We start from the raw sequence: 42,557 nt of genomic DNA, 5'->3' as shown, positions 1-42,557 counted from the left end.
CACTTGTAGAACGAAGCTGAGCTAATACCATGCTCACGGCATAGCTCAGGGACTGGAACTCCAGCCTCATTTTGTTTGAGAATTGCCATAATCTGGCTCTCAGTGAATTTTGATTTGCGCATAGAAAGCTCCTTGAGTTTATATTAATGAAATTTTCTACAAATAGCCTCTGTGGTTTTGAGGGGGGATTACAAGTAGACGTATGCAGCATGAGCTTGCTGCGCGAGGTTTTAAGTTAAGCCTCTATCGAGTTATAAAGTTAATGCGCTTGTTAAATTTAGAAGCGAAACGGCCTAAAGTTCACCGTTACTCTTTAGGGAAAGTATCCGTAGTTGCTAAGAACCATGTGAATAGACAATTTAATCCTCAACAAAAAAATCAATGCTGGGCTGGAGATATTACCTATATAAGGACTGAGCAAGGGTGCTTTATTTGGCGATAGTAATGGATCTTTATTCAAGGAAAATCATTAGTTGGGCGTTTTCAGATAGAGCAAACTCAAAGCTAGTGCGACGAGCCTTACAGCTAGCTATTGAAAAAAGAAGGCCAAAAGAGAGTTTAGTTTTTCATTCAGATCAAGGATGTCAGTACAGTAGCGAAGCATTCCTGTCTTGCCTTCAATATCACTCAATAACAGCCAGCATGAGCCGTAAAGGTAATTGTTTAGATAATGCAGTGGTTGAGCGTTTTTTTAGAAGCTTGAAATCTGAACGAATTAACTATCGAAGATATTTGAATCGACATCAAGCTGTGGCAGATATCATTGATTATATAGAGCCATTTTATAACCAAGTTAGGCGTCATGCGCATCTAGGAAACATCTCTCCAGACCAATATGAAGCAAGAACCTTAAAAGCTGCTTAATAATGTGTTCCATTTTAGTGAACCATTACATCCGTCCGGAACAGATAAATTTGAAACTCTGGCGGGTGCTGAACTTCAGGGTTTTCTGCAACCTCTAAATCTCTCAAGACATATCTTATCAAGGCGCGCCGAGTAGTAATGCGTCTGCCAATGGCGCCTTTGAACAGCTCATCTCGAATCAGTTTTTCTTGTCCCTCGGTCAATGATGGGTGTGGTCGTAACTCGAGCTGAACTTTTTCTTCCCAATTGATATCCGTTGGTGTTTCTACACCCTTAGGGGCTGACTCCGCGCAGGATATTCGGGCGAGGTTAAAGTCCCGGTGCTGTTCAGTGAGTTCATCGAAGCCCCTCACATGCCATCTTCTCCCGGCGAACACAAACGCCAAGGGATGGATAATACGTTCAATACCATCCGGATTGTTCATAGACCTGTAGATGATTCTGGAGGCTGCACCCCGGTCCATCGCTGAGTGAATAACTCGAAACAGTGCTGGATCAACGTTGGTAAAGTCTCTCTGGGTCTCCTCCACCCTGACATGAACAACTTGGTCTTTCACCGACCGGAAATAGGCGTCGATACTAAGATTAGCGATTTCTGGCTTGAATCGAGCCGTAGGAACATATCGCCCACGGCCTTGCCCTTTCAGAGTTTGAGTATTAGATGGGAATGAGTCTCGATACGAAGCCAATACCCGCGAGGCTTGCACGCTGGTTACTCCAAACTTTTCCCTAAGGCGCTGATTGGTTATCCCCCCTTCGTATGCTAGCAACATCTCAATAAACTCAAACTGCAGTCTCGTGCGGCTATCCAATGGCGTAACTCTCTGCTGGATTTGTATTAACATCAGTGTTAATTTAACATTGATGTTAACTCGAAGTCTAGGAAGATTGGGTGGCCTATGCCTGAAGATGCGGACAACCTATTTGATCGTGTACCTGAGCATATTTTTAGACCGCTCGGGGCGCACGAGCATGCGCGTCGTAACTGGTCGCTCCTAAACCATCTGTATAACGATTTCTTTGCACCTGAGGCTGATCCTCCAGAGGGAGAAGGCTGGACACAGAAGCGTGTGGTGGCATCAATTGAGCGTTTCTTGGTCCGGTGGGATGATGAGCATGAAACCAATGTTGAGGAGCGAGGGACTCCGGTAAACATACGCGCCCATGACGCTCTTTCAAGCTTCCTGGATAGTGGCTGGCTGAGCATCGATCGAGTTGGCTTTATCCAATTCGTCATCATGCGCCCCACGGTCCAAAACCTGTTTGAGTTGCTCAAAACCTTTGCTGAGCAAGGACCCGAGTTTATCGGTGGGCGTGTGCAATCGATCCGGAATAACTTACTGCAGATGCAGGCGGATCCTGAAAAAAATGCCGCTGTGTTCCAGGTTGCTGCTAAAGAATGTTCCGCGCTTATGCGAATGTTGAACACTACGCGCATGCGCGTTAGGGAAGCTAGTGAATACTTGCGCACCCAGGAGTCAACCCATCTCTTCCTCGAGAAGTTTTTTGGTGACTATATCTCCAGTTTGTATATCGGCGACTACTCAGACCTGTTTTCTCGAAATCATCCTCTCGCATCTCGCTGGGATATCGTCGACCTCGCTTCCCGAATTACAGAAGAACCAGAAAGTCGTGAACGATTGCGTCGGTGGTATCGCAAGAACTTACGTTGTCGGTCTACTGAAGAAGCGGATGCATTAATTGAAAGTGATACGGCCCGTGTTCTGGCACTTCGCGAGGTGGACCGATTGCTCGCACGCCTTAAAGATGCCGTCACCCGCGCTAACGACCAAGCCCTCGGATATCTCGAATACAAGGTCCGCTCTCAGGGCAATTTCGATATGAAGACCGATCAGGTCATAAATGCAGTTGTTCGCGCTGCTGATTCGCGACCCAATGATAAAAATCTGGCTCTACCCACAGGTTGGTCTCAAGGAAGACTCTTAAGTGAAGACGCCCTGAAAATGCCGAACAAGAAGCCACGAAAGCGCAAAGGTGCGGTTATCCAGAAGCGTCAGCTGTCACCGGAGGCAAGAGCACGACGATTGGTCCGTCAAATCATGAAGGGGAACCGAGAGGTTTCGGAGGCTCGCATTATTCAGTACATCGATCGTCATGTGGACCCTGGAGGTATTTTGGAAAGCAGTTCCATGGAAGTGGATTCCATCAACGACCTATGTATTTTGGCAGCATTCTCTCGCCTTGGGTTGATTGCCGACCGAACGGAAAGGAATGCTCGGGCTGGCATTGTTCGACCAACACTATTTAAGAAGCTCAACAGGCATATCGAGATTGAACTGACAGGTGAGCGCTTTGAGAACGAATACATTGAGGCGCCTGTTGTAAGGATTCGTCGCCGAAAGGACGGGAGTACAAATAATGCCAACTAGCTGGAAACGTATTGCAGAGCAAGACGAGGCTCATACTGTTCGGGATTTTCAGAGGGCGGCACAACGTCTGATTGTTGATCAAGTGTTGTACCAGGCAAACCCGAAGCAGAGATCAGACTATGACTTGGTGGCGGCCCATGAATCTGCATTCGCGGAAGCGCTTGATCTCTTTGGCTGCATGCTCGATCTCAATATCCAGGAGCGATATGTGGCTGCTGTTCCGACAGTTACCGAAGTTAGCAAGATTCCTCTGATGCACACCTTGTTGGCTTTGGTATTGCGGAAATTGTACGACCATCACATGAACAGGGGATCACTCAATGCAGGCGTTGCGGGTGTTAGCTTGCCTGAACTCGAGGCAGCGTTCCAGGAATCAACAGGACGTGAATTACCAATGAAGCCCCAGTCAGAGCTTCAGGGGATGATGGATGCAATGAAAAGGTGGGGAATTGCTCGTTTAGTCAGAACTGAGAACTTAGGAGAGGCGACATGGTTTGCTGAGATTCTGCCCGGTATTCAAAGCCTGATAAACGAACGAACTCTCGCCATGCTGAAATCCCATGCAGAATTGTTATATGAGCCTGATGGGTTGGGCGATACAACAGAACAAAAGGAGAGTTCTTTGTGAAACAGCTCAAACGCATCTCACTGGTCCAGTTCTATCTCCACGAAGCCGTTGATATTGAGGTAGCAGGAGCAACTGCCTTCTTGGGTCCAAATGGCTCTGGAAAATCGTCGACGCTAGACGCGATACAAATCGCAATGCTCGGGGGAAACCAGCAGTACACACGCTTTAATACCCAATCGGTATCAACCAAGCAGCGGCGAAGCTTAGCTGGCTATTGCCTTGGCATGCTCCGCAATCCAGAGAAAGACAGTGAAGTGATCGGGCGCGCGCGTGACGAGGCTCGAACCTACATCATGTTGGTCTTTGGCGATAATACGGAAACTGAATGGGTTTCTGCTGGAATTTGCATCGAGGCCGATGCAGAAACCGATGAGCACGAGGTTAAAGGCCTTTTCGTCCTTCCTGGGTTGGCTTTAAAAGCTGACGATTGCATCGTCTACGACGGCGACGATCAACGCCCGATCTCGTTCGCAGACTTTCGGGAAAATGTCCGAGAACAAGCTCGGAACAAAGGACGGACGCCCATCTTTACCGATAAATCGAGTGAGTATGTTCAGGAGCTTCTATACGCTCTGAATGGCGAGCGAATGCCTAATGCACGACGGTTTATGTCGTCTTTTGTAAAGTCGATGACCTTGAAGAATGTCGATTCGATCGATCAATTTGTCCGAGATTACGTCGTTGAGTCCAATCCAGTTGATATTGCGACGTTTCGCAAGCAGGTCGAACAGTTTATCGCATTGCGCGATTTGATCATGAAAACAAAGGCAAGAATCTCACGGCTGGAAGGCATCATTACTGACTTTGATCGCGCGCGCCAGGCGGAACGTCGAATCGCAACTCTTGAAGCCATAGAAGCTATATTTAATGTCGAATGGCTGGGAGAGAAGATTGACGATATTGAAACCCAGATCGATACACTCAAAGACCAGACAGAAACGGCGCAAGGCCTTGCTGCTGATGCGAAAGAACAGCGAGATCTCAAACAAGAGGAAATTACCCAACTGACGGTTCGCTTGGAGAGCGACCAGAATGAGCAGCTTCGGCAACGCCTCGAAGATCAGATTAGCTCCCAGCGCCAAATAATTACAGCCTACCAACATCCCGAGATATCTCGAGCGAACCGCCTGATCACTTCGCTAAGAGAATTGATCGACGAACCGGTTTTTTCTGAGATTCGAAGTCTTATGAGCACCGTGGTTGATGAGCTGGTCGAGGCTCGGGGAAATGAAAACTCGGGAAGCGCGCTGAGCGAATCAATTGGGAAGCTCGACGGGGATCTCGCACAAATTCGGGTCGTCTCTCAGTCTAATCTAGCCTTGATCCAAAAGAAGCAAAATGAACTGGGTGAGGAGCGTGATGCAATTCGACGTCGGATTTCAGCAGCAGCTCAAACCGGGCGATTGTTGAATGATGGCGCAGCGCGGTTATTGGAGATACTTAATCGCGCCGGTATGGAAGCTAAGCCCCTGTCGGCGTTACTACGCATTTCGGACGCAAGCTGGGCACCGGCTTTGGAGGCTTATTTAGGTGGTGATCGTGATGCTCTGATTATCACGGAAGGAGAGACCCGTGAGGCTGTCAAACTATTGCGCCAGGCGAGGCAGCAAGGCATCCAGGTAAACGGTGCGGCTATCATCCAGCCATTTCACCTACGCAATGTCGACACTTCCGCTAAAGGTGAGGAATTCGCATTGGGTGTTTTTGAGACCGATGACGATACGGCTCGTCGTTTCGTTTGGCAGAAGTTCGGAAACATGCGCTTAGTCGACACCGAACTGGAGCTCGAGACCCATCCAAGAGCAATCACCCGCGACGGAATGCTGAGTCAGGGAGGTCTAACTAAATCCATCCGCATCGCACCGATAAGTGATCTTCGTATAGGCAAGGAAGTCCAGGACACATCGCAATTATCGCGACATGTATCGGAACTCCAGGGAGAACTGGAGCAGCTTGAGACGCAGAGGAAACTCGTGGAAGGGCTCGAAAAAGCTCTCGCCACGAACGCCAACGATGACGATCAGGGCGTCACTGAGAAGCTCGCAGAGGCCAATAAGGTGATTAACCTGGCATATCAGCAGCTCAAGGGCCTAGATGTCTCCCACCTAGATGAGTTGCGATCTCTTCTTAGTGCTGCTGTCTCGCAACACTCAGAATACGACAATCAGTATATGAAGCATGATCGACTCGCGGCAGGGTTGAAAGAGCAAATAGGTCAATGTGGGGAGCGGAAAGAGCAACTGGAACAACAGTTACCTGCAAGTCGCCAAGCTGAACATGAAGCTGTAACCAACGCTTTAGTCGATAAAGAGTGGCTGGACAGTATGAAAGACGAGATTGAGCGCGCCGAAACCAGCTACGATCTTCGGCTTAAAGAGGTGGATAGGAAACTTGACTATCACACACCCCGCTTGAGGAAGGCCGAGGAAAACGCTTCTCTTGAACTTGCCCGCTATGTCCAAGACGAGCGTTTGGATGTGCAAGTACCCCATATGGAATGGCATGAACGTTATGCATGGACACTAGAGGAAAAGACGAAGCTTTTTAATACCGAATTGCATCGGTACGAGGAGGAAGCTGAGTTGGCCCGTCAGGCATCCGAGGAAACGTTGCGCTCAGACATCGCTATGTCTCTCCATGATCGATTCAAAGAAATGGAGTTGGAGCGTCGGGAGCGAAATAAAATACTTGAATCATGTCCGTCTTTCACCGGTGGGGAACGTTACAAGTTCACAGCCAAGGTTGTGCCGCAATACGAAGCCTTAGTGCGATACATCAATCAGATTGCTCAAGAAGACACCAATTTTTCTTTGTTTGCCGAAAACCCCGATGAGATTAATGAAACACTCCGCGATCTCGTGGAAGCCGCTGCTGACTCTGGTAACGCTAGTGGCGTTCTAGACTACCGACAGTTCTATACCTTTGATTTAGACATCTTGGTCGATGGTAAAAGAGTGGATCGTATGAGTAATCGGCAAGGGGCAGGATCCAATGGTGAACACATAGCGCCGATGTACGTTGCCGCGGGTGCTGCTCTTGCAAAGGCTTATAGGCTCCACAGTAACAAAGGAAAGCAACGCGGTATCGGCCTTATTTGTCTTGATGAGGCTTTTCATGGCATGGACACAATCAACGCCATAGCCACAGCACGCTTCCTACAAAGCATTGGTTTGCAGCTTATTATGGCGGGGCCGGAGCTTGAACGCACTAAGCTGGCACCTGTCACCCAGACCATCTATGACCTGGATAGAGAAGGGTTGGATCTACAAATGGAACGGACCAAATTCAAGGAGGCAGCCAACAAACTGATGGTGAGTGATATGCCTGACGAGAACCCAGAAGTTATGAAAGGTGCTTACCAGCAACTTGGACTTGAACAGCCAGAAGAATATGCAGTTTCTAACAATGGTGGGCAATGATGCTGCGCTCAGGAGCAGATGCATGTGATGAGAGTATGCGTCGCCTTATCAAAAAAGCTGCCCGTGCTGTATTCGCAGATGGCGAACTTGAACCGTCTGTAGAAAAAATTTCGGTAAGTTTGCCTGCAACGAATTCGAGCTTGCGGGAGTACTATCGCCTTGAGCGATTTGCAGACCGAGAGGAGTATCATGCACGACTGCAGATATACTCAAATGCAAAGGCGATAAAGGTAGATTGGGACGTCGGTGCAGGAGAGAGAGGGCAACTCTCGAGATTAACGCTGCTTGATCCTAAAGCAGTGGTAAGTATTCTTGGCGAAGAATTGCCTTGGGAAGTTGCCTCGCGAGCCATTGCAAGAATAGGGGCTGTAGCTAAAGAAGGGCTCCCTAACGTTGACCACATTATTGATGCTTGGCGTCTTGGAAAGGCCCCTGCAGGTGTGCCAGCAGAGCGTGCAAATCAACTGGTCGACAGCATGAGGGTTATAGATGCCGCGCAAAAACTTTCTGAAGGTGGACAGGATGTACTGCTCCGCAAGCTAAGCGCCAGGCTATTCGGTGACAGTAAACGGATAGAAGCACTGTCTCGTCAGTTTGCTTTCCTTCTTGGAGAGCCCGCAGAAACCGAAGAAGACGATGTTTTTGCGCGGTTAGGCCTGGTAAAGCATCCTCAACCTATGCTTCTGAGTGGCCCACCGGATTGTAGAATTCAAATTGAAGGGGTAGCTATTCCTCTGGCGTACCCCTATCTCGGCTTCAGACCGGACACTATTAAAGGCCTGGTCGCTTCAAATGCTCCTATTCGGCGTGTTCTCACCATTGAGAATCTAGCGAGCTTCAACGAAGCAGCTGACCTCGCAGAAAACGCGAGGGACTTGCTGATCGTTTATCTTGCTGGTAACCCTACACCATCTTTTCTCGCGGCATACAATCGAATACTTTCATCCATGGAGTCCATCGAAATCCTGCATTGGGGCGACATTGATGTAGGTGGGTTTAGGATTGCGGCAAGATTAGCCGATAGCATCAGGTCTACCGGCCATAGTCTTAAGCTTTGGCGGATGAATCCATTGGAAGTAGCTTCGGAACAGCAAAAGACCGTCCCGGAAAAGAAAATCGAAGAAGCATCAACAATATGCGAGAAATACGGCTGGAACAAAGAAGCCAAAGGATTACGGAGCAATCCAGTATTTCAGGAGCAAGAGTTCCTCGATTGGGCTCCTCCGAATGATTAAACGAGAACATAACTCATTGAAACACAGTGGTGTTATCCCAGTTTTCCACTTTTCCCAGTTCGGTGATGGACTCCGGCGTCCGGATTTAAAGAAAGTTGCCGACAATTACTGCGGAGGATTTTCACCATGCGTATAACAGCAACCCATCTCACACAGTGGTCAGACAGGCGTGAAGCCCAGGGGATGCTTCCCGTATTGGTGAGAAGATTGATTTCGGCAACAGCTCGTACCACGGCACTTGTCATGCCGGGCGGCGACTCGGTCAATATACCTGGCTGGGACGGTGTTATAGAAACGGCAGAGGGAAACCCTTGGGTTCCGAGTGGAGTCAGTTATTGGGAACTGGGCACTTCAAAAGATCCGGCTTTTAAAGCGAGAAGTGATTTCAAAAAACGTCTGGAACAAATTTCCAAAGCGGATGCTGCTCGGGCCATTTTCCTTTTTGTGACTTCTCGTCGTTGGCCTGGAAAAGACGCATGGCGGGAAAGCATGAGAAGCCTGAATGCTTGGGCTGATGTTTGGGTGTGGGATGGAGACGATCTCGAAGCCTGGTTGGAAACCTCTCCGGCCACCGCGTTGTGGTTGGGTATTCAGTTGGATATCGCCGGTCACGGCATAGAGGCTGTAGAGAACCACTGGGCGCACTGGGGCAACCAATCCAAACCGGTTGTAACAGCCTCTAATTTGTTTGTCGGTCGGGAGGAATCCAGGACTGCATTAAAGAACAGCATCCAGCAGCATGAACCGTTGATTTCTGTTATGGCTGACAGTCAGTCCGAAGCCGTTGCCTTTGTATGCGCACTATTGATTGAAGAAGGATATTCCACACGCGCCGCCTGCGTAACCTCAGAAGAAGGCTGGCAATTTGTCGATGCTAACCCTGGCATTGAAGTGGTAGTCATCACCGATAACCGACTGAGCTACCATCGTTCCCCGCGTAATGGAATTAGCCTAATAGTCCCTATGGCTTTTGGAGATCAGGCTTTCAATCTCATGGGCATTGGTGGAAGAGCGATAGAGCAGAAAACTATAGAGCTCCGACGTCCAAAGCCTGATGAATTCGAGAGATCCCTGATTGAACTGGGTATAGCAGCATCTGATGCTGCCCGACATGCTCGTACAATGGGAAGATCGTGGACCGTTTTTCGCCGTTGGCATGCGCTAAATCCCGCCATCAAGAAGCCGGAATGGATCGAGGCTGCCGATTCCACAAGCCTGCTTATTCTGACTCTCGTAGGTGCCTGGAATAGCGCCTCAGATGGTGACAAGGCTTGCATCTCAAAGATTGCCAACCGCGCTTATGAGGACATCGAAAACGAACTACTGCGACTAGTCGCCCTCGATGATGCGCCCGTGATAAAAATCGGCTCCCTATGGAAAGCCAAGGCACCGCTAGAGTTGTTGCATCTCATAGCCCCTCGGATAACGAGCGATATATTGAGGAGATTCTTCGAGGTCGCCAGGGCTGTGTTCGAAGAGCCTGACCCGGCCTTGGATCTCGAGGAAGATAAGCGTTGGATGGCTTCTATCTATGGCAAGGTTCGTGAGCACTCCGGTGTTGTGATGGAAGCCATGGCGGAGTCAATTGCGAAATTGGGTTACTTTTCTGATAGCGCGGGCTCAACTGTTATCAGCGACCATGTGAGGCGCTTCGTTGGTCAGCTTCTTGAAGAAGCTAGCGGAGAGCGCTGGCTTTCAATTTCATCCTTTCTAAGGTCATTCGCCGAGGCCGCTCCCGATGAGTTCCTGCGCGCGCTCGAAAACAGTTTGCGTAAGCCTGACAAACCGGTTGCTCGGCTAATTACAGAAACACAATCATCGGGGGTATCTGGCCGCTGCTGGCATGCCACCCTGCTTTGGGCACTGGAGTTGTTGGCGTGGTACCCCGTCCGGCTTGGCCGAGTGGCGAACATCCTTGCTGAACTGTCTGATGTGGAAGTAAAAGGTAATTGGGGCAACACACCGTTCAATTCATTGGTTTCTCTTTTTCGACCATGGTGCCCGCAGACGGCAGCGTCGGTCGAACTTCGACTTCGTGCAGCCAGAAACATAACTGAGCGACATCCTGAAACAGCTTGGAAACTTTTGTTGGCATTGCTACCAGGGCGACACGATATGGCTTCACCTAATGCAAAGCCACAGTGGCGCGACGATGACGCTGGCGCAGGCGAAGTTGTCACCTATGGAGAAATAGAGCAGCTCGTACTTCCAGTTGCAAATTTGTTGCTCGAACAAGCTCAGGGAAATGCCAAGCGCATTGCCGATTTAATACCCAAGATTGATGAACTGGATACGAATTTCCGTGACGAGGTCATAGCATTGGTTGTCAGCGCAAAAAGCTTCCCCGATGAAGATCGGGAAATTGTTCGCAGTGCAACCAGGGAATTCCTGAACTGGGAGAACTCGTTTAATCAGGACGGTAACCGGCATGATCGCTATTCAGCCGATGCACTGAGGCCATTATTCGACGCACTCGCCCCCGATGATTTGGTCATCCGACATGTCTGGGTTTTCTCCAGTGGCTGGGTGGGGCTCCCTGACGGACGGGAGGAAAACCACGAAGAAGCTGACAAAGCGAGAGGGACATTGCGCACCATGGCAATTCGGGAAATATACGAAAATCTGGGCTGGCAAGGTATCAACAAATTAGCCAAACAATGTGAGGATCCAAGGCTTGTGGGCTGGGAGCTTGTCAAGGAGCCATTTGAACGCATCGATGTGTCAACATGGTTATGCCGATGGTATGTCAACTTGCAAAACACCTCGTTTTTCGACTCATTGACCTGTGGGGTACTGCATGCGGTGCCGCAAGAAGAATGCATTGATTTCCTGCAAACATGCCTGCACCTGCTTGGGAAGGAAACTGAATCTCCAGAGAAAGTATCTGGGTTTATATCCAATGCTCCCCAAGTCATGGCGTTGTGGGAACTTATTGAAAACCAGCCGCCGGCGGTTCACGATCATTTTTGGTCGATTGTCAGACCATCCTACATCCGATCAGACAGCGATCATCTGTCTTTCTGCATGGAAAAGCTGTTGACTGCTGGCAGGCCACGTACCGCCTTGGAAGCCATGGGAGATCGCGCAATCGAGCTGCCAGGTGAACTACTGATCCGAATGCTTAAGGGGATAGCTTCTGGCCAAGAAGACGGTACTGCCCTTGCACAGTCTTGGCATATCGCTCGTGTGTTCGAGGCACTTCCCAAAACTGGCTGCAGCCAATCTGAGATGGTCAGCCTGGAATTCGCTTACTACCCGATTCTGGAAAATGACAAGTATGGAGTGCCCCATTTGATGGCGGAGATATTGAGCGTACCAGAATCATTCATGGAACTGATATGTCTTGCATTCAAACCTCGTAACGACGAGCGCGAACCGATACCCGAAAACCTGCATGCAGCCGCGGAAACAGCCGGCTCTTTGATCCACCGTGGACGCGGTGTTCCGGGGGGAAGCTCTAACGGAGAAATTGACAGAGAGTTATTTTTCTCTTGGATCAACAGAGTGCGAGATCTGGCAAAGGAGAAAGATCGAGAAGCTGTCACCGACCTAACGGTGGGAGCCTGGCTTTCCGACTGGCCACTGAACAAAAAACTGGAGTGCTGGCCAGACCTTATCATTGCTGAGCTATTGGATCGGGATGACTGTGAAGACATCAGACGAGGTTTCCATACAGGAGTACATAATTCCCGAGGCGTTACCTCTCGTATGCCATACGACGGCGGAGAGCAGGAGCGAAAGGTTGCAGAGGAGTTCAAGCGTTTCTCCATTCAATGGAAAGACTCGAAACCCAACGTTGCTGCAATGATCGAAAGCCTTGCCAGATCATACGAACAAGACGCCCGGCGTCATGATGAAGACGGATTATGGGCCCAAGAGCGGTAAAGAACTCTAATATATTAAGGACTCAATCACATTTGGATAAGAATGGAAAATTTTGAACGCTTCTCGTGCCGTAGATCATAGTCACATGGTGCGCATACTGATCGCTGCTTTACCTAGGTGGAAAAAACCTGGTACCGGTAACTTCTCTTATGGCGGCTATTTGTAGATCTCCTGAAAAACGGGAAGCGCGGCGGAATCAAGATTTTCTTCAAGCCTGCTTCATCGGCAGAACGTGAGGCTTTACACGTTTCACATTTTTCGCTTCCTGCTCATAGGCACGATGACGAACATCCCATAACTCAACGGCGTGCTGAATATTCAGCCAAAACTCCGGCGTATTCCCCAAAGCCGCTGCGAGTTTGATTGCCATGGGTGCTGTCAGCGTGCCTTTGTCATGCGCAATCCGACTGAGTGTATTTCTGTGCACACCCATTGCTTCGGCAAGTTCACTGCTTTCTATGTTCATCGGCTCCAGAAACTCGGTGACCAGCATTTCGCCAACGGTCACTGGACGACGTTTTGTATTCCTCATTACCATAACCTCCTCTAGCCCTTGTAAACATGCGGGTCTAGATATGTATCTTGGGCGGTGCCATCTTCCCAGCGAAAAATCAGGCGATACTGCTTGTTAACCCGAATAGAACACCATCCAGACAGGTTTCCTTGCAAATGTTCGAAACGATTACCTGGTGGAATCCTCAAGTCTGACTCCTGCGTCGCGGCATCCAGAATCAGAATCTTTCTAAAAAGGGCGCTTTCAATAGTGCTGGGTATTTTCTTATGACTTTGGTCTTGTTCGTAAAAAACCTCTAGCCACGTATCCCTGAATTCAACCGCCATAATTACCTGATCACTTTTTACTCATTTTATGCACAATAATGTTGTGCGTCAAGTCCGTTCAAAATGAGAACGGATCCGTTTAGAAAACGATGTTACTATAATTTGGTCTGACAGAAAGGGACTATCGAGCAACTTCAAGGCGCTGATTTCATAGAGATAAAAGCGTATACAAGGCTCCCAGTTTCCCACTTATCCCAGTTTAAAATGGGTGGTTAGGAGCTGATGAAGAGGAAATTTACCAATACTTACACTTCTTTTCGCAAATTTCCGCACTCCGAGAGTGCTCCAAAAAATTTACAAGCTATTGTTTTTAAAGGACAATAAATATTCTGTATCGGAAAATAAAAGCACTCTCAAGACTGACAGCAGTGGGTGTTGATCTAATCCGCGATACAGCGCAGGTTTCGAAAACATCAATGTATCGCTTGTTTGGTTCTAAAAGCAGTTTAATTGAGGCTGTTTTAATTAAGCGACATGCTCAATTCGTTGAAGGGCTTACAAATATTGTTGTAGGAACTACGAAAGAAAAATTGAAAAGACTCTTGGATTGGCACTTTGAATGGTTTGCTCAGGAGCATTTTAGGGGCTGTATGTTTATGCATACGCTGGCGGAATTTAACTCAAGTGATGAGTTAATTACTCAGCAAGCACTTATCCATAAACTATGGCTGAAGCACTTTATTGAAAACAGCCTAGAGATTCCAGAAAGAAATGCTGAGTTGTTATTAACATTTATCGAGGGGCTTATTGTGAGAGCAGAGTTTAAGCAGTTATCAGCCGTTGATAGTTACTATCAAGCGGCTGAGTCGCTGGCGTTTAGTTAGTTATTGCTTCACAGCTTCAACTTGAACCTTGATTAGCACTTCGTTTGGAATGCCCATGCCAGACAAGAAGTCTACGCCCCATTTAGTGCGGTCAATAGTTGTTGTGAAATCGCCACCACAAACTTCTGCGCCGTCAAACATTGGGTTTTCATAGCAGTTGAATTGAGTAGCCGTCAGGGTTACAGGGTGGGTTTTATTAAGAATGGTTAAATCACCAACTACGCTTTTTACGTGCTTGCCATCAAAGTTGAATTGAGTGGATTTAAACGTAATAGCTGGAAACTGATCTGCTTTTAAAATGTCAGCACTTTTCATGTGATTATCGAATTGCTCATTGCCTGTGATAATTCTATCCACAGGAATAACCAATTCTAAATGAGCAGTATTAGATTTAGCAGAATAACTAATATCGCCAGTAATATTGTAGAAACCACCATGATTCGTAGTAGTATCAAAATGACCAATCTCAAAGCGAGCGTTAGTGTGGGCAGGGTCTAACTTATACACATCGGCATAAGTCATAGTTGCAAAGAGTGTAAGTGCAGCACCTGAAAGCATAAGTTTTGTCATAGATTCACCTATTCGTTAAGTTATAGATCCATCATAGCTATGCAACTATTAGTAGTGTAGATGGGGATTTTGAGTTGCACTGTTCTATTTATGGAACAGTTCTTTATCGATTTGCTTAAATGAAGCCACAAGATAGTCAATAAACAACCTTACTGATGGTAATAAACCTCTGCGTGAAGCAAATACGGCATGAATAATTTCATCTTTCGGCTGCCATTGTGGTAATACGCGAATTAAGGTTCCATTATTGAGTTGTTCTTGAATCATCATTAATGGCAGCTGCACTACACCAATTCCTGCAATGGCCGCTTGTTTTAATGTCAGCATATCTGTAGTGATTAGGCGTGGATCATAATTAATGAGCGCTTGCGTTGTATCTGGTCCTTGTAATTGCCATTGGTAGTTTTGGTTAATTTCACCTAATGCCAAACTGGGAATACTGGCTAAATCGGATGGGTTTTCAATACAAGGAAATTGGGCTAGTAAGTCAGGGCTTGCTACCAGTGAGTGCGCCCGTTCAGCTAATACGCGTAAAATTAAATCTGTGCTTTGCAATGGAGCAGGGCGAACACGTATTGCAACATCAATAGCTTCTGCCACTACATCTACTTTTCTATTGGTAGCTAATAATTGCACTTTTAGTTTTGGGTATAGCGCCATAAAGTCCGACAACATTTGCGCAATATTCATGTTAAGCATAGCAATAGGGCAGCTGACTTTAATTAATCCACAAGGCTCTGCTTGTGAAGCATCTATCACTTCTTGTGCGGCCTCTGCTTGAATCAACATAGCTTTGCAGTGTTCGTAATAACTACTACCAATTTCGGTTAGTTGGAATTGTCGAGTAGAGCGATGGATTAAACGAACACCTAAGCGTTCTTCTAGTACTGCAATTCGCCGGCTGATTTTTGACTTAGGAATGCCTAATACACGAGCAGCAGGACTAAAGCCTGCATGGTCAACGGCTTGGACGAAATAATATAAATCATTGAGATCTTGCATTTTATTGTCCTAAAAATAGAACTATGTTGTTCAAATTAGCTATCTACACAGAGTATTGATCTAATTTTACTATTTCTCCATCAAGTTTTTGCTGGAGAAACAGCATGAAAAAAGTACAAGGCATTTATAGCGCACCGTCCTCGCATTGGGTCGGCGACGGTTTTCCTGTGCGCTCGCTCTTTAGCTATAACAACCATGGCAAGCAATTAAGCCCGTTTTTGCTACTAGATTATGCAGGCCCAGAATACTTTTCCTCGACTGATAATGTGCGCGGTATTGGCGCTCATCCTCATCGTGGTATAGAAACGGTGACCTTGGTTTATAACGGCGAAGTGGCACATAAAGATTCTACAGGTGAAGGTGGTGTAATAGGTGCTGGTGATGTGCAGTGGATGACAGCTGGGGCTGGAATCTTGCATGAAGAATACCATTCGCCAGCATTTGCTAAGTCAGGTGGACTATTACGCATGGTTCAACTTTGGGTCAATTTGCCTGCAAAAGACAAAATGACACCTGCACGGTATCAATCCATTGAACAGCAACAAATACCTCAACTAGCACTGGATGATAACAGTAGTTATGCGCGTGTTATTGCGGGTAACTATCAAGGTTTGTTAGGGCCTGCACATACATTTAGCCCACTGCAATTAATAGATTTTCATTTGAAAGCCGCGAGCCTTTATCAATTTAAGGTTAATTCAAACTGGAATACGGCCTTGGTTGTTCTGCAAGGCACTGTGTTGGTGAATGGTAATAATTTAGTCACTGAATCACAGCTGGCACTGCTCGATCCAGAAGGCCAAGACATCAGCCTTGAAGCAACGAGCGACGCTATTGTTCTATTACTCAGTGGGGAAGACCTTAATGAACCTGTTGCAGGCAGAGGACCTTTTGTAATGAACACCCAAGAACAACTTGAACAAGCCTTTCGTGATTTTCGAAATGGCCAGTTTGAACACCATCATTAATCAATGGAGAAACACTGTGACTAAGCCTTATGTATGTCTAGATAAAGATAATGCTGCCGTTTTATTAGTTGACCATCAAACAGGATTATTATCGCTGGTGCGCGATATTGACCCTGACAAGTTCAAAAATAATGTATTAGCCTTGGGCGCCCTCGCAAAATATTTTAACTTACCAACTATTTTAACTACCAGTTTTGAACAAGGTCCAAATGGTCCTTTGGTGCCTGAGTTAAAAGCACAGTTTCCTGATGCGCCTTATATTGCGCGTCCAGGGCAAATTAACGCATGGGATAACCAAGACTTTGTTGATGCTATTAAGGCCACTGGTAAAAAACAGTTAATCATTGCTGGCGTAGTGACTGAGGTTTGTGTTGCTTTCCCTGCATTATCAGCACTGGCAGAAGGTTTTGATGTCTTCGTAGTAACGGATGCTTCTGGAACCTTTAACGAATTAACGCGTGATTGTGCATTAAACCGTATGTCGCAAGCTGGCGCTCAATTGATGACATGGTTTGCTGTGGCTTGTGAATTACATCGTGATTGGCGTAACGATGTCGAAGGTCTAGGCGCATTATTCGCAAATCATATACCTGATTATCGAAACTTGATGACCAGCTATAACACCTTTACTAAGTGAGAGCTGTAACAAATCTCAACAAATAACAGCTTTAAAAGTGCTTTATCTCATTACAGATAGAGTACTTTTATTATTTTTATAAAGTATTTAGTAATTTACCGAAAAGTACTTGAGTTTTTTCTGTAAATAGCGCTATATACAGAGTATCTTTTTAACGACGAATTGAATTCATGTTTTTAGCCAACCTAATCACTAAGATTAAGATGATTACCATCTCCAAGCAGGTGGGGTAGTCGTGTAGCTAAAAACTAAACCCGCCATTGCTAGGCGGGTTTTTATTTTCCCGCTAAGTCAGTGGTGTTTAGCCAATAGGAAAATAATATGCCCAGTTTGAATGTGCTAAATTTTGTTGATCGAGCGACCCGCGTGCATTTTGTTTGTGGAAAAATTGCTTCAGGAAAATCAACCTTAGCTCAGCAATTATCTCGTAAACTTAATGCACGTTTAATTAGTGAAGATGCTTATTTAGCACAGCGCTATCCTGGGCAAATCCAAAGCATTCAAGACTACGCCAGCCTTACCGAACGTCTTAAGCAAGAATTAGAACCTGAATTATTAGCTTTACTGCGACAAGGCCACAAATTAGTTCTCGATTTTCCGGCTAATACACCTAAAGCTCGTGCTTGGTTGAAAACCTTAGCAGACACTGCTCAAGTAAAACATCAAATGCATGTGTTGCAAGTGTCTGATTCAGTATGTAAAACACGTTTATCCAAACGTAATGCCTTAGGTGAACATCCTTTTCAACCCAGCGCAGGAGATTTTGATCTATTTAGCCGTTATTTTTCACTGCCAAGCTTTGCTGAGGGGTTTAATACTGTTTTCTATAAAAGCTCACTAATTAGTAATGACGAATGACCATTCGAACAGATGTTTATCAAGCGCCAATACAAGATTTTATTCAGCCTGTATTAACTGAGGTAACAGCGCAACTACAAGCGATTTTACCTAATATGCATAGCCTCTACTTATACGGCAGTGCCGCTAGTGGAAAGGCGATTAACGGAAAATCGGATCTTGATTTAACACTGGTGCTAACAACAGAATTAACGGAGATACAGCAACAACAGTTAAATTGCCTTAAATATCATCTTGTTGATAAGTATAAAACTGTCAGCAAAATAGATTTTGACTGCGGCTTACTAGATGAAATACTTAATGAAAAAAGTCTCTATCGCTGGGGAAGTTGGTTAAAGCATTATTGCCAATGGGTGGATGGGGATAATTTACGTCTACACTTTCCTGTGTTTAAGCCAAGCCGACAACTGGCGATAGCAATCAACCTAGGTTATGCACAGCTTATTCAGGATGATTTAGCATTATTAGAAGCCACTACCAGCGCAAATACAAAAATACTATTAAAAAATCAAATCTGTAAGCGTTTGATTCGCGCCAGCAATATTAAGAGGCCATTAGAAGAACAGCAGTGGCCATTTCAACTAGAGGACTATATACAGCTATTTAGCCGTTGGTATCCTAATTTATCCACAGATATTCATTATTTTTATAGCTTACTCAAGCACGTTACTTTCTCAACAGAACAATTAAAAAACAAAGCGTTCCTATTTATGGGTTTTTTATCTAGTTAATAACACTGTGTATAACTTAAGGCGCTAAGCCGCCCCGAGCTACAATTAGTCTTAAATCTTCCAAGTTAACTGGCGTAACATGGATAATACCTTCCCCAGGAATATCAATTTCAGCAATCATAAACAACGCAATATTGGTTAAAAAAGGAACCGTAAGCACTAAAAAATTTTTCCCTGATATACCGCGGATATTATAGCCAATAAAGTAGTTAGAGCAGACTGCAAAAAATATTAATAATACCCAAGCTGCTGCTGGTACATTGAAGCGCCAGCTGGCAATTGTTTGCTGTTGGGCTGTGTATAAATTAGTTAGGCTATCAAGTACGCTGTTGTATAAAATATTAGGCTTTGCTTTTGCTAAACCACTTACATGCAGCCAAAGCTTTGTTTGAATTTCAATTGATTGCGCGCGAAAAGCTTGGCGTTGTGTGTCATTTTCAGCCTTAAAAAAACCAATGCGTGCGGTTAAGTATTCTTGTAATACATCTTCTGTGTATTGTTGGTTTACATCATCCAGTAAAGCTGTTCGTTGAAAGGCTGATCCTATGGTCATAGCTTCATTTTCTTCTGCATTTATGCGGTTGTTATAACCGCTAATAGCAATGGATAAAATAAAACCAATAAGCAAACCAAAGAGCGACAAGGTAGCACCTAAAACAATTTTTAGCTCATCATCGCCAGCGGCATCATGCTTAAATTTTCGCCCTAAGGTGATTTTGCCAAAAAAAGCAGCGCCGCACATGGTCAGTAAACCAACGATAAAAATTAAGCTTGAGTCAAAACTAATAGCTTGCAAATCAAGATTAAACATAAAGCTACCTATAGACTAAAAGCAGGATGGTTTAGTTTATAAAATGTGTAATTTAATACAGCTTGGTGTAAAAAATAACCTAACTCAACGTTCAGCACTATTGCCATTGCAAAAAAAATAGATCAGCGTATCAATTAGCTAACTGCCCATTTTAGGAGACTATTATGTTACTAGTCCTCAGTCTGTTGTTCGTCATATTCTTCATTGTCGTGGCAACATCATATTTTAAGTTACACCCATTTATCACCCTTATTTTTGCAGCGTTTTTTTTAGGCTTTTTAAGCCCAATCCCTTTACTTGATGTTATCTCACATATTAATGCTGGTTTTGGTAACACGCTAAAAAATATTGGTTTAGTCATTCTATTTGGTACTTTAATTGGTGTCATTTTAGAAAAAACAGGGGCAGCTATTACTATGGCTGAAACTGTTATCAAACTATTGGGTAAACGCTTTCCTACATTAACCATGTCAATTGTGGGTTACATTGTTTCTATCCCTGTTTTTTGCGATTCAGGCTATATCATTTTGAATTCCCTGAAACAGTCATTAGCGAATCGCCTAAAAGTATCAGGCGTAGCTATGAGTGTCGCCTTAGCTACAGGTTTATTTGCTACACATAACCTAGTACCACCAACACCAGGCCCTATTGCTGCTGCTGGTAATCTCAAGTTAGAAAATTTAGGGCTTGTTATTATTTTTGGTTTAGGGATTGCTTTATGCGCCACTGTGGCTGGTTATCTTTGGTCTCGCCGCTTTATAAACGAGGAGCCAGACGGCGAAGGGGCGGAAGAACTACAACAAACAACCGACTTTGAAACCTTAAAGGCTAGCTATGGTAAGTTGCCGAGTAGTTTTCAAGCATTTGCGCCTATTTTAGTTCCCATCATACTGATTTGCTTAGGCTCAGTAGCAGGTTTTCCTAGCCTTCCTTTTGGCGACAAAACAACCATTGCTTTTAAAGTGATTAGCTTTTTAGGTCAGCCTGTTAATGCTTTATTGCTGGGGTTATTTTGTGCATTAACCTTATTAAAACCGGGCAAGCGCTTAGATGATTTCAACAGCTACATTACCCAAGGTATTTTGGCAGCTGCACCTATTTTGTTAATTACTGGGGCAGGTGGTGCATTTGGTGAAGTCATTAAAATGACAGAAGTAGGCGCTTATATAGGTAAAGGATTATCCACCCTTGGCATAGGTATTTTCGTACCTTTCATTGTGGCTGCTGCTCTAAAAACAGCACAGGGCTCATCCACTGTTGCCTTAATTACTACTTCAACGTTAATGCTACCTATTTTAGGCGATCTTGGTTTAGACAGTGAAATGGGGCGGGTTCTTGTGGTGATGGCCATTGGTGCTGGTTCAATGGCTGTATCTCATGCCAATGATAGCTTCTTCTGGGTAGTGACTCAGTTTAGTAAAATGAGCGTACCTCAAGCATACCGCGCACAAACTATGGCCACATTAATGCAAGGCTTAGTGGCAATGGTTGTAGTCTATATCCTGACATTAATCCTGTTATAGGTTGGCTATGAAAATAGTGATTGCACCAGATTCTTTCAAAGAAAGCTTAACCGCACTAGAAGTAGCACAAGCTATTGAACAAGGCTTTAAAGCTGTCTTTCCTAAAGCTGAATATGTAAAAGTGCCTATGGCAGATGGGGGAGAAGGAACGGTGCAATCCTTAGTGGATGCTTTAGATGGAGAGCTAATAGAGCTTGAAGTACAGGGCCCACTTAATAATCCAGTAAAGGCTTTTTATGGTTGGGTTGCCAATAAACAGCTGGCTATTATTGAAATGGCTAGTGCTTCCGGGCTACATCATGTCCCTAGAGCAGAACGTAACCCTTACTACACCACTAGTTTTGGCACAGGCCAATTAATAGTTCACGCCTTAGAGCAAGGTGCTCAGCATATTATTTTAGGCTTAGGGGGGAGCGCCACAAACGATGCCGGTGCTGGTATGTTACAAGCCTTAGGCTTTCAATTATTAGACGGGCAGCATCAAAGCCTTGCCTTAGGTGGGTTAGCACTACAACAACTAGCGCACATACAACAAGATACAGTGCACCCCGCTTTAGCCAAATGCCAAATTGCAGTAGCTTGTGATGTGGATAATCCCTTATGTGGTGAGCGTGGTGCCTCTGCAATATTTGGCCCACAAAAAGGAGCAACGGCAGAGCAAGTACAACAGCTTGATCATGCTTTGTCTCACTTTGCACAAATAACCCAGCAACATCATTTTGCAGATCATAAAAATACAGCAGGAGCTGGCGCCGCAGGGGGAATGGGCTTTGCCGCCTTAGCCTTACTTAAAGCCAGTTTACAACCAGGTATACAAATAGTCATTGAGCATACCCAATTAGCAAAGCATTTAGCGGATGCCGATTTAGTTATTACAGGGGAAGGCCGTATTGATGCACAAACGCTCTATGGAAAAACACCTATGGGCGTTGCTAAGTTAGCTAAAACATCAAATAAAGCTGTAATTGCTTTTGCTGGTAGCCTAAGTACTGATATTGACCTACTGTACCCCTATATGGATGCTATTTTCTCAATTACTCCAGGTGTTGTTAGCTTGGAACAAGCGTTAGAAGCAGCAGCAATCAACCTAGAAATCACAGCTCGAAATGTTGCTGCTAGCTTAAAACTTATTTAAAACACAGCCTAGACCCCAAGAATTAGCTGTATTCTTGGGGTTTTTAATTTTTTTTAAAAAAAAGTTATTCATTTTGGCCTGTTGAAAACCTTGGTTTAGGCTTGTCCACAAGCTAGGTATAAATCCAAGGATAAACTAGCCTGTGTACAACTATCTTAGTTATACACAAGCTATCTCAGCTTGTTAAGGACGCTTACTGGCTGTAGATAACAGACTTTATTTTTACCTATCGTATTGAATTTATTGAGTTTTGTTTGGTTATCAACAGAAAACTAGCTGTATAAAAACATTAATAATAAATATCTTTAAATATATATACCTTTATTTTTATTTTTTGCTAGCCAGCTTCGTATTTGCGTTTATCTGTTTTTTTAATCAGTACTTCTTACTTGAAGGCAAAATCTCTATACTATTGACCCTTTCCTAATTTGAATTTCCAAACCAATAAACGCGAGGTGCGTGGTGGATTTCCCTTCTCGTTTTGATGTCATTGTCATCGGCGGTGGCCATGCCGGTACTGAAGCTGCCTTAGCAGCAGCACGTATGGGCGTCAAGACACTTTTGTTAACGCATAACATAGAAACCCTAGGGCAAATGAGCTGTAACCCTGCCATTGGCGGTATAGGCAAAAGCCATTTAGTCAAAGAAATTGATGCGTTAGGTGGTGCAATGGCGCACGCTACAGACCGTGGCGGCATACAATTTAGAATTTTAAACAGCCGTAAAGGCCCAGCTGTAAGAGCTACTCGCGCCCAAGCTGATCGTATTTTGTACAAAGCAGCGGTACGTGAAATTTTAGAAAACCAAGAAAATTTATGGCTATTTCAACAAGCAGCAGATGATTTAATTGTTGAGCAAGACCAAGTAAAAGGCGTAGTAACCCAAATGGGTTTACGTTTTTTTGCAGACCAAGTCGTACTTACAACAGGTACGTTCTTAGGTGGTTTAATTCATATAGGCCTGCAAAATTATTCAGGCGGACGCGCAGGTGATCCGCCCTCTATTGCTTTAGCTAAACGCTTACGTGAATTACCTTTACGCGTTGGTCGTTTAAAAACAGGAACTCCCCCGCGTATTGATGCACGTTCTGTTGATTTTTCTGTAATGACAGAACAACCTGGAGATACGCCTTTACCTGTCATGTCTTACTTAGGTTCGGTAGAAGAACATCCAGAGCAAATTAGCTGTTGGATAACTCATACCAATGAGCGTACCCATGAGATTATTCGTAAAAATCTTGATCGCTCGCCTATGTATTCAGGTGTTATTGAAGGTATTGGTCCGCGCTACTGTCCATCGATTGAAGATAAAATTCATCGTTTTGCAGATAAAAACAGTCATCAAGTTTTTTTAGAACCTGAAGGCTTAAAAACCCATGAGCTTTATCCAAACGGAATATCGACCTCATTACCTTTTGATGTGCAATTAGAATTAGTCCGCTCAATGCGTGGCTTAGAGAACGCACATATTCTGCGTCCTGGTTATGCCATTGAGTACGATTACTTTGATCCACGCGATCTTAAGTACTCAATGGAAACCAAACATATTCATGGTTTATTCTTTGCTGGCCAAATTAATGGCACCACAGGCTATGAAGAGGCGGGTGTACAAGGGCTATTAGCAGGAACTAACGCCGCCTTACGCAGTCAAGGCAAAGACAGTTGGCATCCTCGTCGTGATGAAGCTTACCTTGGTGTGCTAATTGACGACCTTATTACCTTAGGAACCCAAGAACCTTATCGTATGTTTACTTCTCGTGCTGAATATCGCTTAATTCTGCGTGAAGATAATGCCGATATGCGCTTAACCGAAAAAGGGCGTGAATTAGGCTTGGTAGACGATAAACGTTGGGCCGTTTTTGAAGCTAAACGTGAAGCTATTGCGCAAGAAGAGCAGCGCCTGAAATCCACTTGGATTCGTCCTAATACTGCAGTGGGCGATGCTTACGCTCAGCGCTTTGGCACCGAGCTAGCGCATGAATACAGCTTACTTAATCTGCTAGCACGACCTGAAGTTGATTATGCAGGTTTAGTTGAAGTAACGGGTGAAGGCTTGCAAGAACCTCAAGCCGCTGAACAAGTTGAGATACGCACTAAGTACGCAGGTTATATTGAGCGTCAGCTTGAAGATATTGAAAAAGTACGTGCTAGTGAAGAAACCCAAATCCCACAAGATATTGATTACACGGTAATTTCAGGATTATCCAATGAAATTCAAAGCAAACTAACTAATGGTCGCCCGCAAACACTAGGACAAGCGTCACGCATTCCAGGTGTTACACCAGCGGCTATTTCGTTACTTATGATTCACCTTAAAAAACGCGCTAACTCCATTTCAGTGCTAAAGCAGGAAACACCATGACAGTCACAGCCGAGCATGCTAGTGAATTAAATCAAGGCGCAAAAAGCCTTGGTTTAAGCTTAAGCCAAGCACAGCAAGATAAGCTTTTAGCTTATTTGGCGTTGTTGATTAAATGGAATAAAGCCTACAACCTAACAGCTGTACGTGATCCCGATGAAATGGTGTCACGTCATTTGTTAGATAGCTTAAGCGTAGTAAAGCATGTACAGCAAGTTGGCGATAATTTGCTCGATGTAGGCAGTGGCGGTGGTATGCCTGGCATTCCACTGGCCATTATCTATCCACAGCGAAAAGTCACTTTATTAGATTCAAATGGTAAAAAAACGCGTTTTTTAACTCAGGTAAAACTTGAGCTGGGTCTGGATAATGTTGATGTTATCCACAAACGCGTAGAGGAGTACGTACCTAAGCAGCCATTTACAGGTATTATCTCAAGAGCCTTTAGTGCACTGGATAACTTTACGAACTGGACACGCCACCTAGGTGATCAGCATACACAATGGCTGGCGATGAAAGGCATACATCCTGATGATGAACTGCAAGTTGTAGCTGAAGATTTCCAGCTAACACACTGTCATGTGCTCCAAGTGCCAGGTTGCCAAGGACAGCGACATTTACTTATTTTGCAACATAGCCACAAGGAATAAGCCATATGGGAAAAATTTTTGCCATCGCCAATCAAAAAGGTGGAGTCGGTAAAACAACCACCTGCGTTAATTTGGCAGCCTCTTTAGTGGCAACAAAACGACGTGTTTTATTAATTGATCTTGATCCACAGGGAAACGCTACTACAGGCAGCGCTGTGGATAAACATGACTTAGAAAACTCTATTTATGATGTGCTAACAGATCAATGTACTGTCGCTGAAGCCATGCAATATTCTGAGCATGGTGGATATCAATTATTACCTTCTAATCGTGATTTAACGGCTGCTGAAGTTGCTTTACTGGATGTTAAGAATAAAGAACGGCGTTTAGAAAAAGCCTTGGCACCTATTAAAGACAATTACGATTATATCTTGATTGACTGCCCTCCTTCACTGAACATGCTCACTGTAAATGCGTTGGCGGCTGCTGATTCTGTCATTATTCCAATGCAATGCGAGTATTATGCGTTAGAGGGGTTGACGGATCTTGTAGGCAGCATTCAACAAATTGCGGCTGTTGTTAATCCAAAATTAAAAATTGAAGGTGTTTTGCGTACTATGTATGACCCACGTATGAGTTTAACTGTTGATGTGTCTGAGCAGTTAAAACAACACTTTCCTGATGAACTCTATGATACTGTTATACCAAGAAATATTCGTTTGGCAGAAGCGCCAAGCTTTGGGATGCCTGTTTTGGCATACGATAAAAGTTCAAAAGGTGCTCAGGCCTATTTAGCGCTAGCTAAAGAGCTAGCACGACGTCAACGTGCACAAAAGCGCACCACCGCAGTACAGGATTGAGGGTAAGACATGGCTGTAAAAAAACGTGGATTAGGACGTGGTCTTGATGCGCTATTAGATGGAGCTAAATTAGGTGCAAATAAAGAAGCCACCACTGAAAATAGCTCACAGCTAACAACAGCTGAAAATGACCATGTACGTGAATTACCCGTTACTAAATTACAACGTGGCCAATACCAGCCTCGTCGCGATATGGACCCGCAAGCGCTAGAAGAACTAGCGAAATCCATCAAAGCTCAAGGCATTATGCAGCCTATTATTGTGCGTGCTATCACTGCCAACAAGTATGAAATTATTGCCGGCGAACGGCGCTGGCGAGCGGCACAACAAGCCGGTTTAGAGCAAGTGCCTGTTATTATACGTGACGTACCTGATGAAGCAGCCATTGCTATGGCGCTAATCGAAAATATTCAACGTGAAGACCTAAACCCAATCGAAGAAGCTGTCGCACTACAGCGTTTACAGCAAGAATTCGAACTTACTCAGCAAGAAGTGGCTGATGCGGTTGGTAAGTCACGTCCTGCCGTAGCCAATCTTTTACGTCTATTACAATTACCTGAGGAAATTAAAACGTTTTTATCTCATGGTGATATTGAAATGGGGCATGCTAGAGCTCTTTTAGGCCTAGAGCAAAATCAACAATTACAGTTAGTACAGGAAATTATAGCTAAAGGTCTAACGGTGCGACAAACTGAAGCACTGGTAAAGCAACTGCAAGCCTCTAAAACCCCTGTTGAAAAAGCTAAGCCAGATCCTGACATAGCACGCCTAGAACAGCGTCTTGCTGAGCGTTTAGGAGCTAATGTACAGATTAAACATAATGAGAAAGGTAAAGGACAATTGGTTATCCATTACACCAATCTCGATGAACTGCAGGGTGTTTTAGCGCATATCCGCTAAAATTTTTAGAAAAATTTAGGGAAAGCGCTGGCTAGCAGTTGAATGCAACGCTTTCCCTATCTATACTCTTGCGCGCAAAAATAGCAAAGTTATTTTTTTCAAGCCTTGTATAATGATTGGCTTCACTAAACGAATAAAGTAAATTGGGTGCTTTTACATGACCAGTAGAAACAAAGTACCTTTTTACCGTTTAGCTGTATTTAAAGTTTTGCTATTTCAAGCGGCAATAGTTTGTCTGCTAGGGTTGGTTTTTTTACTAGCCCGAGGTTCTGTTGCTGGATATTCAGCCTTATTGGGAGGGCTGACGGCTTTAGTGCCAAACGCGTTTTTTAGTTTTAAAGCCTTTCGTTATTATGGTGCGCGTTCAATACACTCTATTTTGCAGTCTTTTTGGGCGGGCGAAGTAGGAAAAATGATTCTTACAGCAGCGTTTTTTGCGGTGTTGTTTATAGGAGTGAAACCGTTAGATATCTTAGCGGTATTTACGGTGTTTGTAGCAGTACAAATGAGTGCAGCTGCATCACTTCTTTTGATGAAAGCTTTCTAAGCATTAGGCACTTGAGGCGTTTATGGCTGATACACCTGTTGAATATATTAAGCATCACTTAACGAATCTGACCTATGGTCAGAAGACTGATGGTACTTGGGGCTTTGCCCAAAATGCTACAGAAGCTCAGCAAATGGGTTTTTGGTCAATTAACGTAGACACTATGGCAATGTCCTTGTTGATGGGCTTGGTGTTTTTGTTTTTGTTCCGTCGTGTAGCAAAGCGTGCTAATGCAGGTGTACCAACTGGTTTAGCTAACTTCGTTGAAGTAACCGTTGAATTCGTACAGAACATGGTTAAAGACACTTTCCATGGCAAAAGTAAAGTTATCGCACCATTGGCGCTAACTATTTTTGTTTGGGTGTTGTTGATGAACAGCTTAAAGTGGATCCCTGTCGACTTTATTCCAGCCGTTGCTCACTATGCGGGGCTTCCAGCCTTTAAATACGTACCAACAGCAGACCCAAATGCCACTTTTGGTTTGTCTATTGGCGTATTCTTCTTGATTATTTTCTACAGCTTTAAAGTTAAAGGTGCAGGTGGTTTCATTAAGGAACTCTCATTCACGCCGTTTACTCATTGGGCGCTGATTCCATTTAACTTGTTTTTAGAGATTTTAGGACTATTAACTAAACCACTAAGCCTTGCGTTGCGTCTGTTTGGTAACATGTACGCTGGTGAAGTTGTGTTTATCCTAATTGCGCTACTGCCGTTATACGCACAGTGGGCGCTTTATGGGCCTTGGGCAATTTTCCATATCTTGGTAATCCCATTACAGGCCTTTATTTTCATGGTGTTGACGATCGTTTACCTGAGCGCAGCCCACGAAACCCATTGACGCATAGCGCGCGTTAATCGAAATAACTAACTGCTTTACTTAACCACTTAAAAAACTCTAGGAGTACCTATGGAAATCGCGCAAATCGCAATCATCGCTGCTGCCATCATTATCGGTCTAGCTGCATTAGCTACTGGTATTGGCTTCGCTTTACTAGGCGGTAAATTGTTAGAGTCTACAGCTCGTCAACCTGAGTTAGCTCCACAATTACAAACCAAAACCTTCATCATGGCTGGTTTACTTGATGCTGTGCCTATGATTGGTGTTGGTATCGCGATGTACCTAATTTTCGTTGTTGCGGGTTAATTAAAGAATCCTAAAGCGGCAGGCATTGCTTGCCGTTTTACCTTTCTTAACAAACAACGAAATGGCATGAGGTGACGCGTAGTGAATATGAATGCGACCATTATCGGTCAATTAATTGCGTTCGCTATTTTCGTCTGGTTTTGTATGAAGTTTGTATGGCCTCCAATTACGGGTGCCATGGAAGCTCGCCAGAAAAAAATCACAGAAGGTTTAGACGCAGCGGGGCGCGCTGAAAAAGCTTTGCAAGAAGCTCAAGCAGACGCTGAAAAATTGTTGCGTGAAACAAAGCAAACCGCTTCTGAGATTCTCGAAAAAGCGAACAAGACAGCAAACGAAATTGTTGAAGAAGCAAAACAACAGGCTCGTGCTGAAGGTGAACGTTTGATTGCTAGTGCCAAGACAGAAATTGATCTTGAAATTAGCCGTGCTAAAGAAGAACTTCGCTCACAGGTAGCTGTATTAGCTATTACAGGTGCTGAGAAAATTCTTGAAACGTCAATTGACGCTCAAGCGCACAATCAAATGGTCGAGAAATTGGCCGCTCAACTTTAAGCGAGGCTAGCGATGCTCAATACAATTACGCTCGCTCGGCCTTACGCTAAAGCCGCTTACGAGTTTGCTGCTGGTGCTGGACAAGCGGATGCTTGGACTGCTTTATTGGCTTTAACAGCATCTGCTGTTGAAGACACAGTAGTACTTGAGCAGCTTGGAAATCCAGAGTTAAGCAGCGAGCAAAAAGTAGCGCTCCTAGCTCAATTGAGTGAAGCAGCTGACAATAAAGACTTTGTCAACTTTCTTCACGTACTCGGCGAAAATGATCGTCTGGCAATATTGCCGGCTGTTTACGAAGCTTTCTTTGAAATGAAAGAAGAAGCTGATCGTACACAAGTAGTCGAAGTGCAGTCTGCTTTTGAGTTAAGTGCAGAGCAACTCCAAACATTGGCTGCCGCCCTATCCAAGCGGCTAGATCGCACCGTCATCCCGCAAGCGAGTGTTAATAAAGCCCTTCTGGGTGGTTTAGTAATTCGCGCCGGTGACTTAGTAATTGACGGCTCGGTCCGCGGCAAACTTGATAAGTTAGCCGAAGCGTTGAAATCCTGATTTGAGGGACATGGCATGCAGCAACTGAATCCTTCCGAAATTAGCGAGATCATCAAGCAACGTATTGCAAAGCTTGATGTATCTGCGCAAGCCCGTAATGAGGGCACTATCGTTAGCTTGTCTGACGGTATCGTACGTATCCACGGCCTAACAGACGTGATGTACGGTGAAATGATTGAATTCCCTGGTGGCATTTATGGTTTAGCACTTAACTTAGAGCGTGACTCTGTAGGTGCAGTAATCTTAGGTAGCTACTTAGGTTTAACCGAAGGCATGAGTGCAAAATGCACTGGCCGCATTCTTGAAGTTCCAGTAGGTCCAGAACTTCTAGGTCGTGTGGTTGATGCTTTAGGTAATCCAATTGATGGTAAAGGCCCAATCGAAGCAAAATTAACTGATGCAGTTGAAAAGGTTGCTCCGGGTGTGATTTGGCGTCAATCGGTAGATCAACCTGTTCAAACAGGTTATAAATCTGTCGATGCAATGATTCCAGTTGGTCGTGGTCAGCGTGAGTTGATTATTGGCGACCGTCAGATTGGTAAAACAGCATTAGCAGTTGATGCCATCATCAACCAAAAAGACAGCGGCATTCGTTGCGTATATGTAGCTATTGGTCAGAAACAATCTACCATTGCTAACGTTGTGCGCAAATTAGAAGAAGCCGGTGCTCTAGCTAACACTATTGTTGTGGTGGCAAGTGCTTCTGAATCAGCAGCACTACAATACTTAGCACCATACTCTGGTTGTACTATGGGCGAGTATTTCCGTGATCGCGGCGAAGATGCACTGATTGTTTATGATGACTTATCTAAACAAGCGGTAGCTTATCGTCAAATTTCTCTATTACTACGTCGTCCGCCTGGACGTGAAGCTTATCCAGGTGACGTGTTCTACCTCCACAGCCGTTTATTGGAGCGTGCAGCACGTGTATCGGCGGACTACGTAGAGAACTTCACTAAGGGTGAAGTGAAAGGTAAAACAGGTTCTTTAACTGCATTACCTATCATTGAAACCCAAGCCGGTGACGTTTCTGCATTCGTTCCAACCAACGTAATTTCTATTACTGACGGCCAGATCTTCCTAGAGTCTGCTATGTTCAACTCAGGTATCCGTCCAGCGGTTAACGCTGGTATTTCGGTATCTCGTGTAGGTGGCGCAGCACAGACCAAAGTGATCAAAAAACTGTCAGGCGGTATCCGTACTGCGTTGGCGCAATATCGTGAATTGGCAGCATTCGCCCAATTCGCATCTGATCTGGACGAAGCAACTCGTAAGCAGCTTGAGCATGGTCAGCGCGTAACTGAGCTGATGAAGCAAAAGCAATATGCTCCTATGTCTGTCGCTGATATGGCGATTGTACTTTACGCAGCAGAACGTGGCTTCTTAGCTGACGTTGCTGTAGAAAAAATAGGTGCTTTTGAGGCTGGCCTATTGGCATTCTTCAAACGTGATTGCGCTGAATTAGTAGCAAAAATCAACGTGAAGGGTGACTTTAACGACGAAATCGACGCTGGCATTAAAGCAGGCATCGAGAAGTTCAAGGCTACTCAGAGCTGGTAAGTCGAGTGCGGGAGTTATTTTAACTCCCGCATGCTAACCTGATAGGGTGTGAAATGGCAGGCGCAAAAGAGATTCGCGGTAAAATTGCGAGCATCAAAAGCACGCAAAAGATCACCAGCGCCATGGAGAAAGTTGCGGTTAGTAAGATGCGCAAAGCACAAATGCGCATGGCTGCTGGTCGCCCTTATGCTCAGCATATCCGTCAAGTGATTGGTCACTTGGCACAAGCCAATGCTGAATATAAGCATGTTCTCATGGTTGATCGTCCGGTCAAACGTGTAGGCTACATTGTAGTATCTACTGACCGTGGTCTTTGCGGCGGCCTGAACTTTAACCTGTTCAAGGCCCTGATTAAAAATATGACGGAGTGGCACGATCAGGACGTAGAGATTGATCTATGTATGATTGGTAGCAAAGGTGCTAGCTTCTTCCGTAGCTTGGGCGGAAATATCGTTGCAGCTGTTAGCAACCTTGGCGAAGAGCCATCACTGAACCAACTTGTTGGTAGCGTTAAAGTGATGCTGAAGTCTTTCGTTGAAGGTCGTCTAGATCGCGTGTACTTGGTATCTAATAAGTTTATTAACTCAATGACGCAAAAGCCGAACATTGATCAGTTAGTACCTTTAGCTGCCACAGACGATTTAGAACAAGCCAAAGGTGCATCTTGGGATTACATCTACGAACCTGACGCGCAGCATTTATTGGATGCGTTAATTAAAAGGTACTTAGAGTCTCAAGTGTATCAAGCTGTGATTGAAAATAACGCTTGTGAGCAAGCTGCGCGAATGATCGCCATGAAAAATGCGACCGATAACGCAGGCGAGCTTATTGATAACCTACAACTGGTTTACAACAAAGCCCGCCAAGCAGCAATTACGCAAGAAATTTCAGAAATCGTCGGCGGCGCTGCCGCGGTTTAGAACGGTTCAAATATTCAGAGGAACCAGATATGAGTAGCGGACGTATCGTTCAAATCATCGGCGCCGTTATCGACGTGGAATTTCCACGCGACAAGGTACCGAATGTATATGACGCACTGAATGTTCAGGGCGTTGAGACTGTACTTGAAGTGCAACAACAGTTGGGTGATGGCGTAGTACGTACTATCGCCATGGGCTCAACTGGTGGTTTAAAACGTGGCTTAGAAGTTACTAACACTAATGGTCCAATCACTGTACCTGTGGGCGTTAAAACCCTAGGTCGTATCATGGACGTACTAGGTAACCCAATCGACGAAGCGGGCCCTATTGGCGAAGAAGAGCGTTGGGGTATTCACCGTGAAGCGCCATCTTATGCTGAACAAGCAGGTGGTAGCGATCTTTTAGAGACAGGTATTAAGGTAATTGACCTTGTTTGCCCATTCTCAAAAGGCGGTAAAGTAGGTCTATTCGGTGGTGCGGGTGTTGGTAAAACCGTAAACATGATGGAGCTTATCCGTAACATCGCTATTGAGCACAGTGGTTTCTCTGTGTTTGCTGGTGTAGGTGAGCGTACTCGTGAAGGTAACGACTTCTACCACGAAATGAAAGACTCAAACGTACTAGATAAAGTGGCACTAGTATACGGCCAAATGAACGAGCCACCAGGAAACCGTTTACGTGTTGCCTTGACTGGTTTGACCATGGCTGAGAAATTCCGTGACGAAGGCCGTGACGTACTGTTGTTTATTGACAACATTTACCGTTACACACTAGCCGGTACAGAAGTATCTGCACTGCTAGGTCGTATGCCATCAGCAGTAGGTTACCAGCCAACACTGGCAGAAGAAATGGGTGTTCTACAAGAGCGTATTACTTCTACCAAGAAAGGCTCTATTACTTCTATCCAAGCCGTATATGTACCTGCGGACGACTTAACTGACCCGTCTCCAGCGACTACCTTTGCTCACTTGGACGCCACAGTTGTATTGTCTCGTGATATCGCATCGCTTGGTATTTACCCAGCGATTGATCCGCTAGACTCAACTTCACGTCAACTTGATCCGCTAGTGATTGGTGATGAACATTACCAAACAGCACGCCAAGTACAATTTGTTCTTCAGCGCTACAAAGAGCTGAAAGATATTATTGCTATTCTTGGTATGGACGAGTTGTCTGAAAGCGATAAACAACTTGTAGCACGTGCACGTAAAATCCAACGTTTCTTGTCACAACCATTCTTCGTGGCAGAAGTGTTCACTGGTGCGCCTGGTAAATACGTTCCTTTGAAAGACACTATCCGTGCGTTCAAAGGCATCCTAGCGGGTGAATATGACGAATTACCAGAACAAGCGTTCTACATGGTTGGTTCTATCGAAGAAGCAATCGAAAAAGCAAAAAATCTATAATTTAGATTGATGCAAGGTAAGACGGCCTAGGTCGTCTTACCCTAAACGAGGCGATTACTATGGCCAAGACAGTACACTGCGATATCGTAAGCGCAGAAGAAGCGCTGTTCTCCGGTGAGGTAGAGATGGTCGTTGCTCATGGCAGCATGGGTGATTTAGGTATCCTGCCGGGCCACACGCCGCTACTTTCAAGCATTGATCCAGGTCCTGTACGTGTGATCAAAGAGGGTGGTGCCGAAGAGATGTTTTATATCTCTGGTGGTTTCATCGAAGTACAGCCAACACTGGTAAAAGTGCTTGCTGATACAGCTATTCGTGCTAATGATTTAGACGAAGCTGCTATTTTAGCGGCGAAACAAGAAGCGGAGCGTGCGATGAGTAACCAAAGTGCAGACTTTGATTACAAAGCAGCCGCGATCCGTTTAGCTGAAGCAACTGCTCAGATTCGTACAGTTAATGAATTACGCGATAAAAGAAAGCGTTAATTTATTATGAGCTTCAGTGATAGATGAAAGGGTAGCTGCGGCTACCCTTTTTTCGTTTTAGATATATTTGATATGCTGTCGCTTTCAAAGCGTTAATTAGGAAATACGCGTATGTCACTCGATATTATTATTCTTGCGGCGGGGCAAGGAACGCGCATGCGTTCATCATTACCAAAGGTTTTACACCCAGTTGCAGGTCGCTCCATGGTGGGGCATGTTGTGCATACAGCTCAGCAGCTAACTCCAACAAGCATTCAAGTTGTTATTGGCCATGGCGCGCAAAAGGTTCGAGAGCATTTCGCGGATCAAAGTATTAGCTTTGCGGTGCAAGAACAACAACTTGGAACTGGGCATGCTGTAGCTCAAGCACTACCTAATTTAACAGCGGAACGGGTGCTAATTTTATATGGTGATGTACCACTTATAACCAAGGACACATTGTTAGGCTTATTAGCTAAAGTACAGCCTAAACAGATAGGTTTACTCACGGTGCTCTTAGATGACCCTACAGGTTATGGGCGTATTGTGCGTGATAGTGATGGCAAGGTTCAGGCCATTGTTGAGCATAAAGACGCCAATGATGCTCAACGCTTAATTAAAGAAGGAAACACAGGTATTTTAGCTGTTCCTCGTGCCTGTTTAGTGGAGTGGCTGGGTAAACTGTCTAATAACAATGCCCAAGGTGAGTATTACCTAACTGATATTATTGCCATGGCAGTAGCTGATGGATTTACCGTGGCAACGGAAATTGCCCAAGATGCAATAGAAGTCCAAGGGGCTAATGATCGTTTACAACTTTCAGAGTTAGAACGTCATTATCAATACCGCTCAGCTTTAGCTTTAATGAAGCAGGGCGTAACTTTGCGTGATCCTGCTCGTTTTGATATTCGAGGCGAAGTGATTGTAGGCAAAGATGTACTTATTGATGTGAATGTTATTTTAGAAGGCAGTGTGCTTATTGAAGATAATGTGCACATTGGTGCCAACTGCTATATCAAAGATTCTGTTTTGCGTAATGGCGCTATTATCAAAGCTAATAGTTATTTAGAGGGCGCTGAGGTTGGTAATGCAGCCGATTGCGGACCTTTTGCTCGCTTGCGTCAAGGCGCTATTTTAGGTGCTCAAGCACATGTGGGAAATTTTGTTGAGTTAAAAAATACACGCTTAGGCGAAGGTGCTAAAGCAGGGCACTTAGCTTATTTGGGTGATAGCGATATTGGTGCACGTACCAATATTGGCGCAGGCACTATTACTTGTAATTATGATGGAGCGAATAAACACAAAACAGTCATGGCAGAAGATGTGTTTATTGGCTCAAACAGCTCATTGGTGGCACCTGTTAATCTAGGTGCAGGTGCAACCACAGGGGCAGGATCTACAATTACTGGAGATGTACCAGCAGGCGCATTAGCGGTAGGCCGCGCCCGCCAACGTAATATTGAAAATTGGCAGCGCCCTGTAAAGAAAAAGTGAGATAAACAGCAGCCTTGTTTGGTTTTACAGGGCTGCTTATTGATGATTATTTTTTACTGTAAAGGCCGCTTCAATTTCTTGTTTTAACTCGAGACGCATATTTAGTAAAAAACTCAGCTCAGCCATAACAAAAAGGGGTCCTATGGCAAGTCCCATAATGTCATCAATAAATGCTGGTTTTCTACCCTCAAAAAAATGCCCAATAAATTGGATAATCCAACCAACAATAAAGAGCCCCGCTCCTACAATTAACCATGCAAATGCAAAAAGCTGCACTATGTAATTACTGAGAAAATAACAAAAAAACAAAAATAGGCACATGGCTAAGCCTAACCTAAAATCAAGGCATAGATAGTAACTACTGGCGATAATGACAAGCACCAAAGTGGGGGTAATGGCAAGCTGGCCAATATAAAATAACGGGTGGGCCAAGATAATAGCAACAGAGAGCACTATCATAGGAATCCCAATAAAGTGCGTCAAAATATTGTTGGGGTTACGATGATAGGCTGCATAGTTAATCAGTTGTGTTGATAAGCTTTTCATTAGATTTATCCTGCTTAAATGAGTGACAACGTCCTCCACTATCAACTAATTTATAGAGTTAATTTTTAAAAATTAAAGCAGGTGAGCATTTTCGCGATAACTGGTATGGATTTAGTTGCTAATAGTAGGAAAAGCGGTTTTTCTCTGCTATTTGGCTATTGAGCGTCCAGTAATCATAAATTATTCCAATTAAAAATAAGCCACCTGACACTAAGTAAAGCAGCCCAGTAAGCCATTTTTTTTGGTAAAAACGATGAATACCAAAAATACCTAAAAAAGCCAGTAACAACCAAGCAATATTGTAGTCATATAAACCAGGTTGGAAAGTATTCGATGCTCTACGGTCCATGCTCGGAACTAGGAATAAATCAATCAACCAGCCAACACCAAGCAACCCTAAGGTAAAAAACCATAGCGTTCCTGTTAAAGGCTTGCCATAGTAAAACCTATGAGCGCCTGTAAAACCAAAAACCCACAGAGCGTAACCAATAACTATTGAGTGCGATTTGTGAAGATACATAGGTTTCATAGCCGTTGTCCTAATATTCAATTCATTTCTTAGAAGAAGAATATGTCAAGTAGTTCATAAAATATGCCATTTATAGTTATCTATGGTGAGTTTGCTTAGAGCACCGTATTATGGGTAGCACTTTACAGCGTTGAACCAATTCATTCATTACACTAGCCACAGGGTCAGATTTTTATTTGGAAGTCTTATGAAGTATCTTAGTTTTTTAGTTGTGTGCTTTTTGTTAGCGTCCTGCTCACCTACAGGCATTAATAATGATTACTCTTCGGTTGGGCAAGACAGCCGCACGCAATTTATCGTGCTGCACTATACTGCCACGGACCTTACAAACTCATTACGCTTATTAACGCAAGAACAAGTGAGTGCGCATTACTTAATTAATGATAATCCGCCAACGGTTTATCGCTTAGTTGATGAAAATAAAAGGGCATGGCACGCAGGTAATAGCTTTTGGCAGGGGCGTAGTTGGCTTAATTCCAGCTCAATAGGTATTGAAATGGTGAACTTTGGATATCTTGAAACAGATAAAGGACGCCAATACCAAGCATGGAGTGAACCACAAATTGAACAACTGATAGTGTTGTTAAAAAATTTAGTAAAGCAACACAATATAAAACCCAATGCTATTGTAGGGCATAATGAAATAGCACCGCAGCGTAAGCAAGATCCGGGTCCTTTATTTCCTTGGAAACGTTTAGCTGATGAAGGCTTAATTATTTGGCCTGACGCAGAGCTAGTAGAGCGGTATCAAGTAAAATATATAAAAAGCTTACCTAATGTTTTGTGGTTTCAAGAGAAGTTAGCAGAGGTAGGTTATTTAGTGCCGTTAACAGGTGAATTAGACGAAGAAACTACGAATGTTATTAGTGTATTTCAAATGAAATATCGACCACAAAATTTTCGTGGTATTCCAGATGCACAGACGGCAGCATTGCTTGAAGCATTGCTAGCGGCACAGGCTAGTATCTAAAAAGGTAGTTATGTTAAATATTTTGTGGCTTGGCTTTTTTGTTGTTGCGGCTATTGCAGGAGCTATTGGCTGGTATAACGGCAATCCTGAAGTATGGGCTGATATTGTAAAAAGTTTATTTGAAATGGCACGTTTGTCAGTTGATATTATGATAGTGCTATTTGGTACGTTAACCCTTTGGTTGGGCTTGTTACGTATTGCGGAAAAGTCTGGATTAGTCAATTTCTTAGCTAAAATATTAGGCCCTTTATTTGCACGCTTAATGCCAGAAGTGCCGCGTGGCCATCCAGCATTAGGTTTAATTACCATGAACTTTGCAGCTAACGGTTTAGGTCTAGATAATGCAGCAACACCTATTGGGCTTAAAGCTATGCATGCTTTGCAAGAACTAAACCCCAATAAAAATACGGCTAGCAATGCACAAATTTTATTCTTGGTAATGAATGCCTCTTCTTTGACCTTATTACCTGTTACGTTATTTATGTATCGTTTACAGCAAGGGGCGGCCGACCCAACCTTAGTATTCCTCCCTATATTATTAGCCACTACAGCCTCTTCTTTAGTTGGTTTATTAAGCGTTGCTTTTATGCAGCGTTTGCGGATTTTCGATAAAGTGGTTTTAGCCTACTTAGTTCCAGCTGCTTTATTGCTTGGCTTGTTTATGGCGTTGTTGGCCAGCTTATCAGCAACAGCGTTAACTAGTCTGTCTTCTTTATTAGGAAACCTAACCTTATTTAGTGTGATTGTTGTTTTTTTACTACTTGGTGCTTTAAAGAAAGTACCTGTGTATGAAACTTTTTTAGAGGGTGCTAAAGAAGGCTTTGATTATGCCAAAGGTATTTTGCCCTATTTGGTTGCCATGCTCTGTGCTGTAGGTGTTTTGCGGGCATCGGGAGCGCTGGATTATGCTCTAGATGGCATTCGTTACTTAGTTGCTTTATTCCATCTTGATACTGCCTTTGTTGATGCGTTACCAACTGCCTTAGTGAAACCATTTTCAGGTAGTGCAGCACGAGCTATGATGATAGATACTATGCAAAGCCATGGCGTGGATAGTTTTCCAGCGTTAGTAGCCGCTACTATTCAAGGCAGCACCGAAACCACATTTTATGTATTAGCTGTTTATTTTGGAGCGGTAGGTATTCAGCGAGTGCGCCATTCGGTAGGTTGTGCCTTGTTAGCTGAGTTTGCAGGTGTTGTAGCAGCTATTGGCGTATGTTATTGGTTTTTTGCGTAATGAGCGACAGGTCTGGATAAAGCCGAAGTTTATAGATTCTTTACCTATATTGGAAAGCACTAAACGTAAACTTCGGCGTTTTAGATATTACTTAATTAGGCGTAGAATGAAAGGAACACGGAAGCTTTCACCTTTAGAAGTTTTAACCGCGCCCATGATGCAGAATACTAAGTTAGCAATACTTAGAATCAGCATGAACACTATACCAATTACAATGAAAGCTAAAATAACACTTATAAAATAACCAATAAGCATAGTAATGGATAAGTTTAATGCTTCTTTGGCTTGATCTTGAACATAAGCATCGTCTTTTTTAATTAAGTACAAAATCAAGCTAGGAATAAAACCAAAAAAGATAGTACCAATCCAAATGAGTAAACTAGTGTTTTTTGACTCTTGGTTTGTAGCTGTTATGCTTTGCGCTGCTGGTTGAGCTGGAGCTTGTTGTTGAACAGGTTCTGGAGTGTTTGTATCTGACATGAGATGTTTTCCTTTTAACAAAGTAGCTTTAGTACTTGGGTTATTGAGTTTATGTGCTTTACATACCCAGTTTGCAACTTTACAAGATAAATTAAAATGCCGCTATTAAAAGCTGCGAAATGTATTCTAGTTTTAATTTTTTTTTACTAATTTTGCTCAAGGTTTTCGATTAAGGCCTTTGTAAAACTTAGATCTATCTGCAAGTTCCCATGATTACCTAAATCTAAAACAAGGCGTAAATAATGGCGTGAAAATAAGCTATTCCAGTTTTTTGGAGCATTCATATCAAGTAGCTCATTCCAGCTCCAAACCTTAAGTGGAAAACTTTTAGCCAGTAAATTAATGATAGCCAGTGTGTTGCTTGCATCTAAAGGTATGGCTAAATCTACATCGCCGATATGCTGGCTTGTGGCAAAAGAACCTATAACAGAGAAAGACAAAGTGCTCTTTTGTAATTTATTAATTAGATGTTGAGCTATCTCCTTTTGTGCTGTAGATAAGTACTTCTTACCAATAAGTACATATTCATGTTGACGATGTGTCTGCAAAGAGTGTGTAGTTCTGCGCTTAGTCTTTGGATACAACAAAATGCGCTCATCAAATAAAGTAAAGTGCTTGGCTAAACGCTGAGCTATATCCCAAGCTAGGGGAAGTAGCTCTCCTTTGAGGTTATGAGTATTCTCTATCATGCACACAATAGTACCGCCACCAACGGTCTGCTTGTGTAACGCTGCAAAGGTTTGATCAATGTAATCCAAATAGCTTTGGTAGTTGGCTTGTTTGTATAGAAGTGTGTTTGATGAATCAGTTGTATTGATAGAGAAATAAGGAATATTCGATAAAACCAGCTGGACAGGGGCTAGCTGCCAAGTTTGGAGCGCGTATAACGCATCTTTCGCAATAAGCTGATAGCTCAAATTATGTGGGAGTAAGTGCTTGCGCTGTAAATCGTTAATACGTTGTTGAATAGAGTCGCAGCGCTGCGCAGATATCTCAATGCCTATGGCATGGCGGTTCAACTTAGTTGCTGCAACTAGCGTAGTACCTAATCCCGCAAAAGGATCTAATACCGACTGCCCTTCATGAGTAAACTCATCAATAAAAGGTAACATTTGCTCCATCCAGCCCACATCAATGCAGTTAAGCTCGTCATTCGCCACTATATCAGCAGGTACTTTGTAGTTTGGGTCTTCTTGATCCAGTATGAGATAGCTATTCATCTGTACTCCTAAAAAGTACAAAGCGTTCAGGCGTCCAATCAGCGGTTAAATTTCCATTGGCATGAAACACCAGCTTATGGAGTCGGTTGCTAGCATGAGATTGCTGCATAATATCGTAATCAGAGCGTTCAAAAATGACCTGACAATCAGGTGTTTGCCATGCAATATTCCAATAGTAATAACCCGTCTCAACGGAAATAGGCTGCCAATTTAATGCCTTGCTATGTGCAAACACTTGCTCCAGTAATGGCTCTATGGATACACGCTGACTATTAATAAATTTAAGAGTGGTGTTGTTTTGATACTGATTATTATTGATTGTACTTAACTCACGAAAAATAACTTTGTGAATGCCTAAGGATTTTGCCCAATCAAGATAAGCTAACACATCGTCAAGATTCTTTATGCCTTGCTGCTGCACAATGCAAACAAGCGTTATAGAAAAGCGCACAGATAAAACATCTAATACATTACTAAATACAGTATTACTCTGAATGGCCTCATGTGCTCGAAAGCGCATCATCTGCTGATTAATAGCAGAATCGTAATGATGCCGAGAAACTTCAAAACGCTCTATCCCTAATTGTTGTAAGGATAAAATAAGAGGTTTGGCGTTATCTATATCGGCAAATCCGGCTAAATTGCTATAACAGGCCTTCTCTGTCCAGGTACCACCTAACGCTTGCCATTGTAATAGCTCATGAATGGTGGCTATCGCCCAGCTGTGATCATCACTAAACTCAAGCCCAGAAAGAGATAGCCCCAATGGAATATGTATTATCTGTGTTAAAGCACTTGCTAATAACTGATGATAGTTTTCAGGCATAGGTAATTGAGCAGCTGCTTTAAAATTAGCAAAACGTAAGTTCTCTGAGCAAAAACCACAACGTGCGGAACAAGGCTTACTACCGGCATAAGGTGTGAACGTAATGGGTAGTTGAATTTGATAGGGCCGATCATTAATTAGTGTATCAAGCAATTGTTGCGGTCTAGAGCGCAAAGGAATGCCTAGTTTCCGTATTAAGGGCAATAAAGAAGATTGATTGAGTAATGAAGGCTCAGAAGTAGTCAATAAAGGTATCAGCATGCTTATAGATCATAAAAGTGAGAAGCATTGACCGCAATTTACCTCCTAAGTGCGTTTGCATGTAAAATTATCTAAGACAAATGCAAGGACTTAATAAACAGAGTAAACCATGAAGTTCAACTATCTAGCTATAGTAATAAGTGGGTTATTGTCGACAGCGTGCAGTGCACCACTGCCTGCACCGCAAAAAGGAATGGCATGGATTGGTATTGAAACACAACCGGGTCAACAAATGTCAGCACGTCGACTAGACAATAAACCTGTACAAGATGGCCGTTATTTTCAGGTGCAACCTGGTAAACATGCTTTAGAGCTTTTTCTAGCTTACCCAAAAGAAAACATCCAAGGCGATGGTTTGCGTAAATGTGAAGTGCATATTCGTTACGCTGATTTTCTAGCTGATCAGCAGTATAGAATAAAGGCACGCACTAATGGTTGGTCAGTTCGGGCTTGGTTATATGATGAAGCCAATGAGAAGCTGGTTGAAAGCCAACATGTACAGTGTGGAGTAGCAGGCTAACAAAGTTTTTTAAGTTTTTTTAAAAAAACACTTTACAAGCTTTCAGAAGTCTCTATAATGCGCCCTCACGTTGACGGGGTAGCTTACAACGACAACGTAACAAGCTGATTTTTAAAGGATTTTTAAAAAAGAATTTAAAAATAAACGCTTGACAAATTTAGAGGTTAGCGTAACATTCGCAGCCTCGATTGAGACGACGAGTTGTCTTAATCACAGTTCTTTAAAAATTGAATCAAGCAATTCGTGTGGGTGCTTGTGTAGAAAGACTGAGGATCGCAAGATTTATCAGCAACACAAGTAGCTC

At 43.9% G+C, this 42,557-nt stretch carries 42 protein-coding genes and 1 pseudogene; 31 read left to right on the top strand and 12 right to left on the bottom strand.

The window, feature by feature from the left end:
• The coding region (locus VQ643_RS13500; RefSeq protein ID WP_414200354.1) for a transposase at window positions 1-122 on the bottom strand (122 nt) is incomplete at its 3' end.
• A gap of 80 nt (window positions 123-202) precedes the next feature.
• On the opposite strand from VQ643_RS13500, the gene VQ643_RS13495 reads away from it, so the two are divergent.
• Window positions 203-442 carry a hypothetical protein gene (locus VQ643_RS13495; protein WP_414200352.1) on the top strand — a complete coding sequence of 80 codons (240 nt, stop codon included), beginning with the start codon at window positions 203-205 and terminating at the stop codon, window positions 440-442.
• A complete protein-coding gene (locus tag VQ643_RS13490) occupies window positions 424-864 on the top strand; it encodes an IS3 family transposase (RefSeq protein WP_414200350.1) in 441 nt (146 codons plus the stop codon). The genes VQ643_RS13495 and VQ643_RS13490 overlap by 19 nt, the downstream gene beginning before the upstream one ends.
• A 14-nt stretch (window positions 865-878) precedes the next feature.
• On the opposite strand, the gene VQ643_RS13485 is transcribed toward VQ643_RS13490, so the two are convergent.
• Window positions 879-1,676, bottom strand: coding sequence for a WYL domain-containing protein (locus VQ643_RS13485; protein WP_414200348.1), 798 nt, complete (start codon window positions 1,674-1,676; stop codon window positions 879-881).
• An 87-nt stretch (window positions 1,677-1,763) separates the two neighbouring features.
• Between VQ643_RS13485 and VQ643_RS13480 the strand changes: the two genes are divergently transcribed.
• From VQ643_RS13480 to VQ643_RS13460, 5 genes are all read left to right on the top strand, one after another.
• Window positions 1,764-3,254 (top strand): Wadjet anti-phage system protein JetA family protein, encoded by a 1,491-nt coding sequence (locus VQ643_RS13480; protein ID WP_414200346.1) that lies wholly within the window; start codon window positions 1,764-1,766, stop codon window positions 3,252-3,254.
• A complete protein-coding gene (locus VQ643_RS13475; protein ID WP_414200345.1) occupies window positions 3,244-3,882 on the top strand; it encodes a DUF4194 domain-containing protein in 639 nt (212 codons plus the stop codon). Before VQ643_RS13480 ends, VQ643_RS13475 begins: the two co-directional genes overlap by 11 nt.
• A complete protein-coding gene (locus VQ643_RS13470; RefSeq protein ID WP_414200343.1) occupies window positions 3,879-7,301 on the top strand; it encodes an SbcC/MukB-like Walker B domain-containing protein in 3,423 nt (1,140 codons plus the stop codon). Before VQ643_RS13475 ends, VQ643_RS13470 begins: the two co-directional genes overlap by 4 nt.
• Entirely contained in the window at window positions 7,298-8,536 is a 1,239-nt protein-coding gene (locus VQ643_RS13465; RefSeq protein WP_414200341.1) for a Wadjet anti-phage system protein JetD domain-containing protein, read from the top strand. Before VQ643_RS13470 ends, VQ643_RS13465 begins: the two co-directional genes overlap by 4 nt.
• Window positions 8,537-8,719: 183 nt before the next feature.
• The gene (locus VQ643_RS13460; RefSeq protein ID WP_414200339.1) at window positions 8,720-12,421 is read left to right on the top strand and encodes a hypothetical protein; all 3,702 of its coding nucleotides are present in this window, start codon (window positions 8,720-8,722) and stop codon (window positions 12,419-12,421) included.
• 208 nt (window positions 12,422-12,629) lie between these two features.
• Here VQ643_RS13460 and VQ643_RS13455 read toward each other — a convergent pair whose 3' ends face one another.
• Together VQ643_RS13455 and VQ643_RS13450 are read right to left on the bottom strand one after the other, a co-directional pair.
• Entirely contained in the window at window positions 12,630-12,953 is a 324-nt protein-coding gene (locus VQ643_RS13455; RefSeq protein WP_414200337.1) for a HigA family addiction module antitoxin, read from the bottom strand.
• Window positions 12,954-12,967: 14 nt separating this feature from the next.
• Window positions 12,968-13,261 carry a type II toxin-antitoxin system RelE/ParE family toxin gene (locus VQ643_RS13450; RefSeq protein ID WP_208194647.1) on the bottom strand — a complete coding sequence of 98 codons (294 nt, stop codon included), beginning with the start codon at window positions 13,259-13,261 and terminating at the stop codon, window positions 12,968-12,970.
• 368 nt (window positions 13,262-13,629) lie between these two features.
• Between VQ643_RS13450 and VQ643_RS13445 the strand changes: the two genes are divergently transcribed.
• On the top strand, window positions 13,630-14,085 hold the full coding sequence (locus tag VQ643_RS13445; protein ID WP_414200335.1) for a TetR/AcrR family transcriptional regulator: 456 nt from the start codon (window positions 13,630-13,632) through the stop codon (window positions 14,083-14,085).
• On the opposite strand, the gene VQ643_RS13440 is transcribed toward VQ643_RS13445, so the two are convergent.
• The gene (locus VQ643_RS13440; RefSeq protein WP_414200333.1) at window positions 14,086-14,655 is read right to left on the bottom strand and encodes a YceI family protein; all 570 of its coding nucleotides are present in this window, start codon (window positions 14,653-14,655) and stop codon (window positions 14,086-14,088) included.
• An 84-nt stretch (window positions 14,656-14,739) separates the two neighbouring features.
• Window positions 14,740-15,657: a LysR family transcriptional regulator gene (locus VQ643_RS13435; RefSeq protein ID WP_414200331.1), complete on the bottom strand. Its 918-nt coding sequence runs from the start codon at window positions 15,655-15,657 to the stop codon at window positions 14,740-14,742.
• Between the two features lie 104 nt (window positions 15,658-15,761).
• On the opposite strand from VQ643_RS13435, the gene VQ643_RS13430 reads away from it, so the two are divergent.
• From VQ643_RS13430 to VQ643_RS13415, 4 genes are all read left to right on the top strand, one after another.
• The gene (locus tag VQ643_RS13430) at window positions 15,762-16,625 is read left to right on the top strand and encodes a pirin family protein (RefSeq protein ID WP_414200329.1); all 864 of its coding nucleotides are present in this window, start codon (window positions 15,762-15,764) and stop codon (window positions 16,623-16,625) included.
• Complete coding sequence (gene ycaC, locus VQ643_RS13425) at window positions 16,600-17,262, top strand: isochorismate family cysteine hydrolase YcaC (RefSeq protein ID WP_414200328.1); 663 nt, start codon at window positions 16,600-16,602, stop codon at window positions 17,260-17,262. The genes VQ643_RS13430 and ycaC overlap by 26 nt, the downstream gene beginning before the upstream one ends.
• A gap of 321 nt (window positions 17,263-17,583) precedes the next feature.
• Complete coding sequence (locus VQ643_RS13420) at window positions 17,584-18,120, top strand: AAA family ATPase (protein WP_414200327.1); 537 nt, start codon at window positions 17,584-17,586, stop codon at window positions 18,118-18,120.
• A complete protein-coding gene (locus tag VQ643_RS13415) occupies window positions 18,117-18,851 on the top strand; it encodes a hypothetical protein (RefSeq protein ID WP_414200326.1) in 735 nt (244 codons plus the stop codon). The genes VQ643_RS13420 and VQ643_RS13415 overlap by 4 nt, the downstream gene beginning before the upstream one ends.
• 16 nt (window positions 18,852-18,867) lie before the next feature.
• Here VQ643_RS13415 and VQ643_RS13410 read toward each other — a convergent pair whose 3' ends face one another.
• Window positions 18,868-19,662 carry a hypothetical protein gene (locus VQ643_RS13410; RefSeq protein WP_414200325.1) on the bottom strand — a complete coding sequence of 265 codons (795 nt, stop codon included), beginning with the start codon at window positions 19,660-19,662 and terminating at the stop codon, window positions 18,868-18,870.
• Between the two features lie 164 nt (window positions 19,663-19,826).
• On the opposite strand from VQ643_RS13410, the gene VQ643_RS13405 reads away from it, so the two are divergent.
• The 16 genes and pseudogenes from VQ643_RS13405 to glmU all read left to right on the top strand — a co-directional run bounded on the left by VQ643_RS13405 (window position 19,827) and on the right by glmU (window position 35,664).
• Window positions 19,827-21,185, top strand: a complete 1,359-nt coding sequence (locus tag VQ643_RS13405; RefSeq protein WP_414200324.1) for a GntP family permease — start codon at window positions 19,827-19,829, stop codon at window positions 21,183-21,185.
• A 7-nt stretch (window positions 21,186-21,192) separates the two neighbouring features.
• On the top strand, window positions 21,193-22,320 hold the full coding sequence (locus VQ643_RS13400; protein ID WP_414200323.1) for a glycerate kinase: 1,128 nt from the start codon (window positions 21,193-21,195) through the stop codon (window positions 22,318-22,320).
• A gap of 462 nt (window positions 22,321-22,782) precedes the next feature.
• Complete coding sequence (gene mnmG, locus VQ643_RS13395; RefSeq protein WP_414200322.1) at window positions 22,783-24,681, top strand: tRNA uridine-5-carboxymethylaminomethyl(34) synthesis enzyme MnmG; 1,899 nt, start codon at window positions 22,783-22,785, stop codon at window positions 24,679-24,681.
• Entirely contained in the window at window positions 24,678-25,328 is a 651-nt protein-coding gene (gene rsmG, locus VQ643_RS13390) for a 16S rRNA (guanine(527)-N(7))-methyltransferase RsmG (protein WP_414200321.1), read from the top strand. The genes mnmG and rsmG overlap by 4 nt, the downstream gene beginning before the upstream one ends.
• A gap of 5 nt (window positions 25,329-25,333) precedes the next feature.
• Complete coding sequence (locus VQ643_RS13385) at window positions 25,334-26,128, top strand: ParA family protein (RefSeq protein WP_414200320.1); 795 nt, start codon at window positions 25,334-25,336, stop codon at window positions 26,126-26,128.
• Window positions 26,129-26,272: 144 nt separating this feature from the next.
• Window positions 26,273-27,028: pseudogene (locus tag VQ643_RS13380) on the top strand (ParB/RepB/Spo0J family partition protein); the annotation flags it as partial.
• A 157-nt stretch (window positions 27,029-27,185) separates the two neighbouring features.
• On the top strand, window positions 27,186-27,575 hold the full coding sequence (locus VQ643_RS13375) for an ATP synthase subunit I (protein WP_414200318.1): 390 nt from the start codon (window positions 27,186-27,188) through the stop codon (window positions 27,573-27,575).
• A 22-nt stretch (window positions 27,576-27,597) separates the two neighbouring features.
• Complete coding sequence (atpB, locus tag VQ643_RS13370; RefSeq protein ID WP_414200317.1) at window positions 27,598-28,413, top strand: F0F1 ATP synthase subunit A; 816 nt, start codon at window positions 27,598-27,600, stop codon at window positions 28,411-28,413.
• A 69-nt stretch (window positions 28,414-28,482) separates the two neighbouring features.
• Window positions 28,483-28,719, top strand: a complete 237-nt coding sequence (gene atpE, locus VQ643_RS13365; protein WP_414200316.1) for a F0F1 ATP synthase subunit C — start codon at window positions 28,483-28,485, stop codon at window positions 28,717-28,719.
• 81 nt (window positions 28,720-28,800) lie between these two features.
• Window positions 28,801-29,271: a F0F1 ATP synthase subunit B gene (locus VQ643_RS13360; RefSeq protein WP_414200315.1), complete on the top strand. Its 471-nt coding sequence runs from the start codon at window positions 28,801-28,803 to the stop codon at window positions 29,269-29,271.
• A gap of 12 nt (window positions 29,272-29,283) precedes the next feature.
• Window positions 29,284-29,820 (top strand): F0F1 ATP synthase subunit delta, encoded by a 537-nt coding sequence (locus VQ643_RS13355; protein WP_414200314.1) that lies wholly within the window; start codon window positions 29,284-29,286, stop codon window positions 29,818-29,820.
• Between the two features lie 15 nt (window positions 29,821-29,835).
• Window positions 29,836-31,380 (top strand): F0F1 ATP synthase subunit alpha, encoded by a 1,545-nt coding sequence (gene atpA / locus VQ643_RS13350; RefSeq protein ID WP_414200313.1) that lies wholly within the window; start codon window positions 29,836-29,838, stop codon window positions 31,378-31,380.
• 53 nt (window positions 31,381-31,433) lie between these two features.
• The gene (gene atpG / locus VQ643_RS13345; protein ID WP_414200312.1) at window positions 31,434-32,300 is read left to right on the top strand and encodes a F0F1 ATP synthase subunit gamma; all 867 of its coding nucleotides are present in this window, start codon (window positions 31,434-31,436) and stop codon (window positions 32,298-32,300) included.
• Between the two features lie 29 nt (window positions 32,301-32,329).
• Window positions 32,330-33,706: a F0F1 ATP synthase subunit beta gene (gene atpD, locus VQ643_RS13340; RefSeq protein ID WP_414200310.1), complete on the top strand. Its 1,377-nt coding sequence runs from the start codon at window positions 32,330-32,332 to the stop codon at window positions 33,704-33,706.
• Between the two features lie 59 nt (window positions 33,707-33,765).
• Window positions 33,766-34,191, top strand: coding sequence for a F0F1 ATP synthase subunit epsilon (locus VQ643_RS13335; protein WP_414200309.1), 426 nt, complete (start codon window positions 33,766-33,768; stop codon window positions 34,189-34,191).
• A gap of 111 nt (window positions 34,192-34,302) precedes the next feature.
• On the top strand, window positions 34,303-35,664 hold the full coding sequence (gene glmU / locus VQ643_RS13330) for a bifunctional UDP-N-acetylglucosamine diphosphorylase/glucosamine-1-phosphate N-acetyltransferase GlmU (protein WP_414200308.1): 1,362 nt from the start codon (window positions 34,303-34,305) through the stop codon (window positions 35,662-35,664).
• A gap of 36 nt (window positions 35,665-35,700) precedes the next feature.
• Here glmU and VQ643_RS13325 read toward each other — a convergent pair whose 3' ends face one another.
• Together VQ643_RS13325 and VQ643_RS13320 are read right to left on the bottom strand one after the other, a co-directional pair.
• Complete coding sequence (locus tag VQ643_RS13325; RefSeq protein ID WP_414200307.1) at window positions 35,701-36,210, bottom strand: DUF962 domain-containing protein; 510 nt, start codon at window positions 36,208-36,210, stop codon at window positions 35,701-35,703.
• A gap of 118 nt (window positions 36,211-36,328) precedes the next feature.
• The gene (locus tag VQ643_RS13320; RefSeq protein ID WP_414200306.1) at window positions 36,329-36,739 is read right to left on the bottom strand and encodes an NINE protein; all 411 of its coding nucleotides are present in this window, start codon (window positions 36,737-36,739) and stop codon (window positions 36,329-36,331) included.
• A 187-nt stretch (window positions 36,740-36,926) separates the two neighbouring features.
• On the opposite strand from VQ643_RS13320, the gene VQ643_RS13315 reads away from it, so the two are divergent.
• Window positions 36,927-37,709, top strand: coding sequence for an N-acetylmuramoyl-L-alanine amidase (locus VQ643_RS13315; protein ID WP_414200305.1), 783 nt, complete (start codon window positions 36,927-36,929; stop codon window positions 37,707-37,709).
• A 10-nt stretch (window positions 37,710-37,719) separates the two neighbouring features.
• Window positions 37,720-38,946 carry a nucleoside recognition domain-containing protein gene (locus tag VQ643_RS13310; protein WP_414200304.1) on the top strand — a complete coding sequence of 409 codons (1,227 nt, stop codon included), beginning with the start codon at window positions 37,720-37,722 and terminating at the stop codon, window positions 38,944-38,946.
• Window positions 38,947-39,033: 87 nt separating this feature from the next.
• Here the strand turns inward: VQ643_RS13310 and VQ643_RS13305 are convergent, their stop codons facing one another.
• The 3 genes from VQ643_RS13305 to VQ643_RS13295 all read right to left on the bottom strand — a co-directional run bounded on the left by VQ643_RS13305 (window position 39,034) and on the right by VQ643_RS13295 (window position 41,733).
• On the bottom strand, window positions 39,034-39,426 hold the full coding sequence (locus tag VQ643_RS13305; RefSeq protein ID WP_414200303.1) for a DUF4870 domain-containing protein: 393 nt from the start codon (window positions 39,424-39,426) through the stop codon (window positions 39,034-39,036).
• A 146-nt stretch (window positions 39,427-39,572) separates the two neighbouring features.
• Window positions 39,573-40,646 (bottom strand): DNA methyltransferase, encoded by a 1,074-nt coding sequence (locus tag VQ643_RS13300; RefSeq protein ID WP_414200302.1) that lies wholly within the window; start codon window positions 40,644-40,646, stop codon window positions 39,573-39,575.
• Window positions 40,639-41,733, bottom strand: coding sequence for a hypothetical protein (locus VQ643_RS13295; RefSeq protein ID WP_414200301.1), 1,095 nt, complete (start codon window positions 41,731-41,733; stop codon window positions 40,639-40,641). The genes VQ643_RS13300 and VQ643_RS13295 overlap by 8 nt, the downstream gene beginning before the upstream one ends.
• 109 nt (window positions 41,734-41,842) lie before the next feature.
• On the opposite strand from VQ643_RS13295, the gene VQ643_RS13290 reads away from it, so the two are divergent.
• A complete protein-coding gene (locus tag VQ643_RS13290) occupies window positions 41,843-42,253 on the top strand; it encodes a hypothetical protein (protein ID WP_414200300.1) in 411 nt (136 codons plus the stop codon).
• The last annotated feature ends 304 nt before the right edge of the window (window positions 42,254-42,557 follow it).

This window comes from Pseudomonas sp. F1_0610, from assembly GCF_047470865.1.
Lineage (GTDB): Bacteria > Pseudomonadota > Gammaproteobacteria > Pseudomonadales > Pseudomonadaceae > JAZDRH01.
Note: the sequence above shows the minus strand (reverse complement) of the source record. Positions and strands in the feature narration are given on the sequence as shown.

Coding starts and splice junctions, on each gene's coding strand:
- VQ643_RS13460 (WP_414200339.1), top strand. CDS start 8,720: ATGCTTCCCGTATTGGTGAGAAGATTGATTTCGGCAACAGCTCGTACC.
- VQ643_RS13355 (WP_414200314.1), top strand. CDS start 29,284: ATGCTCAATACAATTACGCTCGCTCGGCCTTACGCTAAAGCCGCTTAC.
- rsmG (WP_414200321.1), top strand. CDS start 24,678: ATGACAGTCACAGCCGAGCATGCTAGTGAATTAAATCAAGGCGCAAAA.
- VQ643_RS13305 (WP_414200303.1), bottom strand. CDS start 39,426: ATGTCAGATACAAACACTCCAGAACCTGTTCAACAACAAGCTCCAGCT.
- atpA (WP_414200313.1), top strand. CDS start 29,836: ATGCAGCAACTGAATCCTTCCGAAATTAGCGAGATCATCAAGCAACGT.
- VQ643_RS13325 (WP_414200307.1), bottom strand. CDS start 36,210: ATGAAAAGCTTATCAACACAACTGATTAACTATGCAGCCTATCATCGT.
- VQ643_RS13290 (WP_414200300.1), top strand. CDS start 41,843: ATGAAGTTCAACTATCTAGCTATAGTAATAAGTGGGTTATTGTCGACA.
- VQ643_RS13450 (WP_208194647.1), bottom strand. CDS start 13,261: ATGGCGGTTGAATTCAGGGATACGTGGCTAGAGGTTTTTTACGAACAA.
- VQ643_RS13440 (WP_414200333.1), bottom strand. CDS start 14,655: ATGACAAAACTTATGCTTTCAGGTGCTGCACTTACACTCTTTGCAACT.
- VQ643_RS13400 (WP_414200323.1), top strand. CDS start 21,193: ATGAAAATAGTGATTGCACCAGATTCTTTCAAAGAAAGCTTAACCGCA.
- VQ643_RS13495 (WP_414200352.1), top strand. CDS start 203: ATGCAGCATGAGCTTGCTGCGCGAGGTTTTAAGTTAAGCCTCTATCGA.
- VQ643_RS13410 (WP_414200325.1), bottom strand. CDS start 19,662: ATGTTTAATCTTGATTTGCAAGCTATTAGTTTTGACTCAAGCTTAATT.
- VQ643_RS13310 (WP_414200304.1), top strand. CDS start 37,720: ATGTTAAATATTTTGTGGCTTGGCTTTTTTGTTGTTGCGGCTATTGCA.
- atpG (WP_414200312.1), top strand. CDS start 31,434: ATGGCAGGCGCAAAAGAGATTCGCGGTAAAATTGCGAGCATCAAAAGC.
- VQ643_RS13430 (WP_414200329.1), top strand. CDS start 15,762: ATGAAAAAAGTACAAGGCATTTATAGCGCACCGTCCTCGCATTGGGTC.
- VQ643_RS13320 (WP_414200306.1), bottom strand. CDS start 36,739: ATGAAACCTATGTATCTTCACAAATCGCACTCAATAGTTATTGGTTAC.
- VQ643_RS13435 (WP_414200331.1), bottom strand. CDS start 15,657: ATGCAAGATCTCAATGATTTATATTATTTCGTCCAAGCCGTTGACCAT.
- atpB (WP_414200317.1), top strand. CDS start 27,598: ATGGCTGATACACCTGTTGAATATATTAAGCATCACTTAACGAATCTG.
- VQ643_RS13315 (WP_414200305.1), top strand. CDS start 36,927: ATGAAGTATCTTAGTTTTTTAGTTGTGTGCTTTTTGTTAGCGTCCTGC.
- VQ643_RS13300 (WP_414200302.1), bottom strand. CDS start 40,646: ATGAATAGCTATCTCATACTGGATCAAGAAGACCCAAACTACAAAGTA.
- atpD (WP_414200310.1), top strand. CDS start 32,330: ATGAGTAGCGGACGTATCGTTCAAATCATCGGCGCCGTTATCGACGTG.
- VQ643_RS13405 (WP_414200324.1), top strand. CDS start 19,827: ATGTTACTAGTCCTCAGTCTGTTGTTCGTCATATTCTTCATTGTCGTG.
- ycaC (WP_414200328.1), top strand. CDS start 16,600: ATGGCCAGTTTGAACACCATCATTAATCAATGGAGAAACACTGTGACT.
- VQ643_RS13480 (WP_414200346.1), top strand. CDS start 1,764: ATGCCTGAAGATGCGGACAACCTATTTGATCGTGTACCTGAGCATATT.
- VQ643_RS13475 (WP_414200345.1), top strand. CDS start 3,244: ATGCCAACTAGCTGGAAACGTATTGCAGAGCAAGACGAGGCTCATACT.
- VQ643_RS13385 (WP_414200320.1), top strand. CDS start 25,334: ATGGGAAAAATTTTTGCCATCGCCAATCAAAAAGGTGGAGTCGGTAAA.
- glmU (WP_414200308.1), top strand. CDS start 34,303: ATGTCACTCGATATTATTATTCTTGCGGCGGGGCAAGGAACGCGCATG.
- VQ643_RS13420 (WP_414200327.1), top strand. CDS start 17,584: ATGCCCAGTTTGAATGTGCTAAATTTTGTTGATCGAGCGACCCGCGTG.
- VQ643_RS13375 (WP_414200318.1), top strand. CDS start 27,186: ATGACCAGTAGAAACAAAGTACCTTTTTACCGTTTAGCTGTATTTAAA.
- VQ643_RS13415 (WP_414200326.1), top strand. CDS start 18,117: ATGACCATTCGAACAGATGTTTATCAAGCGCCAATACAAGATTTTATT.
- VQ643_RS13465 (WP_414200341.1), top strand. CDS start 7,298: ATGATGCTGCGCTCAGGAGCAGATGCATGTGATGAGAGTATGCGTCGC.
- VQ643_RS13295 (WP_414200301.1), bottom strand. CDS start 41,733: ATGCTGATACCTTTATTGACTACTTCTGAGCCTTCATTACTCAATCAA.
- VQ643_RS13335 (WP_414200309.1), top strand. CDS start 33,766: ATGGCCAAGACAGTACACTGCGATATCGTAAGCGCAGAAGAAGCGCTG.
- atpE (WP_414200316.1), top strand. CDS start 28,483: ATGGAAATCGCGCAAATCGCAATCATCGCTGCTGCCATCATTATCGGT.
- VQ643_RS13455 (WP_414200337.1), bottom strand. CDS start 12,953: ATGAGGAATACAAAACGTCGTCCAGTGACCGTTGGCGAAATGCTGGTC.